Source organism: Caenispirillum bisanense (genome assembly GCF_900230255.1).
GTDB classification, from domain to species: Bacteria; Pseudomonadota; Alphaproteobacteria; order Rhodospirillales; family Rhodospirillaceae; genus Caenispirillum; species Caenispirillum bisanense_A.
The window spans coordinates 1-50,646 of the sequence record NZ_OCNJ01000018.1; the positions used below are offsets into that span (position 1 = coordinate 1).

At 71.3% G+C, this 50,646-nt stretch carries 47 protein-coding genes, 1 tRNA gene and 1 riboswitch; of the genes, 22 read left to right on the forward strand and 26 right to left on the reverse strand.

All coding sequences use genetic code 11. The annotated features are described in order from the left end of the window. Positions 1-552 precede the first annotated feature (552 nt). On the reverse strand, positions 553-2,001 hold the full coding sequence (locus CRP50_RS23315) for an NADP-dependent isocitrate dehydrogenase (RefSeq protein WP_097281609.1): 1,449 nt from the start codon (positions 1,999-2,001) through the stop codon (positions 553-555). Positions 2,002-2,228: 227 nt separating this feature from the next. On the opposite strand from CRP50_RS23315, the gene CRP50_RS23320 reads away from it, so the two are divergent. Genes CRP50_RS23320 through CRP50_RS23330 form a run of 3 tightly spaced genes read left to right on the forward strand, consistent with a single transcriptional unit; the run spans position 2,229 to position 3,883 of the window. Beyond that, positions 2,229-2,555 (forward strand): hypothetical protein, encoded by a 327-nt coding sequence (locus CRP50_RS23320; protein WP_097281610.1) that lies wholly within the window; start codon positions 2,229-2,231, stop codon positions 2,553-2,555. Continuing rightward, positions 2,552-3,469, forward strand: coding sequence for a LysR substrate-binding domain-containing protein (locus tag CRP50_RS23325; protein ID WP_097281611.1), 918 nt, complete (start codon positions 2,552-2,554; stop codon positions 3,467-3,469). The genes CRP50_RS23320 and CRP50_RS23325 overlap by 4 nt, the downstream gene beginning before the upstream one ends. A gap of 45 nt (positions 3,470-3,514) precedes the next feature. Next, a complete protein-coding gene (locus tag CRP50_RS23330; protein ID WP_097281612.1) occupies positions 3,515-3,883 on the forward strand; it encodes a hypothetical protein in 369 nt (122 codons plus the stop codon). 120 nt (positions 3,884-4,003) lie between these two features. On the opposite strand, the gene CRP50_RS23335 is transcribed toward CRP50_RS23330, so the two are convergent. Then, positions 4,004-5,686 (reverse strand): methyl-accepting chemotaxis protein, encoded by a 1,683-nt coding sequence (locus CRP50_RS23335; RefSeq protein WP_097281613.1) that lies wholly within the window; start codon positions 5,684-5,686, stop codon positions 4,004-4,006. A gap of 277 nt (positions 5,687-5,963) precedes the next feature. On the opposite strand from CRP50_RS23335, the gene CRP50_RS23340 reads away from it, so the two are divergent. Beyond that, complete coding sequence (locus CRP50_RS23340; protein ID WP_097281614.1) at positions 5,964-6,431, forward strand: CreA family protein; 468 nt, start codon at positions 5,964-5,966, stop codon at positions 6,429-6,431. Positions 6,432-6,611: 180 nt separating this feature from the next. On the opposite strand, the gene CRP50_RS23345 is transcribed toward CRP50_RS23340, so the two are convergent. Both CRP50_RS23345 and CRP50_RS23350 read right to left on the reverse strand, forming a co-directional pair. Further along, positions 6,612-7,136 (reverse strand): GNAT family N-acetyltransferase, encoded by a 525-nt coding sequence (locus CRP50_RS23345; protein ID WP_097281615.1) that lies wholly within the window; start codon positions 7,134-7,136, stop codon positions 6,612-6,614. Between the two features lie 68 nt (positions 7,137-7,204). Then, on the reverse strand, positions 7,205-7,765 hold the full coding sequence (locus CRP50_RS23350) for a 3'-5' exonuclease (protein ID WP_097281616.1): 561 nt from the start codon (positions 7,763-7,765) through the stop codon (positions 7,205-7,207). A 97-nt stretch (positions 7,766-7,862) separates the two neighbouring features. On the opposite strand from CRP50_RS23350, the gene gpmA reads away from it, so the two are divergent. Further along, a complete protein-coding gene (gpmA, locus tag CRP50_RS23355; RefSeq protein WP_097281617.1) occupies positions 7,863-8,612 on the forward strand; it encodes a 2,3-diphosphoglycerate-dependent phosphoglycerate mutase in 750 nt (249 codons plus the stop codon). Here gpmA and CRP50_RS23360 read toward each other — a convergent pair. Then, complete coding sequence (locus CRP50_RS23360) at positions 8,584-9,123, reverse strand: DUF1440 domain-containing protein (RefSeq protein ID WP_097281618.1); 540 nt, start codon at positions 9,121-9,123, stop codon at positions 8,584-8,586. The genes gpmA and CRP50_RS23360 overlap by 29 nt on opposite strands. A gap of 121 nt (positions 9,124-9,244) precedes the next feature. Continuing rightward, a tRNA-Phe gene (locus CRP50_RS23365) sits at positions 9,245-9,320 on the reverse strand. 200 nt (positions 9,321-9,520) lie between these two features. Beyond that, a riboswitch (SAM-I-IV-variant riboswitch) is annotated at positions 9,521-9,640 on the forward strand. Between the two features lie 52 nt (positions 9,641-9,692). On the opposite strand from CRP50_RS23365, the gene CRP50_RS25325 reads away from it, so the two are divergent. The 11 genes from CRP50_RS25325 (at position 9,693) to CRP50_RS23420 (ending at position 16,441) form a co-directional block, all read left to right on the forward strand. Further along, positions 9,693-9,986 (forward strand): hypothetical protein, encoded by a 294-nt coding sequence (locus tag CRP50_RS25325; RefSeq protein WP_097281619.1) that lies wholly within the window; start codon positions 9,693-9,695, stop codon positions 9,984-9,986. Between the two features lie 85 nt (positions 9,987-10,071). After that, positions 10,072-10,356: a hypothetical protein gene (locus CRP50_RS23375; protein ID WP_097281620.1), complete on the forward strand. Its 285-nt coding sequence runs from the start codon at positions 10,072-10,074 to the stop codon at positions 10,354-10,356. 98 nt (positions 10,357-10,454) lie between these two features. Then, a complete protein-coding gene (gene hisG, locus CRP50_RS23380) occupies positions 10,455-11,114 on the forward strand; it encodes an ATP phosphoribosyltransferase (RefSeq protein WP_097281621.1) in 660 nt (219 codons plus the stop codon). Then, positions 11,104-12,405 (forward strand): histidinol dehydrogenase, encoded by a 1,302-nt coding sequence (hisD, locus tag CRP50_RS23385; protein WP_097281622.1) that lies wholly within the window; start codon positions 11,104-11,106, stop codon positions 12,403-12,405. Before hisG ends, hisD begins: the two co-directional genes overlap by 11 nt. Positions 12,406-12,409: 4 nt before the next feature. Further along, a complete protein-coding gene (locus tag CRP50_RS23390) occupies positions 12,410-12,898 on the forward strand; it encodes a UPF0262 family protein (RefSeq protein WP_097281623.1) in 489 nt (162 codons plus the stop codon). A gap of 11 nt (positions 12,899-12,909) precedes the next feature. Further along, complete coding sequence (locus tag CRP50_RS23395) at positions 12,910-13,356, forward strand: arsenate reductase ArsC (RefSeq protein ID WP_097281624.1); 447 nt, start codon at positions 12,910-12,912, stop codon at positions 13,354-13,356. A gap of 94 nt (positions 13,357-13,450) precedes the next feature. Next, entirely contained in the window at positions 13,451-13,669 is a 219-nt protein-coding gene (infA, locus tag CRP50_RS23400; protein ID WP_097281625.1) for a translation initiation factor IF-1, read from the forward strand. Positions 13,670-13,682: 13 nt separating this feature from the next. Then, entirely contained in the window at positions 13,683-14,276 is a 594-nt protein-coding gene (locus CRP50_RS23405; protein ID WP_097281626.1) for a Maf family protein, read from the forward strand. Between the two features lie 75 nt (positions 14,277-14,351). Further along, on the forward strand, positions 14,352-15,692 hold the full coding sequence (locus tag CRP50_RS23410) for a ribonuclease E/G (RefSeq protein ID WP_097281627.1): 1,341 nt from the start codon (positions 14,352-14,354) through the stop codon (positions 15,690-15,692). A gap of 8 nt (positions 15,693-15,700) precedes the next feature. Further along, positions 15,701-15,901 (forward strand): DNA gyrase inhibitor YacG, encoded by a 201-nt coding sequence (locus CRP50_RS23415; RefSeq protein ID WP_097281652.1) that lies wholly within the window; start codon positions 15,701-15,703, stop codon positions 15,899-15,901. 117 nt (positions 15,902-16,018) lie between these two features. Further along, positions 16,019-16,441 (forward strand): globin family protein, encoded by a 423-nt coding sequence (locus CRP50_RS23420; RefSeq protein WP_097281628.1) that lies wholly within the window; start codon positions 16,019-16,021, stop codon positions 16,439-16,441. Here the strand turns inward: CRP50_RS23420 and CRP50_RS23425 are convergent, their stop codons facing one another. After that, complete coding sequence (locus tag CRP50_RS23425) at positions 16,442-17,119, reverse strand: LuxR C-terminal-related transcriptional regulator (RefSeq protein ID WP_245913670.1); 678 nt, start codon at positions 17,117-17,119, stop codon at positions 16,442-16,444. Further along, positions 17,116-19,341 carry an ATP-binding protein gene (locus CRP50_RS23430; protein WP_245913673.1) on the reverse strand — a complete coding sequence of 742 codons (2,226 nt, stop codon included), beginning with the start codon at positions 19,339-19,341 and terminating at the stop codon, positions 17,116-17,118. The genes CRP50_RS23425 and CRP50_RS23430 overlap by 4 nt, the downstream gene beginning before the upstream one ends. Positions 19,342-19,524: 183 nt before the next feature. Between CRP50_RS23430 and CRP50_RS23435 the strand changes: the two genes are divergently transcribed. The 3 genes from CRP50_RS23435 (at position 19,525) to CRP50_RS23445 (ending at position 22,963) form a co-directional block, all read left to right on the forward strand. Then, positions 19,525-21,159 (forward strand): autotransporter outer membrane beta-barrel domain-containing protein, encoded by a 1,635-nt coding sequence (locus tag CRP50_RS23435; protein WP_097281631.1) that lies wholly within the window; start codon positions 19,525-19,527, stop codon positions 21,157-21,159. Further along, complete coding sequence (locus CRP50_RS23440) at positions 21,159-21,998, forward strand: alpha/beta hydrolase (protein ID WP_097281632.1); 840 nt, start codon at positions 21,159-21,161, stop codon at positions 21,996-21,998. Before CRP50_RS23435 ends, CRP50_RS23440 begins: the two co-directional genes overlap by 1 nt. 95 nt (positions 21,999-22,093) lie before the next feature. Continuing rightward, entirely contained in the window at positions 22,094-22,963 is an 870-nt protein-coding gene (locus CRP50_RS23445; protein WP_097281633.1) for a TrmH family RNA methyltransferase, read from the forward strand. Positions 22,964-22,967: 4 nt separating this feature from the next. Here CRP50_RS23445 and CRP50_RS23450 read toward each other — a convergent pair whose 3' ends face one another. The 10 genes from CRP50_RS23450 to CRP50_RS23495 all read right to left on the reverse strand — a co-directional run bounded on the left by CRP50_RS23450 (position 22,968) and on the right by CRP50_RS23495 (position 34,904). Beyond that, positions 22,968-23,366, reverse strand: coding sequence for a helix-turn-helix domain-containing protein (locus tag CRP50_RS23450; RefSeq protein WP_097281634.1), 399 nt, complete (start codon positions 23,364-23,366; stop codon positions 22,968-22,970). After that, positions 23,363-23,659 carry a type II toxin-antitoxin system HigB family toxin gene (locus tag CRP50_RS23455; RefSeq protein ID WP_097281635.1) on the reverse strand — a complete coding sequence of 99 codons (297 nt, stop codon included), beginning with the start codon at positions 23,657-23,659 and terminating at the stop codon, positions 23,363-23,365. Before CRP50_RS23455 ends, CRP50_RS23450 begins: the two co-directional genes overlap by 4 nt. 59 nt (positions 23,660-23,718) lie before the next feature. Further along, positions 23,719-24,348: a bifunctional nicotinamidase/pyrazinamidase gene (pncA, locus tag CRP50_RS23460; RefSeq protein WP_097281636.1), complete on the reverse strand. Its 630-nt coding sequence runs from the start codon at positions 24,346-24,348 to the stop codon at positions 23,719-23,721. 29 nt (positions 24,349-24,377) lie between these two features. Beyond that, positions 24,378-24,932 (reverse strand): hypothetical protein, encoded by a 555-nt coding sequence (locus CRP50_RS23465; RefSeq protein WP_097281637.1) that lies wholly within the window; start codon positions 24,930-24,932, stop codon positions 24,378-24,380. Between the two features lie 42 nt (positions 24,933-24,974). Then, the gene (locus CRP50_RS23470; protein WP_097281638.1) at positions 24,975-25,778 is read right to left on the reverse strand and encodes an enoyl-CoA hydratase/isomerase family protein; all 804 of its coding nucleotides are present in this window, start codon (positions 25,776-25,778) and stop codon (positions 24,975-24,977) included. A gap of 64 nt (positions 25,779-25,842) precedes the next feature. After that, the gene (locus CRP50_RS23475) at positions 25,843-26,811 is read right to left on the reverse strand and encodes a hypothetical protein (protein WP_141415238.1); all 969 of its coding nucleotides are present in this window, start codon (positions 26,809-26,811) and stop codon (positions 25,843-25,845) included. A gap of 3,284 nt (positions 26,812-30,095) precedes the next feature. Beyond that, positions 30,096-30,896: a MinD/ParA family protein gene (locus tag CRP50_RS23480; protein WP_176525320.1), complete on the reverse strand. Its 801-nt coding sequence runs from the start codon at positions 30,894-30,896 to the stop codon at positions 30,096-30,098. Next, entirely contained in the window at positions 30,893-31,945 is a 1,053-nt protein-coding gene (locus tag CRP50_RS23485; RefSeq protein WP_097281640.1) for a GTP-binding protein, read from the reverse strand. Before CRP50_RS23485 ends, CRP50_RS23480 begins: the two co-directional genes overlap by 4 nt. A gap of 170 nt (positions 31,946-32,115) precedes the next feature. Continuing rightward, entirely contained in the window at positions 32,116-33,285 is a 1,170-nt protein-coding gene (locus CRP50_RS23490) for a hypothetical protein (protein ID WP_141415239.1), read from the reverse strand. 179 nt (positions 33,286-33,464) lie between these two features. Further along, positions 33,465-34,904 carry a mannose-1-phosphate guanylyltransferase/mannose-6-phosphate isomerase gene (locus CRP50_RS23495; protein ID WP_097281642.1) on the reverse strand — a complete coding sequence of 480 codons (1,440 nt, stop codon included), beginning with the start codon at positions 34,902-34,904 and terminating at the stop codon, positions 33,465-33,467. 202 nt (positions 34,905-35,106) lie between these two features. On the opposite strand from CRP50_RS23495, the gene gmd reads away from it, so the two are divergent. After that, positions 35,107-36,162: a GDP-mannose 4,6-dehydratase gene (gene gmd, locus CRP50_RS23500; protein WP_097281643.1), complete on the forward strand. Its 1,056-nt coding sequence runs from the start codon at positions 35,107-35,109 to the stop codon at positions 36,160-36,162. Positions 36,163-36,181: 19 nt separating this feature from the next. On the opposite strand, the gene CRP50_RS23505 is transcribed toward gmd, so the two are convergent. The 8 genes from CRP50_RS23505 to fliF all read right to left on the reverse strand — a co-directional run bounded on the left by CRP50_RS23505 (position 36,182) and on the right by fliF (position 47,283). Then, positions 36,182-38,317: a flagellin gene (locus CRP50_RS23505; protein WP_097281644.1), complete on the reverse strand. Its 2,136-nt coding sequence runs from the start codon at positions 38,315-38,317 to the stop codon at positions 36,182-36,184. A gap of 244 nt (positions 38,318-38,561) precedes the next feature. Continuing rightward, a complete protein-coding gene (flhA, locus tag CRP50_RS23510) occupies positions 38,562-40,751 on the reverse strand; it encodes a flagellar biosynthesis protein FlhA (RefSeq protein WP_176525321.1) in 2,190 nt (729 codons plus the stop codon). A gap of 54 nt (positions 40,752-40,805) precedes the next feature. Further along, the gene (locus CRP50_RS23515; protein ID WP_097281645.1) at positions 40,806-42,215 is read right to left on the reverse strand and encodes a sigma-54-dependent transcriptional regulator; all 1,410 of its coding nucleotides are present in this window, start codon (positions 42,213-42,215) and stop codon (positions 40,806-40,808) included. A 70-nt stretch (positions 42,216-42,285) separates the two neighbouring features. Continuing rightward, on the reverse strand, positions 42,286-43,101 hold the full coding sequence (locus tag CRP50_RS23520; RefSeq protein WP_097281646.1) for a motility protein A: 816 nt from the start codon (positions 43,099-43,101) through the stop codon (positions 42,286-42,288). 7 nt (positions 43,102-43,108) lie between these two features. Continuing rightward, entirely contained in the window at positions 43,109-43,477 is a 369-nt protein-coding gene (gene fliN / locus CRP50_RS23525; protein ID WP_097281647.1) for a flagellar motor switch protein FliN, read from the reverse strand. A gap of 25 nt (positions 43,478-43,502) precedes the next feature. Beyond that, on the reverse strand, positions 43,503-44,507 hold the full coding sequence (locus CRP50_RS23530) for a FliH/SctL family protein (RefSeq protein WP_141415240.1): 1,005 nt from the start codon (positions 44,505-44,507) through the stop codon (positions 43,503-43,505). 62 nt (positions 44,508-44,569) lie between these two features. Continuing rightward, on the reverse strand, positions 44,570-45,589 hold the full coding sequence (gene fliG, locus CRP50_RS23535) for a flagellar motor switch protein FliG (RefSeq protein ID WP_097281649.1): 1,020 nt from the start codon (positions 45,587-45,589) through the stop codon (positions 44,570-44,572). A gap of 71 nt (positions 45,590-45,660) precedes the next feature. Beyond that, a complete protein-coding gene (gene fliF / locus CRP50_RS23540; RefSeq protein WP_097281650.1) occupies positions 45,661-47,283 on the reverse strand; it encodes a flagellar basal-body MS-ring/collar protein FliF in 1,623 nt (540 codons plus the stop codon). 430 nt (positions 47,284-47,713) lie between these two features. Between fliF and CRP50_RS23545 the strand changes: the two genes are divergently transcribed. Next, positions 47,714-49,888 carry a flagellin gene (locus CRP50_RS23545; RefSeq protein WP_097281651.1) on the forward strand — a complete coding sequence of 725 codons (2,175 nt, stop codon included), beginning with the start codon at positions 47,714-47,716 and terminating at the stop codon, positions 49,886-49,888. A gap of 413 nt (positions 49,889-50,301) precedes the next feature. Beyond that, the coding region (locus CRP50_RS23550) for a flagellin (protein WP_176525322.1) at positions 50,302-50,646 on the forward strand (345 nt) is incomplete at its 3' end.

The following is a 50,646-nucleotide window of genomic DNA, read 5'->3' on the forward strand; positions in this document are numbered from 1 at the left end:
TTCAATCCGGTGCTGAAGATCTTCTACGAGCGCCTGATCACGGAGAACCGCCGGCCCGGACGGGTCGCCCTGACGGCGGTGATGCGCAAGACCCTGGTCATCCTCAACGCCATGGCCCGCGACGACCAGCCGTGGAGGTACGCCGCGCCCTCGTGAGGCCGTCCCGTCGAAGGCCGACGCTCGGCGCTCCGCGCCGACGTCATGGCCGGCCCCCGAACCGGGCGCGCGGACGCGTCAAGGCCGAAGCCGCCCGCAGGGCGGGCGCGCCCGCCGCGCGCCTTGACGCGGAGCACGCCCGGTTCACTCCGACGCCGGCCACCCAGCGACTGCCCTTGACGCTGAACACGGAAGATGCCCGGATCAAGTCCGGGCATGACAAGTGCTTGAAACGAGATTAGAAATTGTCATGGCCGGACTTGATCCGGCCATCCACGGCTCCACTGGCTTCTGCCGCCTGTCCACACCGCCCTCCACGGCCAGCGTCGTGCACGCCGCGGATGCCCGGCTTGGAGGGGCGGCGGCTCCTCCTGTCCGCCGCCCTGTCCGCAGACCCTACTGCCCCTGGCCGAGCGAGAACCCGGGTTCACCGTCGAAGGTGCACAGCGTCTCCAGCTTGATGACGTCCAGCCCCTCCGTCACCGCCCGCTGCATGAGCGCCGCCACCGCCTGGCCGGTCACGGTCGCGCCCTTCGGTGCCTGGAAGCGGCAGCGCCAGTGGTCGGTGCAGAAGGTCTCCGGCGCGCCCTCGGGCCACACCTTCACGCCGCGGTTGGTGATCATGGCGAGCGGCAGGCCGACGCCCTGCACCGCCTGCAGCCGCGCCGCCAGGTCCTCCGGCGCGGCGTCGGCGGCGTGCAGGAACAGGTCGACGCCGACCAGTTCCTTGTGCTGGCGCGGCAGGCGCACCGGCGGCGGCACGGTCACGCCGCCGGCGCCCGTTTCGTAGGCGACGGCGGGCAGGCGCTGCGGCGTGCGGCCGAGGCGCTCGATCACCGCATGGGCGAAGGCCTGGGTGCCGACCTGCCGCTTGCTGGTGCCGGGGGTGAAGACGTCGCGGGTGTGGATGCCGTCCTCAATGGTGGTGAGCCAGGCGTTGTGCAGCGCGCCGGCGTGCTGCGGCAGGCCGACGTGCACCAGCATCTGCACCGCCGCCAGCATGAGGCCCGACGGGTTGGCGACGTCCTTGCCGGCCAGCCGCGGCGCTGAGCCGTGGATGGCCTCGAACATCGCCGCATGCTCGCCGATGTTGGCCGAGCCGGCGAGCCCCACCGAGCCCGCTACCTGCGCCGCCACGTCCGACAGGATGTCGCCGTAGAGGTTGGGCAGCACCACCACGTCGAAGGCTTCCGGCGTGTCGGCGAGGCGGGCGGCGCCGATGTCGACGATGAGGTGCTCGTGGTCGAGGTCGGGGTAGTCGGCCGCCACCTCCTCGAACACCTTGTGGAACAGCCCGTCGGTCAGCTTCATGATGTTGTCCTTGGTGAAGCAGCTGACCTTGCTGCGGGCGTGCGCCCGGGCGTATTCGAAGGCGTAGCGGATGAGGCGCTCGGTCCCCGGGCGGGAGATGAGCTTGAGGCACTGCACCACCTCGTCGGTCTGGCGGTGCTCGATGCCGGCGTAGAGGTCTTCCTCGTTCTCGCGCACGATCACCACGTCCATGCCGGCGTGGCGGGTGGCGACGAAGGGCGCGTAGGCGACGCAAGGCCGCACGTTGGCGAACAGGCCGAGCGTCTTGCGCACCGTCACGTTCAGGCTCTTGTAGCCGCCGCCCTGGGGCGTGGTGATGGGCGCCTTCAGGAACACCTTGGTGCGGCGCAGGGAGTCCCAGGCCTCGGGCGCGATGCCGGCGGAATGGCCGCGGTGGAACACCGCCTCGCCGATCTCGATGGTCTCGAGGGCGAGCGGCGCGCCGGTCGCCTCCAGCACCTGCAGGGTGGCGGCCATGATCTCGGGGCCGATGCCGTCGCCGTGGGCGACCGTGACGGGAATGCGGGTGGTCATGTCCGTGTCCTCTGACGGAGTGAATGCCGCTCCTCAACTACGCGCCCGGCGCCCGCCGCAGAACCCCGCCCGCCGCAATGGCAGGCATTGAGATCGTCAATGGCACGCCCACCTCTCCCCATTGACGATGCCAATGGCCGGCATTGCACCGCGCCGGGTTCCCGAGGTCCGGCGCGGCATCGCATGTTGAGGGCGATACACACCCCCCTGGTTCGGAGGATCCCGCCATGGTCGACCCCATCCCGCTGCACCGTCCCGCTCCCGCCGCGCCCGCCCCGGCCGCCACGCGCCTGGTGGAGGTGAGCGTCGCCGCCGCCGCCAACGACGACGTGCCCGACGTGCTGGCCCGCGCCGCCGCCGACACCGCCTTCGCGCTGACCGGCGCCATGTCGTGGGACGGCGGCTGGCGCTGCCGCTTCGTCCTGAAGGCGCCGGTGGGCGTGGTCGGCGACGCCCAGGTGTTCGACCTGCTGCGGTGCATCGGCGTCCACTACCGCTGGACCGGCGTCGAGAAGGTCGCGACCGCGGCCGACGCCCGGCGGGCCGCCGAATGACGGTACTGCCGCCGGCGCTCGACATGGACCTGCTGCGCACCCTGGTGCTGGTGGCGGAGACGGGCAGCTTCACCCGCGCGGGGGAGCGCCTGCGCCGCACCCAGTCGACGGTCAGCCTGCAGGTCCGCCGCCTGGAGGACGCCGTCGGGGCGCCGCTGTTCCTCCGCGGCGCCCGTCGCGTCCACCCGACCCCGGCCGGTGAGATGCTGCTGCCCTACGCCCGCCAGATCCTGCGCCTGAACGACGAGGCGCTGGCCCGGCTGGCGCGCGGCGATCTGGCGGGCACGGTGCGCCTCGGCACGCCGGAGGACTTCGCCACCACCCACCTGCCGCAGGTGCTGGCCGCCTTCGCGCGGGCGCACCCGCGGGTGTCGCTGGAGGTCGGCTGCGACCTGACGCTCAACCTGCTCGACCGCTTCGCTGCCGGCGAGTTCGACCTGGTGCTGGTGAAGCGCGAGCCGCAGGGCCCCGGCGGCGGCGTGCGGGTGTGGCGCGAGCCGCTGGTGTGGGCGGCGGCCGCCCCCGGCCTCGCCGCCCTGGCCGAAGCCGGCGAGGCCCTGCCGCTGGTGGTGGCGCCGCACCCCTGCGTCTACCGCAAGCGGGCGATGCAGGCGCTCGATGCGGCGCGGCGGCCGTGGCGCGTCGCCTATACCTCGCCGTCGCTGGCCGGCACCCAGGCGGCGGTGAAGGCGGGGCTCGGCCTCACCGTGCTGCCGCGCGAGATGGTGCCGCCCGACCTGACCGTGCTCGACGAGGCCGACGGCCTGCCGGCGCTGGCGGAGACGGAGATCGCCCTGCTGCGGGCGCCCGGCCCCGGCGCAGCGACGGTGGTCGATCGTCTGGCGGACCACATCGTCCGTTCGCTGGAACGGCCGTATCCCCCGCTTGAGACGGAGGCCGCCGCGCCCATGTGACCGGCCGTGACGTCGACAACGACCATAAGCCCCGGGAGGCACACGATGACCACCGCCGTACCTCTGTGGAAGCTCGCCATCCCGCGCCCGGACCGCCTGCCGCGCGCCCGCCGCGCCGTCGAGGTGACGGTGGTGGCGCCGCAGACGCCCAACGCGCTGCACGACATCGGCGGCATCGCCCGGGCCACCGCTTTCCGGCTGACCGGCGTCACCCCCCTCGACCGCGGCTGGCGCTGCCGCTTCGAACTGGCGGCGGAGGTGGGCACCGTCGGCGACGGGCAGGTGTTCGAGCTGCTGCGCCGCATCGGCGACGTCTACCCGTGGTCGTCGGTGGACAAGCAACTGGTGGCCCGGCCCAACCAGTGGCAGGGCGCCCCGGACATGACGGGCGCGACGGCCGCCGCCGCCGAGTGAATGGGAGACGTCTGCGCTCTGTCGCGGCCGCGCCAGAGCGGCGTTCAGGCGCCACGCAGGCTGCCGCGCCCGACCGGCGCGGGGGCGCCGTGTCCCGTTCCGTCCGAACCGGACACGGCTCTATCCGGCCCGCAGGCGGGCGAGGAAGCCGTCCAGTTCCCGGCGCAGCACTCCGGCCTGATCGGTCAGCGCGCCGGAGGCCTGGAGCACGTCTTCCGCCCCCTGCTCGGTCTGGTGGACGATGCCGGTGACGTCGGCGATGCCGGCCGACACCGCCTGCACGCCACGCGCCGCCTGTTCGGTGTTGCGGCTGATTTCCGCCGTGGCGGCGTTCTGTTCCTCCACCGCGCCGGCGATGGCCGAGGCGATGTCGCTGACGCGGTCCATGACGCCGGCGATGGCGTGGATGGACTGCACCGTGTTGGTGGTGGACTCCTGGATGCCGCCGATGAGGCTGCCGATCTCGGCGGTGGCGCGCTCCGTCTGCATGGCCAGCTGCTTGACCTCGTTGGCGACGACGGCGAAGCCCTTGCCGGCATCGCCGGCCCGCGCTGCTTCGATGGTGGCATTGAGCGCGAGCAGGTTGGTCTGCTCCGCGACGTCCTGGATGAGCCCGACCACCTCGCCGATGCGGCGGGCGCTTTCCACCAGGTCGCCGACCATGCGCTCGCTCTCGCTCACCCGCGCCACGGCGTCCTGCGAGACGCTGACCGAGGCCTGCGCCTGACGGCCGATCTCGGCGATGGAGGCGGCGAGCTGCTCGGTCGCCGCCGCCACGGTCTGGACGCTGGCGTTGGCCTCGGCCGCGCCCGAGTTCACCGCTTCCGACCGTTCCTCGGCCGTGCGGGCGCCGTCGGTGAGGCCGGCGGCGGTGGCGCGCATCTGGCCGGAGGCGGCGGCCACCTGCTCGGCGACGCCGGACAAGGCGTTTTCCAGGGCGTCGGCCATGGCGAGCAGGCCGGCGCGGCGCTCCTCCTCCGCCCGGCGTTCGTCCTCGCGCTGGCGCGCTTCCAGGCGGTGGCGCTCGATGGCGCCGTCGCGGAACACGGCGACGGCGCGCGCCATGGCGCCCAGCTCGTCGCGGCGGTCGCGCCCCGGGATGTCGATGGTGGTGTCGTCGTCGGCGAGACGCCCCATGACGTGCTCCAGATCGTGCACCAGCCGCATCTGGCGGCGCAGGAACCACAGCGCGCCGGCGCCGATGACGATGGCCGCGCCGAAGCCGAGCAGCGCGATGTCGAGAGTCAGGATGTCGACCGTGTGCAGGAACTGCTCCGCCTTCAGGCCGACGAAGAGGACGCCGACGACGCGGCCGGTGGTGTCCTTGATGGGGTCGTAGGCGGTGAAATAGGCCTCGCCCAGGATCTCCGCCTCGCCGCGGAAGGGGCGGCCGTTCTTCAGCACGGCGTCGTAGACCGGCCCCTGGGCGAGGCGGGTGCCGACCGCCCGGCTGCCGTCGGGCTTGCGTACGTTGGTGGCGACGCGCAGGTCGCCGTTGAACAGGGTGGCGGTGCCGCCGACCAGGGCCTGGATGCGATCGGCCACAGGGTCGTTGCCGTCGAGCACGGTGTCGCCGATGGTCAGCCGTCCGTCCCGCAGGGTGACGCCGTCGCCGTAGCTGCGCAGCACGTCCCACGCCACGCGCATGTTGGATTCCTGCGCCCGCTGGGCCTGTTCCATCATCTCGGCCCGGGTGACGGTCCACGTCACGGCCAGCACCGCCGCGAGCAGCAGCGCGATGGCCGCCAACGTGAACAGGACGATCCGCGTCGACAGCGACAGGCCGGTCTTCACGGTCTTCATGGCATCCCCTCCAAGTCCCCGTCTCTCTCCGATCCATAATGATGGGGGGATTCACCGGGGGCAATGGAAACAGGGATCGTGGATCGACTTCCGGTAGTCCAGTTACGACTTCGTCTTAGTATTATTTTGTAAGTATACGATTTGTCCGGCCGCAGGTCTCCGTCGGACCGACCGGGTGGCACCCGGCGGCGCCGGCGAGGGATCCGGACGGCTCCCGTGGACCCGCGACGGCGCGGATGGTATGTCTGCCCGACGATCCTGTCCGGGAGACACCGCCATGCGCCGCCTATTCCCGAGTCTCGCTCTCGGTTTCGCCCTGCTGGGTGCCGTCGCCACCGCCCAGGCCGAGGAGGTGGGCTGTGTGTCCACCGTGTGGAAGATGCTCGGCCCCGATCACAAGATCTGCATCGACGCCTTCGAGGACCCCGAGGTGAAGGGCGTCGTCTGCCACGTCAGCCGCGCCCGCACCGGCGGCATGAAGGGCGCCTTCGGGCTGGCCGAGGACACCTCCGACGCCGCCATCGCCTGCCGTCAGGTGGGGCCCATCGAGATCGTCGGCGACCTGAAGGACGGCGAGCAGGTGTTCACCGAGCGCCGCTCCATCCTGTTCAAGACGCTGCAGGTGGTGCGCTTCTTCGACAAGCCGCACAACACGCTCGTCTACCTGATCTACAGCGACAAGCTGATCGAGGGCAGCCCGAAGAACAGCATCTCGACGGTGCCGATCATGCCCTGGCGGGAGTGACGGCGCCGCTGCGAGCGATCCGACCGGCTTCGGCGCGCGTAGTCCAGGAAAGGGAACGCCGACGGAGGAAGTCCATGATGCTCGCCCTCGCCAAAATGCTGGTGGCACTCGCCGCCTGTGCCGCCGCCGCCTGGGCGGCCGACCGCCAGAGCCGGCGCGCGGCGCGCATCCCCGTGAAGGTCAGGCGCCGATAGGCCGGGCCAGCAGGGCGACCCGCTTGCTGCCGCCGTAGGGTTCCAGCTCGCCGACGCTCGCGAAGCCCAGCGCCTCGTGAAAGGCCATGGAGACCGGGTTGGCCGGGCGGATGTTGACCTCGCAGGTCACCCGCGCCACGCCGCGCGCCGCGGCTTCCGCTAAGACGTGCTCGTAGAGCGCCCGCGCCGCCCCGCTGCGGCGGCGGGTGGCGTCGACCACGATGCGGTCGACGTAGAGGAAATCGTCCATGTTCTCGCAGAACCAACGGTAATTCTCGCTGGCGTAGCCGGTGCCGGGGGCGAAGACGACGACGAAGCCGGCGATGCCGCCGGCCGCATCCACCGCCTTCACCGCGATCGCCGCCTCGTCCAGCAGCGCCTGCATCGCCTCTGCCGTCAGGTCGTTGACGTGCGGCACCGCCGCCGTGTTGAGCGGCACGATCACCGGCAGGTCGGCGGCGGTCAGCGGCTGCATGCTGAAGGCGAGGGGAGCGGCGGTGGTGGTGGTCATGGTCGGTCGGTCTCCGTGAGGCGGCGGCGTCCGGTCTAGCGGGCGCCCCGGCGGCGGCCAAGGGCCATTTACCGCAGCAGCCCGGCGAGGCGCATCCACACCCGTGCCGCGTCGACGGCGTCGCCTTCGGCCGAATGGCGGCGGCCTTGCGCCTCCAGGTCCTCGCGCGCCAGGGCTTCCTCCAGCGACACCCGCTGGCCGCAGCCGCGCAGCGTGGTGTAGAGCTGCGCCAGATCCACGAAACCCGGCGAGAAGGGATGGTCGGCAAGGCCGGCGGCCGCCACGGCATCGTCCAGCAGGATGCGGTCGGTGCCCCAGGCGTACCAGGCCTTGCGGCCCGGCCCCCAGTCCTTGCGCAGCGATCCGAAGACCTCCGACAGCGGCCGGCCGTGGCGGCGCAGTTCGTCGGCGGTCAGACCGGTGAGTTCGGTGCAGTAGTCCGACACGGAGGAGCGGTCCGGCCGCACCAGGTAGCGGCCGCTGCGGGTGATGCGCAGGTCGCCGGCGTCCACCTCGGCGAGCCCCACCTCGATGATCTCGCTGCGCTCCCCCGGCGGCGGGTCGCCGCGCCAGCAGGTGAGTTCCAGGTCGACGAAGAGAAGGCGGTCGAGGCGAAGCGTCGTGGGCATGGCCTGAACATAGCGTCGCCGCCGTCGCCGGACCAGGGGGCGGCGGCAAACGTTCTCGCGACAGGAGAGATCACCCTGCCAAGGAGGACCGACCGACATGGGCCAGCTCATCCTGCTGCGGCACGGCCAGAGCCGGTGGAACCTGGAGAATCGCTTCACCGGCTGGACCGACGTCGACCTGACCGACGAAGGCCGTGCCCAAGCATGGCGCGCCGGCGAGGATCTGGCGAAAGCCGGCATTGCCCCGACGCTGTGCTTCACCTCCGTGCTCAAGCGGGCCATCCGCACCCTGTGGCTCTGCCTCGACGCCACCGACCGCATGTGGCTGCCGGTCACCCGCGACTGGCGCCTGAACGAGCGCCACTACGGCGCCCTGCAGGGACTGAACAAGGCGGAGACGGCCGAGAAACACGGCGACGAGCAGGTCCACATCTGGCGCCGCAGCTACGACATCCCGCCGCCGGCCCTCGACGCCGACGACCCGCGCGGGCCGTGGACCGATCCGCGCTACCGGGCGATCCCGCGCGACACGCTGCCGCGGGTGGAGACGCTCAAAGCGACGGTCGAGCGGCTCATGCCCTTGTGGACCGGCCCCATCGCCAGCGCGCTGCGTGCCGGCGAGGTCGTGCTCATCGCGGCGCACGGCAATTCCCTGCGCGGGATCGTCAAGGAACTGGACGACATCCCGAACGACGTCATTCCGAACGTGGAGATCCCGACAGGCATTCCGCTGGTCTACGAGTTGAACGAACACCTGCGCCCGCTCGACAGCCGCTACCTGGGCGACGCGGCGGCGGAGCACGAGACGCCGGCCGAGGTCAGGCGGCGCGCCGCCGGCGGCGGCTGACGCGCTCGGCGCGGCGGGCGGGGCGGCTCAACGTCTCGACGGCGGCGGTCACCAGCACGCCGAAGGCGATGTGGGTGACGAAGCCGCGGGCGTGCGTCTCCCACGGATAGGCCCGCGGCCCGCGCGACAGCTCGAGCGCCGGCACCAGCCCTTCGTCGAGCGCCAGCGCCATGGCGCTGCCGCACACCAGGGCGGCGCCCGCCGGGTGCAGCCCGCCCCAGCGGCGCAGCAGCATATAGACGGGCGTCCAGCCGAGGCCGGTGGCGTAGTGGACGATCCAGCCGCCGGTTTCCAGCGCCTTGCCAGTCAGCTCCACCCCGGCCAGCCGGGCGAGGCGCTTCGCCGCCGTCTGTGACGGGTCGAGCGGCAGGGCGGCGTCGGCTTCCTCCTGCTTGGCGTCCTCGGGCATCATGCGCCACAGGATGCCCTGCACGGTGCCGGTGATGCGGGTGGCGATGAGGCCGGCCGCGAGACCGACGAGGCTGTCGAGCAGGACCGTCCGCAGGCGCATGGGGCGCGTCTCCTTCTGCCGTGGGTGCGGAGGAGCAACGGCCGGGCCATGGCTGCGGTTGGTGAGGGCAAGGCGGAAACGGACGAGGCCGCCGACCCGGTGGGGACGGCGGCCTCGGAAGTGGTGCCCAGGGACGGAATCGAACCGCCGACACGGGGATTTTCAATCCCCTGCTCTACCAGCTGAGCTACCTGGGCACTCTGGTAACCGGAGCCTTTTGCCCCGGCCTCACGGGCGCTTGGTGCGTCGTGAGGCCGGCTTTATACGGAACCGGCGGGGCCTTGTCCAGACCAAAAAATGCAAAATTTCAAAGGGGGATGACGCGGCGGCAGAACGGCCCGCTCCGGCCTCGGCCGCCATGCCTCTTGCCAAGGCCGCCGCCCTGGCGTATCACCGTGTCCAGCATCAAGAGCGTGGGCTGACGCCCATCACCAACCTGCCATCCCGGGCAAGGTGGTGCTCTCCGCAGAAATAGCGCGGGGAAGATGCGGCCGGACCGGCAACCAAACGGGTTCCAGGACCACAGCCGCGCGAAGCGTCAGCCTCCACCGTAGAGAGGAGGCTTCGTCATGGCGTATCCGCTGCATTCCCTCATCGAGCCGGCCCTGGTGGTCGGCCCCGCCGACGACGTGCTCGGGCTGCCGGGCGGCGTCTATGTGGTGGTGCATCGCCGCTTCGGCACCTTCACCCACGTCTATCGGGCCGAGCGCTGTCGCCGTACGGGCCGCACCGAGGTCCACCTGCTGCGGGTGCTGACCGGCGCCCGCCTGGCCGAGGCGCGGGCCTGGGTGCGGGCACGCCTGCCGGCCGTCGCCGCGGTTTCGCCGCTGGCCGCCACCCCCTTTTTGCAGGCGGCGGAGTAACCCTTTCGGAAGTCTGCTATTGCCGGACGGCCTGCCGTCGCGTAGCTTCAACCGCTGATAGGGATCCGGCGACACGGGGGGAACCATGGCCGATCCGCGGACCCGCAGTGCGGAGGAGAACCAGAGGGAACTCCGCCGCCTGCAGCAGTTCTATGCCTCCCTGCCGCCGGAAAAGCGACAGGCGCAGGAACCGCATCTGCGTAAACGCATGCAGGAATTGATCGACGCCATCAACGGTCCGGCCCGCGGCAGCAACAGCGGCGGCGGTGGATTGGTGGAGGCGTTGTCGAAGGGAGCGCTGTGGATCGCCGTCATGCTGGCGGTGGTGGCCGCGGGCTTCTTCGGCGTCATGACCTGGGCGCGCTTCTGACCGGCGCGGCCGCCCCACGTTGAGGGTGGTTCACCGGGGGGGAGTCGTGTAAACATGCGCCTCCATCTTTGCCGCAAGCCGCCGAGAAGACGTCATCCATGGGTCGTGAAAGCCTGGTGATCGCCCTGCCCAAGGGGCGGATCCTGGAAGAATGCATGCCGCTGGTGCGTGCCGTGGGCATAGAGCCCGAGGCCGCCTTCGACGATCCCAAGTCGCGCCAGCTGCGCTTCAAGACCAACCATCCGCACATCGACATCGTGCGGGTGCGGTCGTTCGACGTCGCCACCTTCGTGGCCTTCGGCGCCGCCCATCTGGGCGTGGCGGGCAACGACGTGCTGATGGAGTTCAACTATTCCGAACTCTACGCGCCGCTCGACCTCGACATCGGCCATTGCCGCCTGGCGGTCGCCGAGCCAGCCGACCTGTCGGGCGAGGACGATCCGTCCAAGTGGAGCCACGTGCGCGTCGCCACCAAGTATCCCGAGACGACCAAGCGCCACTTCGCCCGCCGCGGCGTCCAGGCCGAATGCATCAAGCTGAACGGTGCCATGGAACTGGCGCCGGCGCTCGGCCTGTGCAGTCGCATCGTCGACCTGGTGTCCACCGGCTCGACCTTGAAGGCCAACGGGCTGGTGGAGGTGGAGCACATCTGCGACGTCACCTCGCGCCTGATCGTCAATCGCACCGCGTTGAAGACCCGCCCCGACGAACTGGGCGGCTGGGTCGAGAAGTTCCGGGAGGCCGTGAATGCCCGTTGAATTGCGCGCCGGTGACGCCGGCTTCGCCGAAGCCTTCGACCGCCTGATCAACGACAAGCGGGAAACCTCGCACGACGTCAACGCCGTGGTGGCCGAGATCCTGGAGGCCGTGCGCCGCGACGGTGACGCCGCCGTGCTCGCCTATACCAAGCGCTTCGACCGCCTGGACCTGACCGCCGAGACCCTGCGGGTGACCGCCGACGAGGTGGAAGCCGCCTACGCCGCCTGCGACCCCGACCTGCTCGACGTGCTGGAGCTGGCGGCGAGCCGCATCCGCGCCTACCACGAGCGCCAGCTGCCGGAAAGCTTCCACTACACCGACGACGCCGGCGTGCGCCTCGGCAGCCGCTGGCGCGCCGTGCAGGCTGCCGGCCTCTACGTGCCTGGTGGCACGGCGGCCTACCCGTCGTCGGTGCTGATGAACACCCTGCCGGCCAAGGTGGCGGGCGTGCAGCGGCTGGTCATGTGCGTGCCGACGCCCGACGGCAAGCTCAACCCGCTGGTGCTGGCGGCGGCGAAGATCGCCGGCGTCGATGAAATCTACCGCATCGGCGGCGCCCAGGCCGTCGCCGCCATGGCCTACGGCACCGCCACCATCGCGCCGGTCGACAAGATCGTCGGCCCCGGCAACGCCTTCGTGGCCGCCGCCAAGCGTCAGGTGTTCGGCACCGTCGGCATCGACAGCATCGCCGGCCCGTCGGAAATCCTGGTGGTCGCCGACGGCGCCAACGACCCGACGTGGATCGCCGCCGACCTGCTCAGCCAGGCCGAGCACGACACCGCCAGCCAGTCCATCCTCATCACCACCGACGCCGCCTTCGGCAAGGCCGTGATGCAGGCCGTCGAGACGCTGCTCGAGACCCTGCCGCGCGCCGAGATCGCCCGCAAGAGCTGGGCCGACCATGGCGCCGTCGTCGTCGTCGACAGCCTGGACGCCGCCGTGCCGCTGGTCGACCAGGTGGCGCCCGAGCACCTGGAACTGGCCGTCGACGACCCGGAGCCGCTGGCGGAGAAGATCACCAACGCCGGCGCCATCTTCCTCGGCCGCCACACGCCGGAAGCCATCGGCGACTACGTCGGCGGCCCCAACCACGTGCTGCCGACGGCGCGCTCGGCGCGGTTCTCGTCGGGCCTCGGCGTGGTCGACTTCATGAAGCGGACCTCGCTGCTCGGCTGCGACGCGCGCTCGCTGGCCGGCATCGGCCCGGCGGCGGTCAAGCTGGCCGACGCCGAGGGACTGCAGGCGCACGGGCTGTCGGTCAGCCTGCGCCTCGGCAAACCGGGGGAATGATGCCATGGCGGGGGGAGCGGCGCGCAAGGACGTGATCGTCAACGTGGTGCTCGACGAGCGCACGCTGGTGCGCCGGCGGCCCGAGGTGGAGCACGAGCGGGCGGTCGCCATCTACGACCTGCTGGAGGAAAACGTCTTCCGGCTGAAGGACGCCGCCATCTCCGGCCCCTACGTCCTGCACCTGTCGCTGTCGGACAACCGGCTGGTCATGGACATCCGCGACACCGCCGAACAGCCGCTGACCCGCATCACCCTGCCGCTGACGCCGTTCCGCGGCATCGTGCGCGACTACTTCATGGTGTGCGAAAGCTACTACGGCGCGATCAAGACCGCGTCGCCGAGCCAGATCGAGGCCATCGACATGGGCCGGCGCGGCCTGCACAACGAGGGGGCGGAATTGATGCGCGAGCGGCTGGCCGACCAGGTGGAGATCGACGTCGATACCTCGCGGCGCCTGTTCACGCTGCTCTGCGTTCTCCACATCCGCGGCTGAGGGCACTGCCGGTGCCGACGAGCCTGCCGGGAAGCCTCCTGTTCGCCTGCACCATGAACGCCATCCGCTCGCCCATGGCGGAAGGCATCATGAAGCGGCTGCACGGCACCCGCGTGTTCGTCGACTCGGTGGGGGTCCGCAAGGGCGAGCTCGACCCCTTCGTGGTCGCCGCCATGGACGAGATCGGCATCGACGTTTCCGGCCACCGCCCCAAGACCTTCGACGAGCTGGAAGACACCAGCTTCGACGTCATCGTCTCGCTGTCGCCGGAGGCGCAGCACTCGGCGGTGGAAATGACCCGCACCATGGCGTGCGACGTGCTGTTCTGGAACACCTTCGATCCCGCCCTGGTGGAAGGCAGCCGCGAAGTGCGGCTCGATGCCTACCGGCAGGTGCGCGACGAGCTGTACAAGCGCATCGTGGCGGCCTTCCCGCCCACCAAGTTGCCGGCGGGCTGACGGAATTTCCGTCATGGCCGTGAAAAGAGCTTGACCCGCATTCGTCTCCACCGCATTTGTTGTCGGCATTTTTCCATAGGGCCCGGTAAGGAAAATGGCCAAGGAAGATCTGATCGAATTCCAGGGCGTGGTGGTCGAACTTCTGCCCAACGCCATGTTCCGCGTGAAGCTGGAGAACGGGCACGATATCCTCGCCCATACCTCCGGCAAGATGCGCAAGAACCGGATCCGGGTGCTGGCGGGCGACGCCGTCACCGTGGAAATGACTCCCTACGACCTGACCAAGGGTCGCATCACCTTCCGCTTCAAGTGAGCGGCGGCAGGGCATGACGGATTTCGCGCCTCCGCGCCTCGTTCTCGCCTCGGCTTCGCCCCGCCGCCTCGACCTCCTGAAGCAGATCCGCATCGCGCCGGACGCCGTCGATCCGGCGGACGTGGACGAAACGCCCCTGCGCGACGAACTCCCCCGCCAGCATGCCGCCCGCCTGGGGGCCGAAAAGGCCCGCGTGGTCGCCGCGCGCCATCCCGGCTGCGTCGTGCTCGCCGCCGACACGGTGGTGGGCGTCGGGCGCCGCATCCTGCCCAAGGCCGAGGACGAAGCGACCGCGCGCCGCTGCCTCGCCATGCTGTCGGGCCGTCGCCACCACGTCTACGGCGGCGTCACGCTCATCGGCCCGGACGGGCGCGAATGGCACAAGCTGGTCGACAGCGTCGTCTCCTTCAAGCGCCTGGAAGAGCGCGAGATCGCGGCCTACCTCCGCAGCGGCGAATGGCACGGCAAGGCCGGCGGCTACGCCATCCAGGGGCTGGCCGGCGCCTTCGTGAAGCAGGTCGGCGGCAGCTATCCCAACGTGGTCGGCCTGCCGCTGCTGGAAACTGCCAACCTGCTGGCGGCCGTCGGCATCCGCCCGGTCGTCTAGGCCCACGATCCCTCGCCGGCGCGGGCGCCTCGCCCTGACCCGAGGGACACCACTCATCGAAGGAGCCTGGCCGTCATGCTCCCGCCGTGCCGCATCCTCGTTTCCGACAGTCCCGGCGAACGCCGCGCCGCCGTGCTCGACGGCGCCGAGCGGGTGGTCGCCGTGTTCCATGCCCGTACCGGCGATGCCGAGGTCGGCAGTCTGCACCTCGGCCGCGTGACCGGCCGCCTGCCCGACGGCCGCGCCGCCTTCGTGGACATCGGCGGCGACGGGCCGCCCGGCTTCCTCAATGCCACCGACGTGCGCGGCGGCCTGCCGGCCGAAGGGGCGGCGGTGATCGTCCAGGTGACGGCGGAGGCGCGGCGGGAGAAGGGGCCGCGGCTGACCGCCAAGCTGTCGTTCACCGATTCCGTGCTCGCCTACACGCCGCATCGCCCCGGCGTCTCGGTGTCGAGCAAGCTGCCCGCCGACCTGCGCGACATCCTGCGGATCGCCCTGTCGGCGCTGCTGGACCCGGGGGAGGGCGCGGTGGTGCGCACCGGCGCCACGGGGCCGGAGCTGCCGGCCAGCCTCGACGCCCACCGGGCGGCCTGGAAGGCCGCCCAGGCGGCGGCGGAGACGGGCCGGCCGCCGCTGCGCCTGTCGCCGCCGGCCGACGGGCTGGCGGACGCCCTGGCGCTGTGTCCGGACCCGGAGGAGATCGTCTTCGACCACGCCCCGGCGCTCACCGCCGCCCGCCGCGCCCACGCCGCCCTGGCCGGGCGCATGCGGGCGGAAGGCCGCGACCTCTTCGCCCAGGAGGGTGTCGACGAGGCCATCGAGCAGGCCCTGCAGCCGGTGGTGCCGCTGCCCTGCGGCGGGCGGCTGGTGATCGAGCCGACGGCGGCCCTGGTGGCGGTGGACGTCGACGCCGGCCCCGCCGCGCCGGCCGTCGCCAATACCGAGGCCATGGCGGAACTGGTGCGCCAGCTGGACCTGCGCGGCCTCGCCGGCATGATCGTCTGCGACGTCGTGCCCGACCAGGCCGACCGGAGCCGCCGTGGCCTGCTGGAGGATCTGCGGCTGCGGCTTGCGGGCACGGCCGTGCCGACCCACATCGCCGGCGTCTCCCGGCTCGGGCTGGTGGAACTGCGCCGCGACCGCGGCCGGGCGCCGCTGGCCGAGCGGCTCGGCGACGGCTCCGGCCGCCTGTCGGATGCCTCGCTGGCGCTGGCCGCCCTGCGGCGGGCGGTGTGGCAGGCGGCGGCGGAGCCCGGCGGCGGGCCGCTGGTGCTGACCCTCGCCCCGGCCGTGGCGGAGGCGGCGCGGCCCTTCCTCGCGGAGGCGGAGGCACGCCTGCACCGCCCCGTCGTGCTCGACCCCCGGCCCGACTGCCCGCGCAAGCGGGTGGAGATCGCCTCGTCCCATCGTTCGTGAGTGTGCCCGTGCCCGATCCCGTCCCCGCCCGCGTCGCCACCGCCGCCTGTCCCCTCTGCGGCAAGCCGACGGAAGCCCGTTACCGGCCGTTCTGCTCCAAGCGCTGCGCCGACGTCGACCTCAACCGCTGGCTCGGCGGCGCCTACCGCGTGCCGACCGAGGAACCGCCGCCGGAAGGCTACGTGCCCGAGGCCGACGAAGAGCGCTGACGGACCTGCGACGGCGGTGCGCCGGAAACATTTGAAACCATCTGCGACATCGCCTGGAAACGGCGGCGGACGATCCTGACGGGGTAGCGCATTCCCCTCGGACCGGAGCCGCCCGCCATGACGCCTAGCCAGATCGCCCTCGTCCGTGAAACCTTCGCCCAGGTCGTGCCCATGCGCGACCAGGCCGCCGCCCTGTTCTACGGTCGCCTGTTCGAGCTGGAGCCGAACGTGCGGCCGCTGTTCCGCGCCGACCTCGCCGTGCAGGGCCAGAAGCTGATCGCGTCCATCGCCATGGTGGTGAGGGAACTCGACCGGCTCGACGTCATCCTGACCGACGTCAAGGCCATGGCCCGCCGCCACGTGACCTACGGCGTGCAGGAACGGCATTACGCCGTGGTCGGCGACGCCCTGCTGTGGACCCTGGAGAAGGGCCTCGGGGCCGCCTTCACCGCCGAAGTGCGCGAGGCCTGGACCGCCGCCTACGGCACCCTGGCCGGCGCCATGATCGCCGCCGCCCGCGAGGAACCGCGCGCCGCCTGATCAGGCGAGGCCGCGGTTGCGCGCCTCCAGCGCCGCCTCGGCGCGGGAGGAGATGTTGAGCTTGGCGTAGATCGCCTTCACGTGCGACGCCACCGTGTGCTCGCTCAGGCCCAGCAGGCGCGCCGCCTCGCCGGTGCGCAGGCCGCGGCCGAGCAGGGCCAGCACCTCCGTCTCGCGCGGGGTCAGGGCGTCCGTGGGTGTCTCGCAGGGCTGGGGTGGCGCTGGCGGGCTGCGGAAGTGCGCCAGCAGCCGGCGGGCCAGGGCCGGCGACAGGGGCGGCTCGCCGTCGTGGATGCGGCGCAGGTAGCCGGCCATGGTCTCCGGCGGGTGATCCTTCAGCAGATAACCTTCCGCGCCGGCCTGGATGGCCCCGAACAGGTGGTCGTCGTCGTCGAAGATGGTGGTCACCACCGTCAGGGCGGGGGGCCGGGCGGTGGTCAGTTCGCGCACGAGATCGAGGCCGGAGCCGTCGGGCAGGCCGATGTCCACCAGGGCCACCAAACGGCCGGCGCCGGGCTCGGCGCGACCGTCGACCCACCGCCGCGCCGACGCCAGATCGCCCACCGCCGTCACCGGCAGGCCGGGAAAGGCGCGGCCCAGAACGTCCACCAGCCAGGTGCGGGTGTAGGGTTCGTCCTCGACCACCAGGCCGGCCGCGGGCGCGGCCCCGGGCATCATGCCGCGCCCTGCAGAGCAGCGGCCGGCGCGGCGCCGGAAACGGGCAGGGTGACGGCGAGGCGTACGCCCGGCCGGGCGTCGTCGACGCGCACCGCGCCGCCGGCCTCCTCCACCCGCCGCCGCAGGCCCGCGAGGCCGTGCGAGCCGGGCTTCGCCGGCGCGTCGGCGGGGGCCGGCAGGCCGCGGCCGTCGTCGGTGACGGACAGGTGCAGGGCGCCGTCGGCCAACGTCGCCCCGACGCTGACCCGGCCTGCCTCGGCATGGCGCAGGGTGTTGCTGACCGCCTCGCGCACCACGGCGGTGACGGCGCGGCTGACGGGGTAGGGCAGGGGCACGTCGGCGGCCGCCGCCGCACCGTCCAGCGGCCAGTCGAGGGCGAGGCCGGCGGCCTCCAGCCGGCGCGCCGTCTCGTGCCGCAGGTCGGCCAGCAGGTGGTCGAGCGGCATGCGGCTGCCGTTCAGCCCGCCGACGATGGCGCGGATGTCGGCCGTCGCCTCGCGGATCATCTGGCGGGCGCCGGCGAGGTCGGGCTGGTGCAGGGCACCGAGCAGCCGGGCGCCGACGTCGTCGTGCAGGTCGGCGGCGATGCGCAGGCGTTCCGCCCGCGCGCCGGCGGCATGGGCGTCGCGCCCGGCCTCGGCATGGGCCATAAGCTCGATCAGGCGCACGGCCATGGCGCGGTGCGCCGGGGCGAACAGGGCGCGGCCGCCCCACGGCAGGCGCAGCAGGATCGGCCCGGCGTCGGCGACCGGCGGCAGCAGCATCTCCAGGCCGTCGTGACGCACCGTGACGGCCTCCGGCGGGGAGGCGTCGGCCGGCGGGGCGGTCAGTTCCAGCGGATCGAACAGGCGGCGCAGCAGCGCCCGCCACGCCTCGGCGCGCTCGCCGGGGGAGACGCGGAAGGCGACCTCCATGACGGCGGCGAAGAGTTCGTGGTCGGCCAGACTGTGACGGCGCACCATGCGGCGCCACAGGAGGTCGCGCAGGGGCAGGTAGAGGAAGCCGACGATGACCAGCGCGATACCGAGCGCGATGCCGCGGTCGACGTGCAGCGCCAGGATGAGCAATGCGTCCAGCGCGATGAGGGCGCCCAGGCCGAGGGTCGCCAGCATGACGCGGAAGGCCCACTCGCCCATCTCGAACAGGCGGTAGCGCCGCAGGCCGAGGGCGAGGCCGGCGTGGATCAGCAGGAAGAAGCCGAAGGCGTAGCCCTGCTCCAGCGGCGGCTCGCCGCCCAGCAGCTGCGGCAGCGACACCAGGCTGACGAAGGCGCCGGCGCCGAGGATCACCGACAGGCCGAGCCAGCGCAACGCCGCCCGCCCCACCGGATCGCGCCGCGTCGCCCACCACTGGGCGCCGATGGCGGCGACGATGCACAGCATCTCCACCGCCGTCGCCAGATGGCCGCCCTGCGCCGGCGTCTCGGGCAGGCGCAGTACCGTCGCCACCAGCCAGGCGCCGAACACGGCCATGGGCACCAGCAGCACGACCGGCGGCACGAGGCGGCGCGGGTAGCACAGGAAGACGCCGATCATGGCGGCGCCGAAGGTGAGGGCGCCGGTGACGTTGACGTCGGACAGGATGCGGAACAGCAGCCCGTCGAGCGCCGGACTGCGGCTCGTATAGACGGCGGCGGCGGTCGCGAAACCCAGCATGCCGAGGCCGGCGAGCGCGAACATGCGCGCGCCCCAGTCGCCGCGCCGCAGGGCCCAGACCCAGCAGCTCAGCAGCAGGCCGAGCACGCCGACGGCCACCTGGAACCAGTATTGCGCCGGCAGGTCGCCGAGCGGCCGGGCGGCGGCCGGGGCGACGACGGCCCAGCTCTCGCCGCCGCCGTCGTCGGCCAGCAGCAGGCGTACCGGGCCGGCCCGCAGCAGGGCGTCCAGCCGCGTATGGCGATCGAACAGGGCGGCCTCGGCGCCGTAGGTCTCCAGTTCGTCGGGCTCGGGCGTCAGATCGGTCGCCGTCAGCGTCAGCGTGTCGCCCTCGCCGCCGCCGGCGGGCGCCACGGCCAGCACGCGGGCACCGACCGGCAGCGCCGCCGCCGGCCCGTCCGCCGCCACCGCCGCGAGGCGGACACCGCCGTCCTCCGTCGCCTCGAGGGTCACCCCGAGCCACGGCTGCACCACCAGCAGGCGCGTCGCCGCCGCCGCCACCGCCAGTCCCAGCAGCAGCGCCGCCGTCATCGCGGTGAGCGGGCTTCCCCGTCGCCACAGCCGCATGGTGTCTCCCCTTTCGTGCCCCCGCATCGCCGAAAGTATTAGGCCCGAACGGCTCGGGGACAACGGCTTTTTGTGCCGTCTCCCCAGTTCGGGGGATACTGCCGCCGTCATCCCCCATGGTACCCCGGACCCATCGAAACGCGGCGGGCGGGGGCCCGCATCGCAAACCCGGGGGTGTGGCACATGGTATCGAAGGTTCGCGGCGCGGCTGCGGCGGTAATCGTCTTCACGGGGCTGACGGCTGTCGGCGGCGCCGCGCAGGCGCAGACCTCGTCGGTGGTGACGCGGCCCGACGGCACGCAGATCCAGACGACGGTGTTCAGCCCGACGTCCATCCGCATCAACATCAGCGGCGGCCCGGACTACACGTCGTCGCCCATGGAGGTGAACTACACCAACATCTCCTACGGCGCCGGCGAGATCGTCTACCAGGGCACGTATACGTACAAGGGCGTGACCGAGCCCATCAACTGCCGGGTGAACTCGGCGACGGGCGCGGTCAGCGGCTCGTCGGCCTGCCAGAGCAGCCTGGGCACCGGCAGCAGCAGCTCCACTGCCACCACGACCTCGACCACGAGCACGACCACCCAGACCGGCTCGACCGCGACCACGTCCAGCACGGTCACCACCACGGCCGGCACCACCACCGTCGTCACCACCACCAACACCGCCACGGCCGCCAGCCAGGGCCGCGACTGGGTGAAGTCGGGCGTCCTGCAGTCGCTGCTGCCGGGCGACGGGGTGGCGCGGGTGGTGGAAAGCCTCGCCGCCGTCCAGACCGCCGGGCTCGACCCCTTCTACGAAGCCGTCGCCGGTCTCGCCACCAACACGCAGCGCGCCGCCGCGGTGAAGCAGCTGCAGCCGGTGTCGCCCGGGGCGCAGATCACCAGCGCCGTCGCCACCGCCCAGGCGGTCACCGGCACCGTGCTCGGCCGCACCACGACCGTGCGCGGCGGCACCGGCGTCTCCACCGGCGACCTCACCCGCGGCCTCGGCGTCTGGGTGCAGCCCTTCGCCTATAATGCCCGCCAGGACATGCGCGACGGCCAGGACGGCTACGAGGACACCACCTACGGCGTCGCCATCGGTGCCGACACGGCGGTGGCCGACAGTGTCCGCGTCGGTCTCGCCCTGTCCTACGCCTCGGCCGACGTCGACGGCCGCGACGCCTCGGTCGGCGACACCACCGACGGCTCCAGCGGCCAGGCGACCCTCTACGCCCAGTACGAGGGCGAGGCGGTCTACGTCACCGGCCAGGTCTTCGGCGGCCTGAGCGCCTACGACGGCCGCCGCCGCATCGCGCCGCTCGGCAGCGTCGCCGATGCCGACTACGACGGCTGGCAGGCCGGTGCGCGGGTGGATGCGGGCATGCCCATCGCCCTCGGCTCGGGCTGGCAGGTGACGCCCATGGCGGGCCTCGCCTACGTCCATACCCACATCGACGCCTACACGGAAACCGGCGCCGGCGCCCTGAACCTGACCGTCGGCGACCGCAGCAACGACGCCCTGACGGCCTCGCTCGGCGGCCGGGTGGCGGTCGACCTCATGGCCGACGGCTTCACCTGGACCCCCTACCTGCAGGGCATCGTCAGCTACGACCTGATCGGCGAGCGGCCGGAGACCACCAGCCGCTTCGCGGCGGGCGGCGCCAGCTTCGTCACCCAGGGCGCCGATCCGGCGCGACTGGGCGCCGATCTCACCGTCGGCCTCGAACTCATGACCGACGGCAACCTGTCGGTGGACGCCGCCTACACCTTCGGGCTGCGCCAGGACTACCGGGCGCATGCCGGCGCCGTGCAGGTCCGCATGGCGTTCTGATGGCCGCGGTCCGGCCGCTGCTCGCCCTGGCCCTCGCCGCCGCCCTCGCGGGCTGCGGCGGGGCGGCGGAGCGCCACGCCGCCGCCGAGGGGATCGCCCGATCGGGCGGTCTCGTCGCCGGGCGGGTGGCGGCCGGACCTTTCGATCTGGCGCTCTGGCAGCGGCCGGGTCGTGCCGAGTCGGTCACCGTCTACATCGAGGGGGACGGCTTCGCCTGGGCCGAGCGCGGCCGGCCGTCGCCCGACCCGACGCCCTACCGGCCGCTCGCCCTGGACCTGGCGGTCCGCGACCCGTCGCCGGCCGTCGCCGTGGTGGGGCGGCCGTGCCAATACCGCGCCGGGGCGGCGCGGCCGCAGCCCGCCTGCGACGATGCCCGCTGGTGGACGGGCGCCCGCTTCGCGCCCGAGGTGGTCGCCGCCGTGGGGGCGGCGGTGGATCGCGCCAAGGCGGCGGCCGGCGCGACGGCGGTACATCTCGTCGGCTATTCCGGCGGCGGTGCCGTGGCGGCCCTGGTGGCGGCGCGGCGCGACGACGTCGCGTCCCTGCGCACGGTGGCCGGCAACCTCGATCCCGCCTGGGTCAACGCCCGCCACGGCGTCGACCCCCTGCGCGGCTCCCTGTCGCCTCTGGATGTCGCGCCGCGCCTCGCGCGCCTGCCGCAGACGCATTTCGTCGGCCGCCGCGACGCCGTGGTGCCTCCCGAGACGGCCGAGCGTTTCGTGGCCGCCCTCGGCACCGGGACGTGCGCCCGCGTGGTGGCGGTGGAGGCCGACCACCACGACGGCTGGATCGAGGCCTGGCAGCGGCTCGTCGCCTACCCCTCCGCCTGCGCGCCGTGAGGCGGCGGCCCCTGTTGCGCCGAGACATCGGGCGGCGGATCGGCTAAGACTGTCGGCCGTTTCTTCATCGTCCTGCGTTTCCGGAGCTTCCCGCCATGCCGCGTCCGCCGCGCCGTCCCGCCGGTCCGCCCCGTCCGTTCCAAGACGGCCGCTCGGCCGCCGGCCCGCGCCGCCGCTCCGGCCCCGTCGGCGGGCGCGAGCGGGAGAAGCGCGACGCCTCCGACTTCGTGCGCATCACCGGCCTGCCGGCGGTGGCGGCGGTGTTCGAGCGCGACCCCGAGCGGGTGGAACGCCTGTTCTTCGAGCCGCATCTGGCCGGCAAGGTCGGCCCGTGGTCGCAGCAGATGGCGGCGCGGCGCCGGCCCTATCGCATCGTCGAGGCCGACGAGCTGGCCAAGATCGCCGGCACCACGCTCAACGGCGGCATCGTCGCCGTCTGCCGCCCGCGCGACGTCCCCCGCTTCGACGTCGAGGCCGCCAAGGGCTGGGCCAAGACGGGCAAGCCGCTGGTCATGCTGGACGGCATCGGCAACCCGCACAACCTGGGCGCCATCGTGCGCACCATGGCCTTCTTCGGCCTGGAGCACCTGGTGATCTCCGACCACCCCGGCCAGGCCGGCCTGTCGGAGGCGGCCCACCGCGTGGCGGAAGGCGGGCTCGAATGGGTGTCCCTGTGGCGGGCGGAGCGCATGCCGCTGGTGCTGCGCGACCTCAAGCGCAACTGGCTGACCGTCGGCACCGCCCTGCAGGACGGCCCGTCGCCCACCATCGCCGACCTGAAGGCCACCGCCAAAGCCGCCGGGCGCCCGGTGGCCCTGGTGCTCGGCAACGAGGAAGACGGCCTGCCGCGCGACACCCTGAAGGCCTGCGAAAAGATCCTCACCCTGCCGGGCACCGGCCGCGTCCAGTCCCTCAACGTGGCGGCGACCGCTGCCATCCTGGTGCACGCCTTCACGGCGGGGTGAGCGGTCAGGACCCGTGCGCGCGCTCCGGCGCTGCCAGCGGGTACTCGCGGATCAGAACCTCCGCCGGCAGGTCGAACTGATCGTGCAGGGCTCGGATCATGTCCAGGCTGAGGCGTCGGCGGCGGTTGAGCACTTCCGACACGCGACCCGAAGGCCCGAGCGCCGGCTCGAGGTCCCGACGGCCAAGCCCGCGGGCCTCCATCAAGTGTTCGAGAAGGGCGATGGGGTCCGGCGCCTCTATCGCGTGATGACGCGCCTCATAGGCCTGAACCAAGGTGACGAGGACGTCCAGCGTCTCGCCTTCGGGCGAACCGGCGGGTGCCGTCATCAGCGTTTCGATCTGGCGCAGGGCCGCCTCGTAGTCGGCTTCGGTGCGGATGGGATGAACCGTGACGACCGTCATATGCTCTCGACCTCTATGGCATCGTATTCCGAATGACTTCCGACGAACCGGACGTAGACGGTGCGGCGAGGGTAGTTGATCCAGGCGACGAGCCGGTACTTGTTGCCCGCGATGTTGAAGACGACCCGGTCGCCGACGAAGCTCGCGGTGCGGTATTGGCGCTTCACGTCGGCCGGCCCGGACCAGTCGGCCGCAGTGACCACCGTGTGCCACGCCTTGAGCGGCTGTTCGCTGTCCTCACGGCCGGGCTGCTGCCAATGGCGTCGCAGCGTGCTGAGCGCGATGATCCTCACGGCAGTCTAGCGTCCTCCCGAAATGGGAGCAAGCCTCGCCGTCGGCAAGGCCGGCCGCCTCACCCCACATCTCCCGTCGCCGCCAGGGTCACGCCCGCCGCCTGCATGGTCGCCAGGGCGTCGGCCAGGGTACCGGGCATGTCGACGGCGCGGCAGGCGTCTTCGATCAGCACGGCGTCCAGGCCCAGCGCGCGGGCATCCTGCGCCGAGTAGTTGACGCAGAAGTCCGTCGCCAGCCCGCACAGGAAGACCCGCCGGATGCCCTTGTCGCGCAGCCAGCCGCCGAGGCCCGTCGGCGTGCGGCGGTCGTTCTCGAAGAAGGCGGAATAGCTGTCGACGGCCGGGTTCATGCCCTTGCGGACGATCATCTGGGCGGGGCGCGTCACGAGGTCGCGGTGGAAGGCCGCGCCCGGCGTGTCCTGCACGCAGTGGTCGGGCCACAGCACCTGCGGGCCGTAGGGCAGCTCGATCACGCCGAAGGGCTCGCCGCCGTGGGTGGAGGCGAAGCTGGCATGGCCGGCCGGGTGCCAGTCCTGCGTCAGCACGACGGTCGCGAAGCGCTCCATGAGGGCGTTGCACAGCGGCACCACCCGGTCGCCCTCGGCCACGGCGAGGGCGCCGCCGGGGCAGAAGTCGTTCTGCACGTCGATGACCAGCAGAGCGTCGGTCGCGGTGGGGACGAGGGACATGGCGGCGCCTCCTGAAGACGACGGAAGGGTCACACCGGCAGCGGCCGGATGGGGATGACGTTGCGGTGGTCCTGCACCTCCACCGCCGCCTGCGCTTGCCGCAGCGGGGCGGCGTCGAGGGGGCGGAGGTCGGCTACCGCCTCGCCCTCGGCCAGGGCGTAGGAGACGCCGGGCGGCCAGCGGCCGATCTGGGTCGCCACCGCCTGGCGCAGGTGGAGGGGCAGCAGGGTTTCCAGGTCGCCGCCCTCGCGCTCCGCCTGCTGCATGGCGGCGGGGGTGACGGCGCTGGCGAGCGTGCCAAGTTCCTCCAGCCCCTCGGCCAGCGCCACCGCATCCACCCCGCGCACGATCACACCGAGCAGCGGCCGGTCGAGCATCAGAAGCTCGCCCGCCGCCTGCCACGTGAAGACGCCGCATCCCGGCTCCAGCTCCGGGTCGGGCAGGCCGGCGAGGTGGCGCAGGTAGGCCACCGCCGCCGGATCGGCCCAGCTTTCCCACAGCGACCCGGCGAGGCCGCGGCCGAGCGTCACCTCCCGCGCGAGGCGGGCGGCGATGCCGATGGAAGGGGCGGGGCCCGTGGTCATGGTGCGGCGATCCTCGGCCGGTCGGGGCGGCGTGTGGGGGCGTCAGCCGCCCTGGTTGAAGGCCGGCTTGCGGCGCTCCAGGAAGGCGTCGATGCCTTCCTCCCAGTCGGCGGTGGCGGTGGAGGCGGCGAAGCTGTCGCGCTCGGCGTCGAGCTGCGCCGCCAGGTCGTTGTGCAGCGAGGCGTTCAGCAGCGCCTTGGTGCGGCCGATGGCGCCGCCGGGCAGGGCCTTGAAGCGCTCCGCCAGGGCGGCGGTGGCGGCGGACAGGTCGGCGCGCGGGTGGACGGCGTTGACCATGCCCCAGCGCTCCGCCGTCGCCGCATCGAAGCGGCCGCCGAGCAGGGCGATCTCCGCCGCCCGCTTGGCACCCACCAGCCGCGGCAGGAACCAGCTGCCGGAGCCGTCGGGCGTGGTGGCGATGTTGATGTAGGCGAGCGTGAAGTAGGCGTCGTCGCTCGCCAGCGTCATGTCGCAGGCATTGGCGAGCGACAGGCCGAAGCCGGCGCAGGCGCCATGGACGCTGGCGATCACCGGCTGCGGCAGGGCGCGCATGCGGGCGATGGCGCGGCCCACCTGGTCGATGAGCGGCGCCACCTTGGCCGGGCGGGTCTCGCGCGGCTCGGCGTTGAGGCTCTTGAACAGGCGCAGGTCGCCGCCGGCCATGAAGTGGTCGCCGGCGCCGTTCACCACCACCACCCGCACCGCGGCGTCGCCGGCGATGCGGCCGAAGGCGTCGTCGAGCCCTTCCGCCATGGCCATGTCGAGCGCGTTCAGGCTCTGCGGCCGGTTCAGGGTGACGGTGGCGACGGCGTTCTCGATGTGCAGCAGGACGGCGGGGTCGGCCATGACGGAAGCGGGCTCCTGTGGACGTTTCTGGATCTTGTCGTCTGGTTATATCGGGCGCCGCGCCTCAGGCAAAGAGACCGGGACGCGCCGCCGGCTCCGCCAGGTCGGGCAGCGGCTGCTCGAAGGCGGGCGTGACCTGGAAGCCGAGCCCGCCCTTCAGGCCGAGCGCACTGACCGTATTGGCGAACAGGCCCATGAGGTCGCGCCGCATCTCCGTCGGCAGTGGCTGGTGGGTGCGCAGGATGAGGTCGAAGCGGCGGTCGGTCTTGCGGAACAGGCCGTCGATCTGTAGCGCGCCCAGGCGCGACAGCTCCAGCGTCAGCAGGAAGCGCTGGCCGCCGCCGCCCTTGCCTTCGCCCTCGCCGCCGTCCTCGTGGTCGCCGGAGCCCTGGCGGCGGCTGATCATCTGGATGCGCGTCACCTCGCCGCCGACGTGGAAGGGCAGGGTGGTGACGCGCCATTCGGTGCCGCTGCCGTCGCGGCGCACGGTGGAGGCCTCGGCGAGGTCGCCCTTGAGCGTCTTCGCCACCCGCTCGCCGCGCTCGCCGGCCCGCTCCAGCGCCCGCATGACGCCGCTGCCCGGCCACAGGCGCACCTCGCCGCCCGCCTGCGCCGCCGTCGAGAAGCCGGCGATGGTGGCGACGAGGCGCGGGTTGGCCTGCGGCAGGACCTCGGCGAGGCGGCGGCCGGCCTCGCTGGTGCCGAGCACCTGCAGGGCTTCGGTCAGGCTCGGCCAGGCGGTGGCGGAGAACACCGGGGCCGCGCCCGCCGGCAAGGGCGCGGCGGTGGCGGGCGGGGCGGCGGCGCGCAGCACCTCGAGCCCGATCTGGGTGCCCGGCGGTGCGGCGATGCGGCCGGCGACGGCCAGCGTGCCGGCGCTCGTTTGCACGAAGGTCTGGCCCTGGGTGCCGCCGGGCAGCACGGTGCCGGGTAGCACGGCGGCCGGGTCCGTCGCGGTCACCGTCGGCGCAACCCAGGGCGTCGCGACGCCGGCGGCGGGGGTATAGGGGATGGCGGCGCCGGTCAACGGCATGGCGGGCGTGGGTGTGGCGCCGGGGACCGGGCCTGCGGGGCCAGCCGTCGCGGGCGCGATGGGCGCCGGGGTTCCCCCGACCGACACCACCCGCACCATGACCGCCGTCCCCGGGGTGAGGGTGACGCCGTTGACCACCGGCGCCGGTGTGGCCGGAGCAGGGCTCGCCGGGGTGGGCGTGGCGGGTGCCGAGGCGGCCGGGATGGTTGTGGCACCTGCGGCAGGAGCCTGTCCGGGAGCCGCCGGCACCGGCTGACCGCCGCTCGCCGGGGCGGCTGCCGGCACGGCCTGACCCGGCGCCGCCGTCGGCACGGTCGCGGGAACGCTCGCCCCCGGCGGAACCACCGCCGCCGCCGGCGGCGCCGCGCCGGGGATCGGCGGAAGGGGCGTCGCCGCGCCCGGTACGGGCTGGCCCCCGCCCGGCAAGAGAGCCCCCGGCGCGACCTGCCCGGCGAGGCCGGGCACCGGAGCCGAGGCGCCGGGTGTAGGTAGCGGAGCGGTGACCACCGGCGGCGCCGAGGGCGCCGGCTGAGCGGGGGCGGGTGTGGCAGTCACCGGTGGGGCTTGAGGCGCTGGAGCCGGCTGCGCGGGGGCAGCCGAGCCGCCACCGGCCGGCGGCGGTGCCTGTGGTGGGGCCTGTGGTGGGGCCGTTTGCGTCGTCGCCGGGCTGCTCTGCGGCGACGGGGCGGGCGCCGGCTGGTTACCCGCCGCCTGAGCGGCCGGAGCGGCCGGCGTCGCTGCCGGGGGCGGCGGAGCGGCGGCCGGTGGCGGCGTAGGCTGGCTGGGCGCCTGCGTCGAAGTGGGCGCTTGCGGCGCGGCGGGTTGGCCGGTGGGTTGCGGCGGCGCCGGGGCGGGCGCCGGCGTCCCCCCCTGCGGCGCCGGCGGCGACAGTGTCGAAGTGGTTCCAGCGGCGGGCGGTGGCGGCGCGCCAGCGCCCTGCGGCGCCGGGGCTTGTGCCGTCGATGCTTGCCCTGTCAGTGCAGGCTGAGCCGCCGAGACTGCCGGTGCCGCGGGCGGGATGGCCGCCGCCGCACCCTGGCCCGTCGGCGCAGGCGTCGGCGTCGCTTGTGCTGCAGCCTGTTGCGCAGCGGGTTGGGTGGGAGGTGTCGCCGGTGCGACGGCCTGCGCCCCGGTGGGCGGGGCGGCTGGCGCAGCTGTCTGCCCCGTCGGCGCAGGCGCAGGCGTCGCTTGTGCCGCAGGCTGTTGTGGGGCGGATTGGCCGAGAGGTGTCGCCGGTGCAGCGGCCTGCCCCGCGGGCGGAGTCGCCGTCGCGGTCTGGCCTGTCGGTGCAGGGGCCGCCGTCGATTGTGTCGCGGGCTGCTGCGGAGCAACTTGGCCGAGGGTCGTCGCCAGCGCGGCGGCCTGTGCCCCCGCGGGCGGTGCGGCTGCCGTCGCTGTTTGGCCCGTTGGTGCAGGCGCAGGCGTCGCCTGTGTCGCGGGTTGTTGCGGAGCGGATTGCCCGGGGGGCGTCATCGGCGCGGCGGCCTGTGGTCCCGCGGGCGGTGCGGCTGGCGTCGCGGTCTGGCCTGTCGGTGCCGGCGCAGGCGTCACCTGTGCCGCGGGCTGCTGTGGGGCGGTTTGAGCCGGGGGCGTCGCCGGTGCGGTGGCCTGCCCCGCGGGCGGAGTCGCCGTCGCGGGCTGGCTTGTCGGTGCAGGCGCAGGCGTCACCTGTGCCGCGGGCTGCTGTGGGGCGGGCTGAGCGGCGGGCGTCGCCGGTGCGGTGGCCTGCCCCGCGGGCGGAGTTGCCGTCGCGGGCTGGCCCGTCGGTGCAGGCGCAGGCGTCGATTGTGTCGCGGGCTGCAGCGGAGCGGATTGGCCGAGGGGTGTCGCCGGCGCGGCGGCCTGTGGTCCCGCGGGCGGGGCGGCTGGCATTGTTGTCTGGCCCGTCGGTGCGGGTGCAGGTGTCGCTTGTGCCGCAGGTTGTTGCGAAGCGGCTTGGCCCGGGGGCGTCACCGACACGGCGGCTTGTGCTCCCGCGGGCGGGGCGGCGACGGCAGGCTGACCCGTCGGCGCGGATGCTGGCGTCGCTTGAGCCACGGCGGGCAGGGGCGAGGGTTGGCCGGGAGTGGTCGTCGTGGCTGCTTGCGCCCCCGCCGGTGGGGGGGCTGCCGTTGTGCTCTGGCTTGGCGGCGCAGGCGCTGCTTGGGTTGCGGGCGGCGGTGCTGCGGGTTGGCTGGAAGCCGGCGCCGGCGCCGGCGTCTGCGGAGCGGGCTGGGTCGGCGTCGCCGCCTGTGTCTCTGGCGGTTGAGCGGCGGCGGGTGCCGCCTGCCCAGTCGGTGCAGGCGCGGGGGATGCGGCGCCGGTGGGCGCCGGAGCGGAGGCCTGTTCGGCCGTGGGCTGGGTGGCGGCCGTCGCCGGCTGTCCGGTCGGTGCAGGTGCTGGCGTGGCTTGGGCAGGCGCCGGTTGCGGCGTCGGCGGAGTGGTCGCGGTCGCCGGTGTGGGGACTGGGCCTCCGGCCGGCTGCTGGGCGGGCGCCGGGGGCGAGGGCGCCGGTTGGCTGACCGCAGTCGTCGGCGCGGCGGGTCGTCCTGCCGTCGGCTGGCTGTCGGGAGACGGCGCCTGCGCCGGCGATTGCGGCGCGGCGGTGCTGGTGGCGGGCGGTGACGGCTGGCGACCTGCCGGCTGAGCGGCCTGTGCCACGGGGGTCTGGGCGGCGGCGGTCGGTACCTGCGCCGGCACCGGTGTGCGGCCGTAGGCGAGGGCGGCGGCCTGGGTGGCAGGTTGCGGCGGGGGCGCCGTGCCGGCGGCCGCCCCCGGCGTCGGGCGGAGGACGATGGCGAGCAGGCCGTCGCGGTTGGACAGGCTGAGGGTGTCCACGCCGCTCGCCGCCACCGTCGGGGCCTGTGCCTGTGGCTGGGGCGGGGTGGCCGCCTGGGGTGCCGGTGCCTGGGCGGCCGGCGCCTGCGGCCGGGCGGCGTGCAGCTCGGGCAGGGCCTGGGCGAGGGGGCGGCCGTCGACGGCGGTGACGCGGAAGACGGTGGCGTCGGTGGTCTGGCCGCTTACCTGCACGGTCAGGCGGGTACCCTCGGGCAGGGGCAGGGGGGTCCGCAGGGTGACGCTCGCGGTGCCGCCGCCGGGGGCGGGCAGGCTGGCGGTCACGGTGCCGCGGTCGGCGGCGGCGGTGGCGGTCAGTTCCACCACCGCACCCGGCGGCAGGGCGCGCACGGCGGCGGGCGGATGGCTGGCGGCGGCCACCGAGGGCACGGGCGCCGGCGCCCGCGGCGGAGCGCCCGCGGCGGCGGTGGGGGGCGGCGGCAGCGGGCGCGACATGCCCCGGCCCTCCGTTACAGCTTCAGCAGCCGGTCGGCGATGGCCTCGACGTCGGCGGCGGCTTCCGCATTGGGGTGGCGGGTCAGGATCGGCGTCTGGTTGCGGATGGCCTCGCGCACCCGCATGTCCCGCCGCACGATGCCGAGCAGCGGCGGATTGATCTTCAGGAAGCCCTGGCAGGCCTTCTGCAGGGTCTGGTAGGTGCGCTCGCCCTCGCGCGTCGAGTTGGCGGCGTTGATGACGACGCGCACGTCGACGCCGGCGCGCTCCATGGCCGTCACCTTGATGAAGGCATAGGCGTCGGTGAGCGAGGTCGGCTCGTCGGAGGTCACCACGATGATGGTGCCGGCGGCGCGCGCCAAGTGGCGGACGCTCTTCTCCACGCCGGCGCCCAGGTCGAGGATGACGCGGTCGTACTTCTGCGCCATCAGCGCCAGGTCGTCGGCCAGGATCTGCAGGCGGCTCGGCGGGATGTTGGCGAGCGAGCCAGAGCCCGAGCGCCCGGCGAGCACGTCGAAGCCGCCCGGCTCGTAGCGCATGATGGCCTGGTTCAGCGTCATCTTGCCGGCCACCACGCTGCCCAGGTCGGCGCGCGGCATGAGGCCGAGCTGGATGTCCACGTTGGCGAGGCCGAGGTCGCCGTCGAACAGCAGCGCCCGCTGGCCCTTGCGCGCCAGCGCGTGGGTGGTGGTGATGGCGAACCACGTCTTCCCCACGCCGCCCTTCCCCGAGGCGATCGCGATGATGTTGCGGCCCTTCTGCCGCTCCGAAGGACGCGGCGCCAGCGTCGGCACGGCGTCTGACGAGGAAGTCATGACTGGCGAGCCTCTCTCCAGGTGTTGAGTTCTTCCTTACCGGAAACCCTCCGCGGGGGCGAGGCTTCCTGAGGCACGGCATCTTCTATGCCGGAGGGCTCGCTGGGCGGCACGATGAGCCGGGCGAGCGACACGGGATTGATGGGGCAAAGCCCGTTGGCGACATGCGGGTTGACCGACACGTCGGAGAACATGAGCTGGCCGGCATCCGCCGCCGCCAGCACGGCGCCGAGGCGGCGCGTCATGTCGAGGCGGGTGGCGAGCAGGCGGGTGGCACCGGCGCCGGCGAAGGCCTCGGCGATCTCGGTCGCCTCGACGGCGTCGCCGCCCGCCGCCAGCACCAGGATGGGCTCGACGTCGGCGGCTTCCACCAGCGTGCGCAGGAAAGCCATGTCGTTGTTGTTGAACGGGTTGAGGCCGGGGCTGTCGATGAAGGTCAGGTCGTGCTCGCCGGCCCGCGCCGCCAGCACCTGGCGCAGGCTGTCCGGCCCGCGCGCCTTTTCCAGCTGGATGTCGAGGATGCGGGTGAAGGCGGCCAGCTGCTCCGTCGCCCCCGCGCGCACCGAGTCGGCGGTCACCACGCCGACCGTCCGGCCGGCGAGGCGGGCTCGGGCGGCGAGCTTGGCGGTGGTGATGGTCTTGCCGGCGCCCGGCGGTCCGACGATGAGAAAGGGCCGCGGCGACCGGCGGGCGGGTAGCGGCGCGAAGGTGAACAGGTCGTCGAGCGCGGCGGCGCAGGCCATGGTGCCGTCGGCCACTTCCAGCACCCGCACCTTGGCGACCAGCCGGTCGAGCAGGACGGTGGGCACGCCGTGGTAGTCCAGGTTGTCGCGGACGATGTCGGCGATGGGCGAGGGCTCGACGCCCGTCAGCACCTGCTCGATCTCGTCGTCGAGGGCGAGTTGTTCCTCGACGGCCGCCGTGATGCGCACACCCTGGCCGCCGGCCGCCCGCTGGGTCGAGACGATGATGGCATCGTCACCCAGTTCGGCGCGGACCATGGCCATGGCCTCGGCCATGGTGTCGGCGGCGTAGCATTTCAGGCGCATGGACAACCCGGAACAACGGAAGGGGGTAGGTCTCCCCCCATCGGACGCAAAGCCCTTTATGCCGCAGGAAGAGTTACTTCTCTCTTACCGACTCACGCAGAACCGGGCGCCGGGGTCAACATTCGCGTTTTCGGGCGCCTGCGGTTCGGCCGCGCTGCCGCCCGTCTTCCTCAATACGGCGCCGATCGTCCGACCCGGGCCAACTCCAGACGCCACTCTCGCCCGGCCTTGTCGATCAGGGTGTCGAGGCGGTCGTAGAAGTCTTCGGCCGTTTCGAGAAGTGCCCGCACCGGATCGGATCCGCTCTTGCCCTTGGCGACGTCGCGGTACGACTGGTTGCCGTAGATCTGCACCTGTTGCAGCGGCAGCGTCAGCACCGACCGCGGCGCGCCGCCGCCGACCGCCAGCTTCTGCAAGGCCAGGAGGGCTGCAGCGACGGCCTTGGTCGGGTCCGTGAGGTGCTTCTGGAACAGCTTGGCGTCGATGTCGCCCCGGCTCTTGCGGGCCTGCGCGACCTTGCTTGCCGCCGCCTCGACGGCTGCCTGGGTCGCCGAGAAGGCGGCGGCGCAGCGTTTGACGTCATAGGGCGCGACCTGCCATTTCTCTTCGGCAGCCTCGCAAGCGGTGTCCAGACTGTCGGCGATGTCTTCCAGAGCTTTGGCGAGCACGACCAGTTGCTCGGCATAGACCGGGTCGGCATCGGCGTCGCCCGACTTGGCCTTGCGCAGGTCGGCGACGTAGCCCGCCGTGGCGCGGCGCATGTCGGCGCGCGCCGCCTTCAGTTTGGCGGACGTCTTGTCATCGGGGTCGCTCGCCAGTTTGAGGGCCAGGCCTTCGCAGGTGGACAAGGCCTTCTCGATCCCCGACGCCATGCGGAACGCGCCGAGGATCGTGCGGCTGGGCTTCTTGCGCTTGGTCTTGGCTTCGAAGGTCTTCTTGGCGTCCTGCCAATCGCGCGTCCAGGGTCCCGCGGCCTTGAAGACGGTGCCGCCGCGCACGGGCTTCCATTCGTCGACCCACATGTCGGCCATGGCCGAAAGGGTCGTGTCCATCTGCTTCACGGCGCCGGCCGAGATCACGGTAATGCCGACCTGCGCCTCCATGGCCCTGATCTTGGCCACCACGCCCGAGAACTTGCCGACCGCGGCCGTGAGCGCCTTCACCATGGCTTCCGTGGGCGCGCTCTCATAGCGGGCGACAAGCTTGTCTACCTCGGCCATCAGGGCGGTTCCCTCGTCGATCGCCTTTTGCAGCTGCTTGCCGCGCGGGGTGTTGGAGGCCTTCTTCAATTCCGCAATGTGGTACTGCGCATCCTTCCAATCGCGCGAAAACTTCCCCATGCCGTCCCCGTCGGTGATGCCTGACGCCAAACCAGAGCAGATCGCGGCTGCCGCGCGAAAAATCGTTCGGCTGCACAACTTGTGGGGGATTATGCGGAGGGAGCCTGCCGTGCGCAAGCTTTTGAGGTCGGGCTGTGTACGCGCGCGCAGTGGCCCATCGGTCCCGCCACCAGGCCGCATCATTGCGATGGTACTCGGCCATACCCGTCGTCCAGGCGGACGATGTCGTCCTCGCCGAGGTAGCCGCCGGACTGCACCTCGATCAGGTGCAGCGGGATCCGTCCCGGGTTTTCCAGGCGGTGGACGGTGCCGGCGGGGATGTAGGTTGATTCGTTCTCGCGCAGCAGGAAGGTTTCGTCGCCCCGCCGCACGAGAGCGGTGCCGCTCACGACCACCCAGTGCTCGGCGCGGTGGAAGTGGCGTTGCAGTGAGAGCCGACCGCCGGGGTGAACGACGATTCGTTTGACCTGGAAGCGGTCGCCGGCGTCGATGGCGCGGTAGCTGCCCCACGGTCGGTGGACGGTGCTGGGGGCCGTCGCCTCGGTGCGGCCGGCGGCCGTCAGGCGGTCGACCACGGCCTTGACCTCCTGGGCGTGGCTGCGGTCGGTCACCAGCACGGCGTCGTCGGTCGCCACCACGACCACGTCGGTGAGACCGGCGACGGCGACGAGGCCCCGGTCGCTGCGGACATAGGCCCCGCGCGTATCGTGCAACAGCACGTCGCCGCGCGCGACGTTCCCGGCCGTGTCCTTCTCTCCCAGTTGCCACAGGGCTGACCATGCCCCCAGGTCGTCCCAACCGGCGGCCAGGGGAACCACGGCGGCGCGGCGCGTCCGCTCCATCACCGCATAATCGATGGAGGTGGCAGGGCAGTCGGTGAAGGGCTCGGCGGCGAGGCGGCGGAAGGTGAGGTCGCGGGTGCTGCCGGCCAGGGCGGCGCGGCAGGCCGCCACGACGGCAGGCGCGGCCGCTTCCAATTCATCGAGATAGGCCTGTGGTGAGAAGAGGAAGATGCCGCTGTTCCACAGGTGGCGGCCGCCGGCGAGGAACTGCTCGGCGCGGGCGGCTTCTGGCTTCTCAACGAAACGGGCGACGGCACACACGTCGGGATGGAGCGACATCGCGTCGCCGGCCTCGATGTAGCCGTACCCTGTTTCGGCCCGGTCCGGCGTTACCCCGAAGGTCACCAGGGCTCCGTCGCGGGCGGCCGGGGTGGCGGCGATCACCGCCTGCAGGAAGGCGGGCACGTCGGCCATGACGTGATCCGACGGCATCACCAGCATCAGATCCTCCGCCGCCGCCCCGGCCTCCTGCAGGTGAAGGGCGGCGATTGCGGCCGCCGGCCCGGTGTTGCGGCCGACTGGCTCGAGCAGGATGTCGCGTGGTGCCACGTCCACGGCCCGCAACTGCTCCGCCACGACGAAGCGGTGCTCCTCGTTGCAGACGACCAGCGGCGACGCGAAGCCGGCGCCGACCGTGCGCAGGACCGTCTGCTGGATGAGGCTGAGCTCGCCGGCGACGGGAATGAACTGCTTCGGATAGTCGGCACGCGACAAAGGCCACAGGCGGCTGCCCGAGCCGCCGGACAGGACGACGGGCGTGATCTGGGCCGTCGGCATGGCTGTCACGGGATCCTCCTGACTGGCGGCGGGGTGCGGCGTGCGTAGGCCTCAGGGTGCCTCATGTCTCCGCCCGCCGGAAGCCGGGTTGTCGATGGCGATGACCGGTTCGTGCACGCAAAGCCTATCGTAGGTTCATCCCGTCCGTGTCATACAGGCGCTGGTAAGGCCCGGCGGGCGACATGCGAAACAGGGGGATGCAATGGCGCAGAGGCGCGCGCTCGTCACCGGCGTCACCGGGCAGGACGGCACGTACCTGACGGACCTGCTGCTCGCCAAGGGCTACGAGGTGCATGGCCTGCGGCGCTATGCCGCGTCGGCCGGTGATCTTCCGCTGTTCCGCCTTCCCGGTCGCCGATCGGTCGGACGGGAGGGGGCGCTCCACCTGCATTACGGCGACGTCGGCGACGCCGCCCGCCTGATTCGCCTGATCGAGGCCGTGCGGCCAGACGAGATCTACAACCTGGCCGCCCAGAGCCATGTTCAGGTGAGCTTCGACACCCCCGTCCATACCGGCGACGTCAACGCGCTCGGCGTCGTGCGCCTGCTGGAGGCGGTGCGCACCCTCGGCCTGGCGGGGCGGACCCGCATTTATCAGGCGTCCACGTCGGAGCTGTTCGGCGCCGCCGCCGAGTGGCCGCAGCGGGAGAGCACCCCGTTCCGCCCGCGCAGCCCCTATGGAGCCGCCAAGCTCTACGGGTACTGGATCGCGGTCACCTATCGCGAAGCGCACGGTCTGCACGTCTCCAACGGCATCCTGTTCAACCATGAGAGCCCGATCCGCAGCGAGGCCTTCGTCAGTCGCAAGATCACCCGGGCGGCCGCGGCCATTGCGGTCGGTCGACGGCAGGTCCTGCGGCTGGGCAATCTGGAGGCTCGCCGCGACTGGGGGCACGCCCGCGACTACGTGGAAGGCATGTGGCGGATGCTGCAGCAGGAGGGCCCCGGCGACTACGTCCTGGCGACGGGGGAAGACCACTCGGTGCGGGATTTCGCCGACCTCGCCTTTCGGCTCGCGGGACGGCCGCTGGTCTGGCGCGGAGGCGGTGCGGCGGAAGAGGGCCGCTGTGCGGCGACGGGCGAGGTTCTGGTGGCGGTGGACCCGCGCCTCTACCGGCCGGCGGAGGTGAACCGGTTGCTTGGCGACGCCTCCATGGCCGGCGAGCGGTTGGGCTGGCGCCACCGCATCGGGTTCCCCGATCTGGTGCGCGAGATGGTGGAGCACGACATGGCCGCGCTGCGGGGTTCGGCGGTGTGAGCCGCCGAAGCCTGAGCCGTCAGCGGAACAGCTGCAGCAGCGTCTGCGAATTGCCGTTGGCGATGGACAGGCTGCTGATGGCCAGCTGCTGCTGGACCTGCAGCGCCTGCATGCGGGCCGAGGCATGCGTCATGTCGGCGTCCACCAGGATGCCGTTGGCGCGCGTGAGTTCGTCGATGAGCGAGTTCGCCATGGTCTGGGCCGTCTCGATCTGCACCGCCTCGGAGCCGAAGGCGGCGCCGACCTCGAGCACGCGGCTCATGGCGACGTCGATCATGGCGTCCAGGCGAAGGCCGAGCGAAATGCTGTAGCCGCTGGTCTGCTGCGCCTCGTACTCGGCCGCGGTGAGCGGCGGGGCGAGGTCGCTGATGTCCACCGATCCGTCGTCGAAGCGCAGTTCCTGGATGTTGGTCAGGGTGTCGCGCCCGTCGCGGCCGATGACCCGCACGGTGCCGTTGCCTTCGTCGGAGATGGTGTAATCGGCCTTGTTGCCGTTGAACACCGCCACGTTCCAGCCGGCGCCGCCGTCGATGACGTCGTTGCCGAGACCGCCGGTGAAGGTGTTGTTCGCCTCGTTGCCCTTCATGCGGTCGGAGCCGCTGCCGCCGATCACGTTCTCGACGATGGTGCCGTAGGCGATGCCGAGGGTGTAGTTCTCGGTGACCGTGCCTTCGAAGGTGACCGTGGTGCCGACGTTGCTGTAGGAGCCGGGCGTCAGGTCGATGTCGAGGGCGCCGGTCTTGTTGGACAGGTCGATTGTGTCGACGCCGCCGCCGTCCCAGATGGTCTCGAAGGTCCGGCCGCTCCAGGAGTAGGTGTCGTCGCCCGAGTTGCCGGCGCCGACGCCGTACATGGCCTGCAGCGCGGCGATGTCGCCCACCATGAACGACGTCGGGAAGAAGTCGGCACCGTAGCCGTCGTTGGTGTCGCCCGCGAAGTCCTTGTAGGACATGACGCTGTACTTCAAGTGGTCGTAGGCGCTGCCGTCGTAGTTGTATTCGTCGTCGATGTTGGCTTCGTGCGGATGCTTGAGGCCGAGGGCGTGACCCAGCTCGTGGATGATGGTCTGGTAGGGATAGCCGGCGCCGGCGGTGACGGTGGCGTAGGCACCCGTGATGCCGGTGGTGATGAAGGTGTCGCCGCCCGCCGCCGCGCTGTTGGGCAGATAGGCGAAGGCGGTGCCGCCGCCGTCGGCGTATTCGGCGAAGCGGAAATCGCCGACCACGCCGGCCGATTCCGTCACCTCGGTGAAGGTGACGCCGCTGAGGCCCGAGGCGTAGGTCATGATGTCGCGCACGGCGGCCTGGTAGCTGGCGTTCAGCGCGGTGATGGCGCCGGCGCCCGGCGCATAGCTGTAGCCCTGGGTGCCGTTGTACAGCGAATAGGTCAGCGCCGCGCCCGATTGGGCGCTGCCGCCCCACTTGGCCCCGTAAGCCAGCATCTTGACGAAGTCACTGGCGCCGTCGTCGACGTTGACGGCGCTGGTCTGCGCGATGGAGCCGGTGATGCCGTTGCCGCCGCCGGGACCGGCGACCGCGGTGCCGGCCGACAGGGCGTCGTTGCCGAAGACGCGGCCGGTCGGCGTGGCGGGCGAACTGGTCGAGGTCGTCGTCTCGACCGGCGGCACCACGGAGTCCACCTTGGCGAGGATGGCGTCGAGGCCGAGGGTGGTGCTCGACATTTCGCGGCCGCCGATGACGATGGTCTCGCCGCGGGCGCCGGTCACCACGCGCCGTTCCTCGCCGTCGAGCAGCGTCGCGCCGTTGAACGACGTGTCGGCGATGATCTGCTCGGCCTGCTGGATGCGCGTGACCACGTCGGCGCGAATGGCCTGGCGCGCCTGTTCGCTGGTCGCGCCGTCGAGATGGATGGCACGCTCGCGAGCCTGGTCGAGCAGTTCCGTGATCTTGCCGGTGGCCGCCCCGATCATCGCCAGCTCGGCCTCGGTCCGGCTCAGTCCGTCGCGGACGGCGTGCAGCGTGTTCACATCTGAGCGGATGGCGAAGGAGACGGACCAGATGGCCGCATTGTGCTTCGCATTACCGACCTTCAAGCCGGTGGCGACCTGATTGGCCACGCCGGACATGTTGGTGTCGATGCTTTGCAGGACCCGCAGGGCCTGCATGGAGCTCACGTTGGTCAGCAGCGAAGACATCTTCTTGTCCCCCGTCGACCGTCCCCCCGGCGGTTCTGCCGGCCCTCTTACGACGGTCACCTTCCGCCCGAAATTAAGAGGTAAATGGCACCACGAAAAGCGTAAAAATGCTCATATCCGGCAACCAGTCGGGCAAGCGCTTGATGTTCCTGCCGCATTTTCGCCCGGCCCGGCGGAGCGGCGGGAATCGGCCCGGTCGCGACATCGCCGCCCCGGCGCGACTCCGCGGGGCGGCGATGAAACGTCAGATTTGGCCGAGGGTTCGGATCTTCGCCTTGGGGTGGATCTCGTTCTGCGACATCACCGGCGTCAGGGGCCGGAAGCGCTCGACGATGGACCGCACGTAGGGGCGGATCATGGGGCTGCACAGCAGCACCGGCGTCTCGCCCTGCATGGCCAGCCGCTCGAAGGTCTGGCGCACCGAGACGATGAACTGCTGCAGGCGGCTCGGGTTCATGGCCAGCTGCTTGTCCTCGCCCTGGCCGACCAGGCTTTCGGCGAAGGCCTGCTCCCACTCCGGCGCCAGGGTGACGATGGGAATGACGCCGTTCTCGTCGGAGTAGGTGTCCGACAGCTGGCGGGCGAGGCGGGCGCGCACGTGCTCGGTGATGGTGGTGATGTTGCGCGATGCCCCCGCCGCCTCGGAAATGCCCTCCAGGATCGACGGCAGGTCGCGGATGGACACGCGCTCGGCCAGCAGGTTCTGCAGCACCCGCTGCACGCCGCCGAGCGAGATCATGCCGGGGATGAGGTCGGCCACCAGCTTCTGGTGCTCGCGGTCGAGGTCGTCGAGCAGGCGCTGGGTGTCGGCGTAGGACAGCAGGTCGGGCATGTTCTCGCGTACCACCTCGGTGAGGTGGGTGGTGATGACCGTCGGCGGGTCGACCACCGTGTAGCCGCGGAACAGGGCCTCTTCCCGGTTGGCGGGGTCGAGCCACAGGGCCGGCAGGCCGAAGGTCGGTTCGCGCGTCTTCTCGCCGGGCAGGCCGATCTCCTCGCCGCGCGGGTCCATGACCAGCAGCATGTTGGGCCGCAGGTCGCCCTTCCCCGACTGCACCTCCTTGATGAAGATGGCGTAGGAGTTGGCCGGCAGCTGCATGTTGTCCTGGATGCGCACCGACGGCATGATGAAGCCGGTCTCCACCGCCAGCGCCCGGCGCAGGGCCTTGATCTGGTCGGTCAGCCGCTGGTTGGGGCCGCCGTTGATCATGGCGAGCAAGCCATAGCCCAGTTCCAGGCGGATCATGTCCATGCGCAGGGCCTCGGAAATGGGCTCCTCGGCGACCGGCGCCTCGGCGGCGGCCTTGTCCTTGCGCTGGATGTCCTGCGCCGCCTCTTCCACCACCTCGTTCTGGCGCCGGCCGAGCCACCACGCGGCACCGCCGGTGATGCCGGCCAGCATGAGGAAGGGCAGGGCGGGCGTGCCTGGCAGCAGCGCCAGCGCCACCGCCAGCGCGGCCGACATGCCGAGTGCCTTCGGGTAGTTGGTGAACTGCCCGATCAGCGCCTTTTCCGTGCTTTCCGTCAGGCCGCCCTTGGACACCATGATACCGGCGGCGACCGAGATGATGAGCGCCGGGATCTGGCTGACCAGACCGTCGCCGACGGTCAGGCGGGTGTAGGTGTCGGCGGCCTTGGCGAAGCTCAGGTCGCCCTGCACCATGCCGATGATGATGCCGCCGATGACGTTGATAGCGGTGATGATGAGGCCGGCGATGGCGTCGCCGCGCACGAACTTCGAGGCACCGTCCATGGCGCCGAAGAAGTCGCTTTCCTTCTGGATGTCGGTGCGGCGCTGGCGGGCCTGCTGCTCGTCGATGAGGCCCGACGAGAGGTCGGCGTCGATGGCCATCTGCTTGCCCGGCATGGCGTCCAGGGTGAAGCGCGCCGTCACTTCGGCGATGCGCGTCGAACCCTTGGTGATGACCATGAAGTTCACCAGGATCAGGATGGCGAACACGATCACGCCGATGACGAAGTTGCCGCCCATGATGAAGCCGCCGAAGGCTTCGATCACCTCGCCGGCCGCGTCCGTCCCCTTGTGTCCGTCGGACAGGATGAGTCGCGTCGACGCCAGGTTCAGCGCCAATCGGAACAGCGTCGCGATCAGCAGCACCACCGGGAAGACGTTGAACTCCAGCGGACGCTCGATGAAGATCGTCGTCATCAGGATCAGCACCGACAGCGTGATGCTGAGTGCCAGCATGATGTCGAGCAGCCACGGCGGCAGCGGCATGATCAGGACCACCAGGATCATGATCACGCCGGCGGCGAACATCAGGTCGCCGCGGCTGGCCGCCTGCACCAGGCGGTCGCGTGCGGAGGTGGCGCCGAAGGCACGGGTGAACAGGCCCCCCATGCCGCCGCCGCCGGCACCGCCGCCGGACGCGCCGGCAGGCGCCGCGTCCAGCTGGCCCGAACCTTCCTCAGCCATGTCTCTTGCTCCTGCCCGTCACCGGCCTGGTCTTCGTGGTTCGCACGCGGCCGCTCACGGATGCGCCTCGGCATCGCCGGCGGGCGGCGGCACGGGCACGCCCTGGTCGGCATAGAGCTTCAGCTTGTTGCGCAGCGTCCGGATGGAGATGCCGAGGATGTTGGCGGCATGGGTCCGGTTGCCGAGGGTGTGCTTCAGCGTTTCGATGATGAGGTCGCGCTCGACGTCGGCGACCGTGCGGCCGACGAGGCCGGAGGTCGCATCCCCCGCCGCCGCGCCGCCGCCTGAACTGCCGCCGGCGTTGGCCATGGCGCTGCCCGGCGTCGCGCCGCCACCGCCGGCGGGCGGAATGGCCGGGCCGCGCGGGGCGGTGTCGGGCAGCAGGATGGCTTCCGGCTCGATGGCGGAGCCCTGCGCCAGCAGGACGGCGCGGTGGATGGTGTTTTCCAGCTCGCGCACGTTGCCGGGCCACGCCTGCGCCCGCAGCAGGGCGCGGGCGGCCTGCGACAGCGGCCGGGCCGGCATGTCGTTCAGCTCGGCGTACTTGAGCGCGAAGTGGTCGGCCAGCGCCTCGATGTCGGCCGGGCGCTCGCGCAGCGGCGGCAGGGCCAGGTTGACGACGTTGAGGCGGAAATAGAGGTCCTCGCGGAAGTGGCCCTGGCGCACCGCGTCCTGCAGGTTGCGGTTGGACGTGGCGATGAGGCGCACGTTCACCTTCACCGGCGTGTTGGAGCCGACGCGGTCGATCTCCTTTTCCTGGATGGCGCGCAGCAGCTTGGCCTGCAGGCGCACGTCCATCTCGGAAATCTCGTCGAGCAGCAGGGTGCCGCCGGTGGCTTCCTCGAACCGCCCGATGCGGCGCGCAACGGCGCCGGTGAATGCCCCCTTCTCATGGCCGAACAGCTCGCTCTCCAGCAGGTTGTCGGGGATGGCGGCGCAGTTGACGGCGACGAAGCGGGCCTTGGCGCGGCGGCTCTTGGCGTGGACGAAGCGGGCCATCAGCTCCTTGCCGGTGCCGCTCTCGCCGGTGATGAGGATGCTGGCTTCCGACGGTGCCACCTGCTCGGCCATCTTCATGACCCGCTGCATGGACGGGTCGCGGAAGACGATGTCGCGGTTGTCCTCGGTCACCGCCTGCAGCACGGCGGCGATGAGTTCGGGCTCCGGCGGCAGGGGGATGTATTCGCGGGCGCCGGCCTTGATGGCGCGCACGGCGGCGCGGCTGTCGTTCTGGGTGCCGCAGGCGACCACGGGCACGGTCATGTGCTCGGCCGCCAGGCCGAGGATCAACTGTTCGACGTCGAGCGCCACGTCGACCATGACCAGGTCGGCGCCGGTGGTCCGCAGGCGTTCCAGGCCGCGCGGGATGTCGTCGGCCTGGCCCACTTCGGCGCCGCGGGCGATGGCGATCTGGCTCGCCGCTCCGATCTGCCCGCCCAGGGATCCGATGATCAGAAGACGCATCCTCGTTCACTCCAAAGCCGTCACTGCGGCCCTTCGGCCGTCATTGAAACCCGCCACGGCCCAGCGGCCGTCACTGAAATACGGTCACGCGCTGCGCCGGCGGCAGCACGCTGTTGATCTGCATCTCGAGGCGCCGCGGATTGTCCTTGCGGCCGATGGACAGCACCCCGAGCAGATAAATGCGCCCGACCAGCTGCTCGTCCGCCGAATTGCGCTCCAGCTTGGAGGCCAGCGGGGTGAACACGATGGTCGCCAGGATGGCGCCGTAGAAGGTGGTGAGCAGGGCGACCGCCATGCTCGGCCCGATGGTCGCCGGGTCGTCCAGGTGGCCGAGCATCTGCACCAGGCCGATGAGGGTGCCGATGAGGCCCATGGCCGGCGCGATCTCGGCGGCCTTGCGCAGCACCTGCACGGCGATGCGGTGGCGGTCCACCATGGCGGTCAGCTCGCCGCGCAGGATGCCGTCCACCTCGGGCTCCGGCGTGCCGTCGATGGCCAGCGTCAGGCCCTTGTGCAGGATCGGCTCGCGCCGCAGCAGGTCGAGCGCCGGGCCCTGCATCTTCAGCAGGCCCTGCTGGCGCGCCAGGGTGGCGAGGTTGATGACCTTCAGCGCCGCGTCGCGCGGCTCGCGGCCCGAGGCGCGGAAGGTGGTGCCGGTGACCTTCAGCGTACGCAGCACGTCGTCGACCGAGAAGCAGGCGGTGGTCACCAGCAGCGTGCCGCCGATGACGATGAGCACCGACGGCACGTCCACGAACGACGCCACCGACCCGCCGAGCAGCAGCGCCGCGGCGATGAGCAGCGCCGCACCGCCCAGCCCGACGATGGTGGCCAGATCGAGCGCCGGGCGTGCGGACCGCGCGGGAATGTCGAGGCCGTCGGCCATCGCGTCCTCAGCTCCGGTCGGTCTTGATGATCTCGGTCATGGTGATGCCGAGGCGGTCTTCCACCACCACCACCTCGCCGCGCGCCACCAGCCGGTTGTTGACGTAGATGTCGATGGCCTCGCCGACCTTGCGGTCCAGCTCCACCACCGCGCCGCGGCCCAGCTTCAGCAGCTGGTTCACCTGCATGGACGACTTGCCGAGCACCGCCGAGACCTGCACCGGAATGTCGTAGACCGCTTCCAGGTCGGCCGCCGAGCGCGGCTTGTCGGGCACGTCGGCGATGACCTCGTCGAGGTCCACCATGCCGCCGTCGGACGGGGCGGGGGAGGCGCCGCCGGCCAGTTCGTTGAGTTCGAGATCGTTGTCGTCAGCCATGTGTCTGGTCTCTCACGGAAACGGGTCAGCCGGCGGTGCCGGCGCGCGGGGCGTCGTCGCCGAGGTTGGCGCGCGGGGAACCGTCGGGGGCGGCGGCGGCCATGGCCTCGGCGGTGGCGGCGGCCTGCACGCGCGCCTCGTGCTCGGCGAGCAGGCGGCTGCGCTCGGCGTCGGCGGCGGCTTCCGCCTCGCCGAAGTCGCCGGTGATGCCGCTGGCCGCCAGGACGTTGCGGTCGATGACCTGGAGGATCTCCCCCCAGGTGCGGGGCGTGTCGCGCTCGATGCCGCCGTCGGCCCATTCCAGGCGGGCGTCGCCCGGCTGGATGGCGGCGTCGTCGACCACCAGCAGGCGGCCTTCGAAGCCGGTGTCGGCGATGACCGGCTGGACGCCGTCGCGCACCATGCCCGACAGGGCGGGGTGGACGCGCACCACGATGCGCGGCTGCTCGATGATGGTCGGCAGGATGCTGCGGATCAGGCCCTCGATCTCGGCGGTGCCGTACTGCAGGGTGACCATGGGCAGCACGCGCCGGCAGATGGCGACGGCGACTTCCACCGCCATGGGCTCCAGCCGCTTGTAGGGCTCGTTCATGGTGGCGCCGAGCTGGCGCAGGCCCTGCGCGATGAAGTGCAGGCTCTCCGACGCCAGACGCTCGGTGGCGGCCTCGGCCTCCTGCAGGGCGGCGGTGTGGCCGGCGACATAGGCCTCGTCGCGCGCCGCTTCCACGTCCTGCAGGCTGAAGGTCGGCTCCGGCGGCGTTTCCGGCTCCGGCGGCTGCATCTGGGCGGCCAGCGCTTCCGCCTCGGCGGCGGCGGCGTCGGCTTCGGCCTGGGCGACCGCTACGTCTAGCGGCGTCTGCGGCACCTGCGGCTCGGGCTCCGGCTCCGGCTTGGGTGCGAGGGCCGCGCTCTCCGGCTCGAAATCCTGCACCGTCGTATGCGCCGGCTGCTCGTAGGACCGGCGCACGGCGTCGCGGTCGTCGAGGTCGAGGTCGAAGGTGAACTTGCGGATCGCGGCTTGCTGGCGCATGGCGGACACGGGTCTCTCCTGGCGGCGCGGCGGGGGCTACGGCGGCGGGACGGCGAGCGGCATCAGTAGATGAGCTCGTCGTCCTCCTTGCCCTCGGAGATGACGATCTGGCCGGAATTGGCCAGTTCCTTGGCGAGCGCGACGATGATGTTCTGCGCCTCGTCCACTTCGCGCAGGCGCACCGGGCCCATGGCGTCCATGTCTTCCTTCAGCATCTTGCCGGCGCGTTCCGACATGTTCTTGAAGAACAGGTCCTTGATGCTGTCCGACGAGCCCTTGAGCGCGAGGCCGAGCTTGTCCTTCTCCACATGGCGCAGCAGGGTCTGGATGCCCTGGCTGTCGATGCGGTTGAGGTCCTCGAAGGTGAACATGAGCTGCTTGATCTTCTCGGCGCTCTCGCGGTTGCGTTCTTCGAGGGCGGCGAGGAAGCGGGCTTCGGTGTTGCGGTCGAGGTTGTTGAAGATGTCGGCCATCATCTCGTGCGCATCGCGGCGGGCGGTGCGGGCGAGGTTGGACATGAATTCCGTGCGCAGCGTCTTTTCCACGCCGTCGAGCACTTCCTTCTGCACCGCCTCCATGTGCAGCATGCGCATGATGACTTCCATGGCGAAGCCTTCCGGCAGCAGCCCGAGCACGCGGGCGCCGTGGTCGGCCTTGATCTTGGACAGCACCACCGCGACCGTCTGCGGGTATTCGTTCTTCAGGTAGTTGGCCAGCACCTGCTCGTTCACGTTGCCGAGCTTGTCCCACATGGTGCGGCCGGCCGGACCGCGGATTTCCTCCATGATCGCGTCGACGCGATCCTTCGGCAGCGACTTGTGCAGCAGGCGTTCCGTGCTCTCGTAGGAGCCGACCAGCGAGCCGGTGTTGGAGATGGCGTCGGCGAATTCCACGAACAGGCGCTCGACGATGGAAGACGACACCGTGCCGAGGTTCGCCATGATCTGCGACAGCTCGCGGATCTCGTCGTCGTCCATCATGGCGAACAGCTTGGAGGAATGTTCCTCGCCCAGCGACAGCATCATGATGGCGGCCTTCTGGGGCCCGGTGAGGCTGCGGTAGTCTTCCTTGACGCGTCCCACGGTCGTTCTCCTCAGGCGGCCCGCATCCGGTGGTGCGGGAGGGCGGGGCCGCGGTCGTCTTCAGGCGGCGATCAGGCTTCCTGGTAGAGCCAGTTGCGGATGATGCTGAGCGCTTCTTCCGGGTGCTTGTCGACGATTTCGCCGATCTTGCGCAAGCTGGAGGCGCGCACGCGGCCTTCCACCTTGTCGATGTCGATCAACTCGTCGGCCTCGATCTCCTCGTCGATGGGCACCGGCATGGAGCCCGGACCGGTCAGCTGCGGGATGCCGGCGGCGGCGTCGGCGCTCAGCAGCTTGGCCTCGTCGGGGGCGGCGCTTTCGAAGGCGCGGGTGATGAGCGGGCGGACCACCAGCAGGATGACCAGGATGGCGACGATGGCAATGCCGAGCCCCTCGGCCATCTTCATGATCTCTTCCTTGGTGAAGCCCATGAAGGTCCACTCGTCGGTGGGCAGCAGGTCGTCCATGGTGGCGAAGCGCATGTTCACCACTTCCACCTGGTCGCCGCGGTTGGCGTCGAAGCCGACGGCCGAGCGCACCAGGGTGGCGAGCTTGTCCATCTGGTCTTCGGTGCGCGGCTCGTAGACGCGGTTGCCTTCGCCGTCGAGGGTATATGTGCCGTCGATGAGAACCGCGATGGACAGGCGGTCGATGCTGCCGCCCTCGCTGACCGAATTTACGGTCTTGCGGCTGATCTCGTTGTTGACGGTTTCCTCGGTGCGCGTCTCTTCGCTGGTGGCGGTGGGGCCGCCGGCGTTGAGGTTGGCGTCGGGCAGGTTGTTCTGCACCGTCACGTTGCCGGGGTCGTTCTCCGACGTGCGCAGGTTCTCCTCGCGGGTGACGGTGGAGCGCGGCACGACGCTTTCCGGGTCGTACACTTCCTGCTGGGTGACCGTGCGGTCGAAGTTCATGTCGGCGCGAACCTCGGCGCGGACCTTGCCGGGGCCGACGGTCTGCTCGATCAGCTGCTCGATGTTGGCGCGCAGGCGCTCCTCGGTCTTCAGCCGCATTTCCTCGCGGGTGAAGGCGATCATGTCGCTGTCGTTCTCGAAGTTGCGCGACAGCAGCGCGCCGTTCTCGTCGACGATGGAAATGCGCGACGGCTTCAGCTGCGGCACGGCCGCCGCCACCATGTGCTGGATGGCGTTGACCTGCGCCTGTTCCAGGCGGCCCGACTTCATCTTGATGTAGATGGAGGCCGACGGTTCCTGCGTCTCGCGGGAGAACAGCTCGCGCTTGGGCATCACCAGGTGGACGCGGGCGGCCTTCACCGTGTCGATGGCGGTGATGGTGCGGGCCAGCTCGCCTTCCAGGGCGCGCACCAGGTTCACGTTCTGCATGAAGTTGGTGGCGCCGAGGCTGTCCATGTTGTCGAACACCTCGTAGCCGACGGACGACCCGCCGGCCGTCGCCAGCTCCGCCACGGCGAGGCGCTGGCGCAGCACCTGGTCGCCGGCGACGTAGATGGCGGTGCCGCCCTCGCGCAGCTCGAAGGGAATGTTCTGCGCCTCCAGCTGCTCGACGATGCGCTTGGAGTCCGCCGGCTCCAGGTTGCCGTAGAGCAGCTCCATGGGGGTGGAGCTGAACCGGGTGGCGAAATAGATGATGAACGCGAGCAGGCCGACACCGACGCCGGCCATGGCCGCGAGCCGCATCGGGCCCAGGTTCTTCAGCTGTTGTACGAAGGCGTTCACGGCGGGCGTCCTGCGTGTGTTCTGCGGGCGTGGAGCCCTCCGCAGGATCGCCGCGGAGATACCCCATCCGATGTAGCCGGAAGGTAAGGCGCCTTATTAAAGAAGACGTTAACGGTAGGCAAATTTTACCCGGCCGGTGGATGCGCGGCTGGGTCAAGATTGCCGGGGCGCGGACGTCTCTGCCGCCGGCCCTGCCCGAGTCGCCGCAGCCGGGGCAGCGGCGGGGGGTGCCCGGGGGGAGGTGGGGGGCTGTGGAAAAAGACTCAGGCGCAGCAACGAGTCGTTTCGCGGATGGCGCGTCGGCCGCGCCGGACTCGCGATGGTCGTGCCGACGTGTCGGCGAGTTGGCACAGGGATTGAATGGAGGGGCGTCGGCAGTCTCATGCCGCAGAAGCGGCTAGGCCATACTCGGAATCGGAGTAAGAAAGAGATGACCTCGTCCATCCTTACGAATTCCAGCGCGATGACCGCGCTGAGGGTGCTGAATCAGATCAACAAGGATCTGTCCACCACCCAGAACCGCATCTCCACCGGCCTCAAGGTCGGCAGCGCCAAGGACAACGCCTCGTTCTGGGCCGTGTCCAGCGTGATGAAGTCCGACGTCAACAGCTTCAAGGCCATCGGCGACAACCTGTCGCTGGCCGAGAACAGCCTGTCGGTGGCCCGCACCGGCGCCGAGCAGATCGCCAAGCTGATCGATACGGTCAAGGCGAAGGCGACGGCCGCGCAGGAAGGCTCCATCGACAAGGCCGCCCTGCAGGCGGACATCGACGCGGCCCTGGAGCAGATCCAGGAGATCACCAAGTCGGCCAACTTCAACGGCGTCAAGCTGCTGGAGACGAGCTCGAAGGTGCGCCTGCTGTCGTCCATCGGCCGTGACGGCTCGAACGTCGACGCCAGCTACATCAGCTTCACCTCGCAGGATCTGACCTTCGCTCCGCGCGGTGGCCTGGAGGCCATTTCGGGTCTTTCCGTGCTGGATCGCGGCGACAGCCTGGTCGAGAACAAGACCGACGGCGTCACCGAGTTCAACATGGGTGCGCCGAACGCCAGCCAGTTCTTCATCGACGCGAACAAGTTCACGTTCGATACGGACAACACCGACAACGACTTCACGCTGACCTACTCGACCGGTGCCGCCGTCAGCGACACCACGACGGCGCAGTTCGTGAACATCACCGACGGCAACGACCTCGTCACCGCGCTGACCGCCTCTGCCGCCGTGGTCAACGCCGCGTGGGACAACCAGACCGGCCTGACCGTCAAGCTCGCCAACGGCTACGACTTCAAGGCCCTGGACGTCGCCGCCGGTGCCGGCATCACCGCCGCCATCGACGACAGCGTGGTCTACTCGGCCAAGGCCGGGCAGAAGCTGACCTTCGAGTACATCGACGACGAAGGCGTCAACCGCACGCTGACGCACACGCTCGAGCAGAGCATCGCGGTCGGCGACGACGGCGCGCTCGCGCTGGTCGACGAGCTGACGACGTCCAAGGATTTCTCGAAGCTGTTCAACATCAGCTACGTGAACGGCGAGTTCAAGCTGGCCGCCAAGGACCGCGAGACCGACATCACCTTGACCGGGTGGAGCGGCGGCCCCTTCACGTCGCCCGGCGATGTGGTGACCTATGCCCCGACCGCCTTCACGTTCGACACGGACAACACGGACAACGACTTCCTTCTGACGTACCGTGACCGTGACGGGTCGATCCAGACGTCCGCCATCGCCGACGTCGACGCCACGGCGCTCGGCACCACGGCGACCGCGCTGGCCGCCACGACCTACATCAAGAACGCGTCGTGGGACACCACCAACGGTCTGACCATGGTGTTCGAGGAAGGCTTCGAGTTCATCAGCCTCGGAACCGCCGCCTCGGCCTCAGCCTCGGCGACCGTCGCCTCGGCGCCGACCTCCACCGCCATGAGCATCGTCGAGAGCAACGAGCTGAACTTCCAGGATCAGCCGCTGCGCCTCGGTGAGGAGATCACCCTCAACTACACCGTCAACGGCACCAACAAGACGGTCGTGCTGCGGGTGACCGGCCAGGACACCGCCACCGGCAACCGCCTCGACGACCAGTCCAACCCGAACCGCATCGAGCTCGCCCTCGACGCCCGGGAAGTGACGCACGAGAGCACGACGGGCAAGAAGATCGTCGACCAGATCGTCTCCGCGCTGGGCAACCTGCCGACCACCTTCGGCCTGTCGAGCAGCGCGGCCGCCTTCGGCTCGAACATCCAGTACACGTTCAACAACAACACCCTGACCCTGACCACGGCCGGCACCGGTATCGACAGCATCGGGACCACGGGCCTGCCGATCACGGACTACGACCAGCTCCTCGACAACATCGAGGAAGCCATGCAGATCGCCACGGACGCCGCCGCGGCGCTCGGTTCGGCCCAGGGCCGCATCGAGATCCAGAAGGAGTTCATCACCGAGCTGACCGACAACCTCACTGAGGGCATCGGCACGCTCATCGATGCCAACATGAACGAAGAATCGGCGCGTCTGCAGGCTCTGCAGGTCCAGCAGCAGCTGGGCATCCAGTCGCTGTCCATCGCCAACCAGGCACCGCAGGCCCTGCTGTCGCTGTTCCAGTGACTTGAAGGCCCGAAGACCCGCACGAGAAGGATGGGGTTGCCGATTTCCGAAGAAAGGGGTGCGCCAGAAGGGCGTGCCCCTTTTTTCATTTCCGGCCGGCGGGGATGGGCGCTCGGCGTCATGGTCGGTCCGCGCCGGAGCCGGAGTCGAAATGGCCCTGCGGGGGCGCCATGCCGGTGGCGCAGCCCGGGGACGCCCGAAAGTGGGGGGGGCACCACTTCGTGTCCAGCCGGCTGACAAATGTCAAGCCATTGAAATAGAACGTTTTAATGGCCTGTTGGTGAACGCGGTGAGTGCTGAGGCGGCTTGCGTGGTGCGGCCGCCTGTGGCTTAATCCGTGATGAATATGTGCCTAAAATGGAGCCTTGGTCCACAGAAGTGGGCCGTTTGAGAACCAGAACGGAGTAATTGCCATGTCGTCGTCGATTCTGACGAACTCCAGCGCCATGACGGCGCTGCGCGTCCTCGAGCAGACCAACAACTCCCTCTCGAAGACGCAGAACCGCATCGCCACGGGCCTGAAGGTCGGCAGTGCGAAGGACAACGCCTCTTTCTGGGCGGTGTCGACCACCATGAAGGCGGACGTGAACAGCCTGAAGGCCGTCGGCGACAACCTGTCGCTGGCCGACAACTCGCTGGGCGTCGCCCGTACCGGTGCCGAGCAGATCGCCAAGCTGATCGACACCATCAAGAGCAAGACCACCGCCGCCCAGGAAGGCTCCATCGACAAGGCCGCGCTGCAGGCCGACATCGACGCC

Coding starts and splice junctions, on each gene's coding strand:
- pncA (WP_097281636.1), bottom strand. CDS start 24,348: ATGTCCCTCGTCCCCACCGCGACCGACGCTCTGCTGGTCATCGACGTG.
- CRP50_RS23480 (WP_176525320.1), bottom strand. CDS start 30,896: ATGACTTCCTCGTCAGACGCCGTGCCGACGCTGGCGCCGCGTCCTTCG.
- CRP50_RS23420 (WP_097281628.1), top strand. CDS start 16,019: ATGACGCCTAGCCAGATCGCCCTCGTCCGTGAAACCTTCGCCCAGGTC.
- CRP50_RS23450 (WP_097281634.1), bottom strand. CDS start 23,366: ATGACGGTCGTCACGGTTCATCCCATCCGCACCGAAGCCGACTACGAG.
- CRP50_RS23495 (WP_097281642.1), bottom strand. CDS start 34,904: ATGCCGACGGCCCAGATCACGCCCGTCGTCCTGTCCGGCGGCTCGGGC.
- CRP50_RS23515 (WP_097281645.1), bottom strand. CDS start 42,215: ATGCGTCTTCTGATCATCGGATCCCTGGGCGGGCAGATCGGAGCGGCG.
- CRP50_RS23490 (WP_141415239.1), bottom strand. CDS start 33,285: ATGGGGAAGTTTTCGCGCGATTGGAAGGATGCGCAGTACCACATTGCG.
- CRP50_RS23320 (WP_097281610.1), top strand. CDS start 2,229: ATGGTCGACCCCATCCCGCTGCACCGTCCCGCTCCCGCCGCGCCCGCC.
- CRP50_RS23425 (WP_245913670.1), bottom strand. CDS start 17,119: ATGATGCCCGGGGCCGCGCCCGCGGCCGGCCTGGTGGTCGAGGACGAA.
- CRP50_RS23445 (WP_097281633.1), top strand. CDS start 22,094: ATGCCGCGTCCGCCGCGCCGTCCCGCCGGTCCGCCCCGTCCGTTCCAA.
- CRP50_RS23375 (WP_097281620.1), top strand. CDS start 10,072: ATGGCCGATCCGCGGACCCGCAGTGCGGAGGAGAACCAGAGGGAACTC.
- CRP50_RS23340 (WP_097281614.1), top strand. CDS start 5,964: ATGCGCCGCCTATTCCCGAGTCTCGCTCTCGGTTTCGCCCTGCTGGGT.
- CRP50_RS23475 (WP_141415238.1), bottom strand. CDS start 26,811: ATGCCGTTGACCGGCGCCGCCATCCCCTATACCCCCGCCGCCGGCGTC.
- infA (WP_097281625.1), top strand. CDS start 13,451: ATGGCCAAGGAAGATCTGATCGAATTCCAGGGCGTGGTGGTCGAACTT.
- gpmA (WP_097281617.1), top strand. CDS start 7,863: ATGGGCCAGCTCATCCTGCTGCGGCACGGCCAGAGCCGGTGGAACCTG.
- flhA (WP_176525321.1), bottom strand. CDS start 40,751: ATGGCTGAGGAAGGTTCGGGCCAGCTGGACGCGGCGCCTGCCGGCGCG.
- hisG (WP_097281621.1), top strand. CDS start 10,455: ATGGGTCGTGAAAGCCTGGTGATCGCCCTGCCCAAGGGGCGGATCCTG.
- CRP50_RS23430 (WP_245913673.1), bottom strand. CDS start 19,341: ATGCGGCTGTGGCGACGGGGAAGCCCGCTCACCGCGATGACGGCGGCG.
- CRP50_RS23330 (WP_097281612.1), top strand. CDS start 3,515: ATGACCACCGCCGTACCTCTGTGGAAGCTCGCCATCCCGCGCCCGGAC.
- CRP50_RS23315 (WP_097281609.1), bottom strand. CDS start 2,001: ATGACCACCCGCATTCCCGTCACGGTCGCCCACGGCGACGGCATCGGC.
- CRP50_RS23410 (WP_097281627.1), top strand. CDS start 14,352: ATGCTCCCGCCGTGCCGCATCCTCGTTTCCGACAGTCCCGGCGAACGC.
- gmd (WP_097281643.1), top strand. CDS start 35,107: ATGGCGCAGAGGCGCGCGCTCGTCACCGGCGTCACCGGGCAGGACGGC.
- CRP50_RS23435 (WP_097281631.1), top strand. CDS start 19,525: ATGGTATCGAAGGTTCGCGGCGCGGCTGCGGCGGTAATCGTCTTCACG.
- CRP50_RS23545 (WP_097281651.1), top strand. CDS start 47,714: ATGACCTCGTCCATCCTTACGAATTCCAGCGCGATGACCGCGCTGAGG.
- CRP50_RS23520 (WP_097281646.1), bottom strand. CDS start 43,101: ATGGCCGACGGCCTCGACATTCCCGCGCGGTCCGCACGCCCGGCGCTC.
- CRP50_RS23350 (WP_097281616.1), bottom strand. CDS start 7,765: ATGCCCACGACGCTTCGCCTCGACCGCCTTCTCTTCGTCGACCTGGAA.
- CRP50_RS23465 (WP_097281637.1), bottom strand. CDS start 24,932: ATGACCACGGGCCCCGCCCCTTCCATCGGCATCGCCGCCCGCCTCGCG.
- CRP50_RS23505 (WP_097281644.1), bottom strand. CDS start 38,317: ATGTCTTCGCTGCTGACCAACGTGAGCTCCATGCAGGCCCTGCGGGTC.
- CRP50_RS23335 (WP_097281613.1), bottom strand. CDS start 5,686: ATGAAGACCGTGAAGACCGGCCTGTCGCTGTCGACGCGGATCGTCCTG.
- CRP50_RS23530 (WP_141415240.1), bottom strand. CDS start 44,507: ATGCGCCAGCAAGCCGCGATCCGCAAGTTCACCTTCGACCTCGACCTC.
- CRP50_RS23440 (WP_097281632.1), top strand. CDS start 21,159: ATGGCCGCGGTCCGGCCGCTGCTCGCCCTGGCCCTCGCCGCCGCCCTC.
- CRP50_RS23485 (WP_097281640.1), bottom strand. CDS start 31,945: ATGCGCCTGAAATGCTACGCCGCCGACACCATGGCCGAGGCCATGGCC.
- CRP50_RS23360 (WP_097281618.1), bottom strand. CDS start 9,123: ATGCGCCTGCGGACGGTCCTGCTCGACAGCCTCGTCGGTCTCGCGGCC.
- CRP50_RS23345 (WP_097281615.1), bottom strand. CDS start 7,136: ATGACCACCACCACCGCCGCTCCCCTCGCCTTCAGCATGCAGCCGCTG.
- CRP50_RS23325 (WP_097281611.1), top strand. CDS start 2,552: ATGACGGTACTGCCGCCGGCGCTCGACATGGACCTGCTGCGCACCCTG.
- CRP50_RS23470 (WP_097281638.1), bottom strand. CDS start 25,778: ATGGCCGACCCCGCCGTCCTGCTGCACATCGAGAACGCCGTCGCCACC.
- CRP50_RS25325 (WP_097281619.1), top strand. CDS start 9,693: ATGGCGTATCCGCTGCATTCCCTCATCGAGCCGGCCCTGGTGGTCGGC.
- CRP50_RS23405 (WP_097281626.1), top strand. CDS start 13,683: ATGACGGATTTCGCGCCTCCGCGCCTCGTTCTCGCCTCGGCTTCGCCC.
- fliN (WP_097281647.1), bottom strand. CDS start 43,477: ATGGCTGACGACAACGATCTCGAACTCAACGAACTGGCCGGCGGCGCC.
- hisD (WP_097281622.1), top strand. CDS start 11,104: ATGCCCGTTGAATTGCGCGCCGGTGACGCCGGCTTCGCCGAAGCCTTC.
- CRP50_RS23390 (WP_097281623.1), top strand. CDS start 12,410: ATGGCGGGGGGAGCGGCGCGCAAGGACGTGATCGTCAACGTGGTGCTC.